We start from the raw sequence: 57671 nt of genomic DNA, 5'->3' as shown, positions 1-57671 counted from the left end.
TAGATCATCCTTATGCACAAGAACAAGCTGACCACCATTCAGTAGCGCACCCCAAATCTCAAACGTAGATACATCAAATACAAACGCGCAAGTCTGCAGCATTCGGGTCGATTCATCAAATGGCACATAATCCGTATTGCGGACAAGGCGCACGACACTTTGATGCTCAACTACGACACCCTTAGGATTACCTGTTGAACCTGAGGTATAAATGACATAAGCAGCATGATTACCCGCTCCATCTATACCCAGATTGGAAGCATCTGCACTGTAGGACGTATCCTCATTCAGATTGACAATCTGTCCGTCAAAATAGCAACGATCCAGTAAATCCTGCTGAGCCAGCAGCAGCTTAGCTCCCGAGTCCTCCAGCATATAACGGATACGGTCCTCCGGATATTGAGGGTCTACCGGCACATACGCGCCTCCAGCCTTCAAAATAGCGAGTGTTCCCGTAATCATATCCAGTGAGCGCTCCGTCAAAATGCCAACAGGTTCATCGGATTTCACCCCTGCATCACGCAGCGTATGCGCTAAACGGTTGGCTGTCTCATTGAGTTCCCGATAGGTCAATGATTGATGACCCAAAGCTACAGCAATATGATCCGGCGTGCGCTCTGCCTGCTCCTCAAACAGTTTTTGGATCGTGTGATTGCTTGGATATGCAGAGGCAGTGTCATTAAACTCTCCTGTAATTTGTTGTTTTTCCGCCGCTGTAACCAGTTCCAGCTCTTCTACGCAAACATTCGGGTTAAGCAAAACTTGCTCCAACAGATTCACAAAATGCCCATGCAGACGCTTAATGCCTGTTTGATCATAACTTAACGCATTATACATAAAACGAATCTTGATGCATTCTCCCGGCATAACGACTAAGCTCAGATCATAGTTAGTCTGCTCTGCAGCCACCACGTTGGAAATCGGGAATGGTTCCTGCCCGTCACTTCCCAGTTCTTCGACCTGCTCATCTACCGGATAATTTTCAAACACCATAATATGGTTAATTAAATCCTGTTTCTGGTCGGTCAATGCCTGAATCTCAAACAGTGGATACGTATCATACGCATGAGAAGCCAGCGCCTGCTCCTGTGTTTTCTTCATAACTTCTGCAAAGGATTCCCCTGCCTCACTAAGAATGCGAACTGGAATGGTATTAATGAACAAGCCGATAATATCCTCTACCCCGATAATATCCGATGGACGACCTGAGACGACACTACCAAATACGACATCACTGTGGTTGTTATATTTTTGCAGCACAATCCCCCAGACGGTTTGTAATAACGTATTCATGGTCACCTGATATCGCTTAGCCGTCTCCTCCACCCGGAGGGTCAACTCACGTTCCAAAACCGTCACCCAATCACTAGCCGTGTTGCCTCCACTCTTGCGACCGGATTTTACAGCTGGTAATGCTGTTTGCTGCTCATATCCGGATAAATAGCTGCTCCAGTAGTCGGTTGCCGCCTTGGCATCCTGTGCTTCCAGCCATTCAATAAAGCGGCTGTACGGCACTGCCGGTGCCAGCTCTGGTACTCTGCCCTCCTGAAGTGCTGCATAGCTTTCAAACACTTCTTTATTTATAAGGGACAGGCACCAGCCGTCCATGACGATATGATGGAAGCTCCATACAAAATGATAGCTGTCTTCTCCGGTACGTAAAATCGCTACACGCAGCAGGACATCCCGACGCAGATCAAAGCCCCGTGCTTTATCTTGTAGCTTGAAATTTTTCACCCTGGTATCTATTTCATTCTCATCCAGATAGTGTAAATCTTCGTATTGAAAGCCGCAATCCCGATTTCGATACACCACCTGCAACGGTTCCGTATCTCTGCCAAAATAAAAATGTGTACGCAGCGCCTCATGTCGCCGAACCAGAATATTCAGGCTTTCTGCAAAAGCCCGAATGTCCATCTGACCTCGCATATCATAAGAAACCTGCTCAAAATATGCGTCATTCGCAGCTGCTTGACTATCTAGCTGGCTGTGAAACAGCATCCCTTTCTGCATGGGGGTCAGTGCATATACATTGTCGATCTCGCCCGCAGCACCCATTTCAGATAAGAGGCTGTCCAAGCCCTCCACACTCATTCCTTTGTAAGAAATATCACTTGGGGTAAGCTCCGGGTGTTCTTTATGGATGCAATGCTCCAAAATTTCACGCAGGCTCGATTCCAGGAATTTCGCCAATCGCTCGATGGTCTCCGGTCTATAGCTGGTACGACTATAGCTAATCGTCAGACCCAGTTGGCCTCCCGAAATAATGCCGCCAAAATCAAGCGTATACGTTCGAGCCATGGTCGGGCTCAGCGGCATCCCACCCTCATATGGGGATGATTGCAAGTCGTTCCCTTTCATATCCTGATCGAACTGTCCCAAATAGTTAAAGCTGATTTCGGGATCTGTCGTAAATATGGCTGGAGATGCCTCCGGTGCCTGGGTCTGACGGTCGGATAAATATTTCAGTACACCGTAGCCAATCCCTTTTTGCGGAATGCCGCGCAGTCCTTCCTTCACACACTTAATCCGTTGCGAAAGTGCCAGTTCTTCCGGCATATCGAGCAAAACAGGATATTGGCTTGTAAACCACCCTATCGTTCGAGTAATGTCCACCTCTGGTAAAATGGCTTCACGTCCATGTCCCTCTAGATTTATCAGGAAACGATCATTTCCACTCCATGCTTGCAATGCCATTCCTACCGCCGTCAACAACAGGTCATTAATTTCTGTACGGTAGGCACGATTGGCCTGCTTGAGCAGCTGCTCTGTCTCTGCATGTGTCCACAAAGCAGTAACCGACTCACTATCGCCAATCAATGGCTTTTCGTGCTCGTTATGCCCATAATCCTGCGGCAAAGAAGCCAGTTCCGCTTGTGCAAGTTTCCCCCAATACGCACGCTCACGTTCCATAGCTGGACTGTTGGCATAAGCGTGCAGCTGCTCGGCCCATGTTTGGAACGAATCTGTTTTATGAGGCAGCTGAATCACCTGTTCACCTTTGGAGGCTTGATCATAGGCAGTCGCCAAATCCTCGAATAAAATGCGCCAGGATACTCCGTCCACCGCCAAATGATGAATCACGACCAGCAGATGATCTCCATCCGGGCAACGGAACAGCCCCAGTCTCATCAGCGGACCTTCGCTTAGGGAAATACCAGATTGAATTTCATTGCATTTCGCTTCAATTATCTTCGCCAAATCTTGCTTGTTTACATCGCTGTCTTTATAGTCAAAACACTCCAGATGGTACGGTTCGCCTTCCTCTACACTGCGGTTCCATGCTGTACATCCGTTCTCCGAAAAACTAAAAACCATACGCAATGCATCATGGTGCGATGTAATCTGAAGGAGCGCCCGCCGTAGTGCCTGTTCGTCATAGCCTTCCTGACGATAGAGCATGACAGATTGGTTAAAATAGTATGGTTCTCCCGTGGGCTGTTCAAAAAACCAGCGCTGAATCGGTGTAAGCACTACATTTCCTGTAACCTCGCCCTGCTCGGCTATTCGGTTGACAGGCTGAATATATGTGCTTAATCCCGCAATTGTTGGGTATTTGAACAAGTCCTTCATTTCCAGCTTGTATCCAGCCTGAAACAAGCGGGACGATACTTGGATGGCCTTGATGGAGTCACCACCCAAATGGAAAAAGTTATCCTGTATTCCGACTTTCGGGATACCAAGAATGGCTCCCCAAGCCGTAGCCAGTGCCTGTTGGACATCCGTCTCGGGTGCCACATAATCCATACCTGTATCGAGATTGTGCTCAGGTGCGGGCAGTGCCCTGCGGTCTACTTTGCCATTCAGCGTCAAAGGCAGTCTGGAGAGCTGCACAAAGTAGGACGGCACCATATAGCCAGGCAGATCCTGCGACAAAATGTTACGTAAGTCGCTGGCGCTCAATTCACTGTCTGTTGCAAAATAGGCACACAGCTGTTTTTGTCCGTGATCGTCCTGCCGCACGGTAACAACCGATTCCTTCACACCTGGAATCGTGGACAAACGGGTTTCAATTTCACCCAGTTCGATGCGGTAGCCGCGAATTTTGACCTGCTCATCCATTCTTCCCTTGTACTCCAGTACACCATCAGCACGCCAACGCACTAAGTCCCCTGTACGATAGCAATATTCTCCAGACCGGAATGGACTTTCAATAAATTTTTCCGCCGTAAGCTCGGGCCGATTCAGATATCCTCGCCCAACACCGTCGCCACCGACGATCAGCTCTCCCCAGGCTCCGATAGGTTGCAACTTCAACGAACGATTGACCACATAAGCGGTCGAGTGATCAATTGGACGTCCAATGGGAATAGCCTGGGTTTGCGGTTCAGTAATGTCATAGATGGTGGAAAAAGTGGTGTTCTCCGTCGGCCCATAAATATTGGCAAGGCGAAGCTGCGGGTACTCCTTCAACACACGATTGACGTGTGGTACAGACAACACATCACCACCCACGAGCAACTCCTTCAAGGACGCAAACACTCCGATTTCTTGCTGCGAATACTGATTGAATAAAGCCGTGGTCATGAACATCGTGTTAACACGATACTTGTCAATTGCCTGTTTGAGCTTGGAGGCATCCAGAATAGTGTCATGACTTACCACATACAGTTGTCCCCCGTTCAGCAACGTTCCCCAAATTTCAAATGTGGAGGCATCGAACACAACTGCGCCCAATTGCAGCATACGTGTATTTTCATCAAGTGTGGCATAGCTTTTATTTTTCACTAGGCGCACGACATTACGGTGCTCAATCATCACACCCTTCGGCTTGCCTGTCGTACCAGAGGTGTAGATCACATACGCAAGATCGGAAGAAGATCCCCCTGTTGTAATCGCAATTGTTCCATCCGTCTGAGCGTCACATTCAGATTTGCTATTGCATCGCTGTTCATCACTCAAATCGATGACCGGAATGCCGGGTTCAAAAGGCATCTGCTCACGTCGCTGTAACAGTAACAGCCCCGCACTGGAATCCTCCAGTAAATAACGGATACGCTCCTCAGGATAATCGGGATCAATGGGAACGTAAGCCCCTCCGACCTTCAAAATCGCCAGCATACCGACGACCATTTCAATGGAGCGTTCAGCCATAATCCCTACTCGCTGTGTCTCTGGCTCGGACCCGCGCTGTATCCCATGGGAAGCGAGTATGCGTGCCAGACGGTCGGCACGTTCATTCAGCTCGCGGTAGGTAAGCTGCATGTCCGCAAAGGTGATGGCCAGCCGATCTGGTGATTGCGCTACCTGTTCCTCGAACAGCACATGCAGTGCTTGATCTCGTGGATACGGATAGTCTGCTACCGTATCATTGAATCTCTGCACAAGCAGCTCTTTTTCTTGGGCCGAAACCATTTCTATAGCCGAAAGAGCGATATCCGGCTGTTTTATAACCGCATTGATAAGCTGCTGCAAATGTTCAGTCAGTCGTTCAATGGTTTCCCGTTTGTACAGCCGAGTTCCGTATTGAAGAGCACAGGAAATTTGTTCTCCATCCTCCACTGCGAACAGACTCAAATCAAATTTGGCCGTCGTTTGTTCACTTGGATAGGATGCCAATTGAAGCCCCGCCAGCTGTTGCTCTTTTTGCTCTAAGTTTTGCAGTGCAAACATGGTATCAAATAACGGATTACGGCTTAAATCTCGATCCACGCCCAGCTTCTCCACCAGCTCTTCAAACGGATAATCCTGATGTTCAAAAGCCTTTAACGCGTTTTCCTTGACCTCCAACACATAATCGCGGAACGTTTTCCCGCCTTCTGGATAATTACGGATTGCCAGTGTATTCACGAACATCCCGATCAGACTGCCAAGATCCGCATGGGGCCGCCCTGCAATTGGCGAACCGACAATTATATCCTCCTGCCCGCTATAGTGGCTAAGCAAAGCCGAATAGGCAGCCAACAGCACCATATATAATGTCGATTCCGTCTGCACCGCAATGCTTTTTAAGCCTTCGCTTTGTCGTTGGTCAAGCGTAAATTCCAGCACATCTCCTTCAAAGCTTCTCACCGCTGGGCGTGGATAATCAGTCGGTAGATCAAGCACAGGTAGCTCTCCTGCGAAGGTATTGAGCCAGTAGTTTTCCTGTTCCCGGTAGCGTTCACTTTGCTGCTGCTTCTGTTGCCAAGCGGCGTAGTCTTTATACTGAATGCGCAGCGATGGCAGCGTGTCGCCTGCATATAAATGAATGAAGTCCTGAATTAGTACATTTATAGAGGTACCGTCCGAAATGATATGATGCATGTCCATGAGCAAAATATGATGCTCTGGGTCTGTTTCAATCAAACCAACTCGGAATAACGGGGCCTGCCCCAGATCGAACGGCTGAACAAAGTTACGTACCAGCTCATCCGTTTCCTTTGGGGCAGCTCCGTGAGCAAAGGTCAATTCCATGCGAAAAGGAACCTCGTCATGTACTCGCTGGACAGGTTCACCGTTCATGGTCTCAAAACTTGTGCGCAATGTTTCATGGCGGTCAATAAGCTGACGGAACGCGTTCTCCAGTGCCTTGTGATCAAGTGAACCGGTCAGAGTCAGGGCACCAGGTATGTTATAGCTAATTCCCGCTCCATCAAGCTGATTGAGGATATACATCCGTTTTTGAGCCGAAGAGACCGCATAAAATGGCTTATTCTCCGTAACAGGGATGGATTCATAGGTGGTTTGCTCTAGTGCTTCAATAACCTGCGCCAGCTGTTCAATTGTCGGATGCTGGAACAGATCCTTTAGCTGCACATTTTTATGCAATTCCTTATAGATGAGTGATATGACATGTGTCGCCCGCAGGGAATGTCCTCCTGCCTCAAAAAAGTTATCCTTAATCCCAATGCGCTCAAGCTCCAGCACATCTTTCCAGATGCTAGCCAGTTGTGCTTGTAATTGATTTTGAGGAGGTATATATTCTGCGCCTGAGCTTACACCTCCCTCTGGCTGTGGCAACGCTCGGCGATCCACCTTGCCATTGGGCGTCAGTGGCAATTGCTCCAGCTGCACAAAATACGACGGTACCATGTAGCCCGGTAGCTCCTGGCTCAAAGCACTACGCAGCTCACTTGTCGCTACTTCATGGGTGACCACATATGCGCAGAGCAGCTTTTGCCCCTGCTCATCTTCATGTGCAATTACAACAGCTTCTCGGACTGCCTCCAGCTTCAACAGCTGTGCTTCCACCTCGCCCAGCTCAATCCGGTAGCCTCGAATTTTCACCTGCGCGTCGATTCGTCCCTTATATTCCAGCGTCCCGTCCGCACTCCAACGCACCAGATCCCCTGTTCGATAGCAGCGTTCGCCGCCACGGAACGGACTGTCAATGAACTTTTCGGTCGTCAGTTCTGGGCGGTTGCGGTATCCGCGAGCCACCCCGTCACCGCCGACGATCAGTTCTCCCCACGCTCCAACAGGCTGGAGCTGCATCGAACCGTCCACGACATATGCCGTCGAGTTATGGATCGGGCTACCAATGGGCACAGATGCCGATTGAACCCTGGTAATGGCATGTGTGGTGGAAAAGGTCGTATTTTCCGTCGGACCGTAGCCGTTAATGATATGTAGATTCGGATGGGCCTCCAATACCCGGTTAATATGCGGTACGGACAGCACATCACCACCAACCAATAGCTCCCGCATCCCCTCAAATAGTTCCAAGTCCTGCTGGGATAGCTGATTAAAGAGTGGTGCGGTCAGCCACATCGTGGTAATGCCGTGATTGCGAACAACTTCCTTGAGCTTGGGCGCGTCCAAAATAACATCCTGACTCACCAGCACCAGCTGTCCACCGTTCAATAACGCACCCCAAATTTCGAAGGTGGACGCGTCAAAGACAACAGACCCGGTCTGCAAAATGCGCGTGTCGGCATTCAAGCGTGCATAATTTGTGTTTGTCACCAAACGCACGACATTACGGTGCTCCACCATAACCCCTTTGGGCTGGCCTGTAGTCCCTGAGGTGTACATAATATAGGCCAAGCGACCAGCTGCGCTCGCTTTCGGTTGTTCTTCAGCTGCATATGCGTGCTGTATTTGTTTTGCTTGTTCTGATTGCGTAGCTTTCGGTTGCATGTTTTCTGGTTGTATGTTTGTCGTAGAAGCAAGTTCGGGACTGGCGGAAATGGAGTAGAACGGATCTAGGCAGTCCACGTATCCCGGATCAGTATTCGTTCCGTGATCATTCGGCAAAATGGGATCGTAACGATCAGCATCATTCGTTCCATAAATTGCAGCATCGCTAAGGTCAAGCACCCTTCCCTTAAAATCAGTGGGCCGATGTTCCATTCGCTGCACGAGCAGTATGTCCGCACCGGAATCCTTCAGCAAATAGCGTACACGCTCATCCGGGTAATCAGAATCAATGGGTACATACGCTCCACCTGCTTTGAGAATTCCGAGCATACCGACAATCATCTCAATCGAGCGTTCAGCTACAATGCCGACCGTCTGCTCGGTGCGGATTCCCTGCTTACGTAAAGAATGAGCCAGTCGGTTGGCCTTTTCATTCAATTTTGCATAGGTTAGGCTATCTTGCCCACACACTACCGCCACCTGCTGTGGTGCCTGCTTCGCCTGTTTCTCGAACAATTCATGAATAGACGCATGACGTGGATAATCCACATTTGTATCGTTGAAGGTATGAACCAGCTGCTCTACTTCTTGCTCTGACAGCACTTGTGCTGTGGAAATCGCCAACTCTGGCTGTTGCAAAACAATAGTGTACAGCCGCAGAAGCTGCTCAACAAAGTGCTCAATCGTCGTCTCGCTATAACGGTCGCTACTATACTTTACGTTCAGGGAGACCGCTTCATTTTCCCATTGAAACTGGAAATCTAGTTCAGATTGTACGTGATTCAAAAAATCAGAAATATGAATATTTTGCAAGGATACTGTGGTGTGAATAAGAGGCTTTCCATCCTCATTACGTTGAATGTCAAGTAATTCAGAATAGTTCCAAAAAGGAATGTTTTGATGTTCAATAGCTTCGCCGACAGAGGTTTTGATTTGAGACAGCAAGGCTTTGAAGGTTGTGCTGGAATCCAGCGCATTTTTCAATAAAAGCAGATGGTTGATCGGCTTTGTAGCACCGTTGCCAGACTTGGCTACCGGAATGCCCAGCAGCACATATTCCTCACCTGTGTATTTATGCAATAAGCTCTCTACTCCAGCAAGCAGGACCATAAACACGGCCCATGGAGCGCTACCTGTTATAGATGATATTCTTTGGGAAATTTCAGTTGGAAATGTGAGCGTATACGTATGGGAATTTAAACACGTTACAGTTGTATTTCTGGACACCTGGTTGGTGTATGGTAGACAGATGATATGATCCTCTGATTCCAGTTTATGACTCCAGTAATTTTTTTCCTTCTCAAATAAGGCTTTCAATGACATCCCTCCTGCTTCATGGGGCCTGTTCCCCCGGTTGGATGGTGCGTTGTTACGTACATGAGCGTTGTGTCGGAAAAAGAATACTTTGCAGGCAAGGGCAGTCGGACAAGCCGCGCCCTCTGCACACGCAAAGTGAAATCATTGCATTTTAGAAAACGGATTTAGAAAACAAAGTCGATGGAATCCGGCGAGAAGCCTTCTGGCTGCTCGTCCGAGTTCACCTGAATATCGCTTAACAGCAAATCTGGATCGATTCCAATCTGGGACAGGATCGCTATCAAATCTCTGGTTAATCTCTCAATAGCGTCGGCTCCAAACAGCTTCGTGCAATATTCAAACGAACCCTTGATCTCCCCATTTTCATCACTCATAGACAAGGTCAAATCGAATTTAGAGATACGATGCTCCTGAACATACGGGCTGAAGGACAGCGTCTCAAGCTTCGCTTCCTGTGACTCCGTATTTTGCAGTACAAACATAGTGTCGAATAACGGGTTACGGCTTGCATCCCGTGCTATATCCAGCTTTTCCACCAACTCTTCCAGTGGATAATCCTGATGCTCGAAGGCTTGCAGCGTACGATCTCTGGCTTCCAGCAAGTAGCTGTGGAACGTTTGGTTGCCCCTCGGCTGATGCCGGATGGCTAGCGTGTTGACGAACATTCCGATCAGTGGCTCCAGTTCAGGCAACAAGCGGCCTGCTACTGGCGTACCGATGATCAAATCGTCCTGACCGCTGTATTTGGACAGCAGAACGGTGTAGGCGCTCAACAGCACCATGTACAGCGTGCTTCCGCTTTGTGCCGCAATTCGGTGCAGTTGCTCGGATACATTCGCGTCCACTGTAAATTCATACAGCGCACCTTCGAAGCTGCGAACAGCAGGTCTAGGATAAGCAATTGGCAAATCCAGTACCGGCAATTCTCCGGCTAAATGCTCCAGCCAGAAGTGTTCCCGGCGTTGGTATGATTCACGCTGCATCTCCTGTTGCTGCCACACGGCGTAGTCTTTGTACTGAATTTGCAGCGGCTCCAATTCCTGTCCCTCGTACAGTTGTACCAGCTCCTGCACGATATTGTTAGACGATACACCGTCTGAAATAATATGGTGCATGTCGTACATCAGGAGATGGCGCTCTGGTCCAGTTTGAATAAGACGGACCCGCAGCAGTGGTGCCTGGCGAAGATCAAAGCTGCGTACAAAGGACTCGATATAGGCTTCGGCTTCGGACTCCCTGGCCTGTAAGTGCTCTACTGCAAACTCCACTTGATCGTAAACCCGCTGAACGACCTCGCCTTCCAGCATTTCAAAGGAAGTCCGCAGCGTTTCATGGCGGGCTATTAACTGACGGAACGCATCCTCCAGCCGATCGGCCTGAAGCGGTCCCTCCACGGTTAATACACCCGGCATATTGTAACTGAGATCCCCGCCTTCCAGATGGCTCAAAATGTACAATCGTTTTTGAGCCGAGGAAACCGGGTAGTACGCCTGTTGCGCCGCCGCAGGGATCACCGTATAGGTGTCTGTACCGTGCGTTGCTATGAGCTGGGCTTGCTGCTCAATCGTGAAGTGTTGGAACACCTCACGCAGCGTAATCCGGCTGTCCAGTTCCTGATGGATTTTAGCCACCAGCGTCGTTGCCCGCAGGGAGTGTCCACCCACGTCAAAGAATGAGTCGGTGACTCCTACGCTGGACAGCTTCAAGACATCCTGCCAGATTTGGGCTAGCTTGGCTTCCAGCGGCGTCCGCGGTGCAACGTACTCCAGGCCTCCTTCGAGGCGTGCTTCCGGTGCCGGCAACGCCTTGCGGTCGATTTTCCCGTTCGGTGTCAGCGGGAAACGATCCAGTTGTACCACATACGTCGGGATCATGTAATCCGGCAGCTTCGGCTGCAGCGCATTGCGCAGCTCCGGCAAACTCAGGGACTCTGAAGCTATGATATAGGCACACAGGTCCTTGTGTCCGTCTTCGTTTTCCCATGCTGTGACCACGGCTTTCTGAATGCCGTCCACGGTCAGCAACTGTGCCTCCACCTCGCCCAGTTCGATCCGGTACCCCCGGATTTTCACCTGGTGGTCGATCCGGCCCAAATACTCAATACTGCCGTCTGGCATCCACCGTGCCAAGTCGCCCGTCCGGTACATCCGGTTTGCGTGATCCGCTGGATCGGCTGCTGCCGCATCAGCGAACGGATTCAGGACGAACTTCTCTGCCGTCAGCTCCGGCAGGTTCAGGTATCCTCGTCCGACACCTGCACCTCCGATATAAAGCTCACCTGCGATACCGATCGGTACCAGCTGTTGCTGGCTGTTCAAGATGTACACCGACTGGTTCGCTATCGGCGTTCCGATGGATACTGTGTGCTCCCCTTTTTCCAGCAGTACGTTCAGGGACTCCACATCTTCAATCGTATAAGCAGTCGCATCTACCGTCGTTTCGGTCGGGCCATACACGTTCGTAATGACTGGACGATACCCGGACCACTTGTGCAAGAACACATGTACCAGTTGCACAGATAATGCTTCGCCACCGATCAGGTAATGCTTCACTTCCGGCGCTTCCGTCACACTGACGCTTTCGTTCAAAATATGCAGATGCGCAGGTGTGCCGTCCGACAGATCAATTCGGTGCGTGCGGTAGTAGGCGATCAAATGCTCTCCGCTCAGACTGACGTCACGGGACACCACGTGCAGGGTGTGGCCTAACAGCAAGCTGGCAAAGATTTGCTTCACTGAAGCGTCAAATACAAATGCCGACAGCCATGCGACATGAAGCGGCTGTTCATAACGGCTGTATACTCGTTCCAATAAAGCATCTACCAGATTGCTAACACTGCCCTGCTCGATCATGACCCCTTTCGGCTGGCCGGTGGTGCCTGACGTGTAAATCATATAGGCCAGGTGATGCGGGCGGGCGACAGGGATTAGATTGCTCGCATCCTGTGCTCCCAACTGAGCTTGAACGTCCTCGTCGTCAAGAACTACAGCTCGAACTGTTGATGGCAAGCTGAGCGACAGGTTGGCAACTCTGCTTGTAATCACGACCTTGGCCCCACTGTCTTGGAGCATGTAGTCGATGCGCTCCTGTGGATACACCGTATCCATTGGTACATATGCGCCTCCGGCCTTAAGTACCCCCAGAATGCTCACCAGAATATCCGCAGAACGTTCCAGCAATACGCCAACCGGTTGATCTGCTTCGACCCCTTCCGCTCGTAACACACGAGCCAATTGGTTCGCACGCTCATTCAGCTCAGTGTAGGTCAGCGCGGTGGCCTCAGACACAACTGCTATCCGCTCAGGGTTGCGCTTCGCTTGCTCTTCAAAGCGTTCGCTGAGCGAACGGCCCTGCACCTGTCTGTGTTCAGCACAACGCACACTATGTGCGTTCGGGTCATTAAATACCTCCAGAATCTGCACGGTTTCTTCCGCCGTAATCAGTTCCAACTCACCCAGCTTCGCATCCGGGTTCGCCGCCACCGCTTCAGCCAAACGAATAAAGTGACGCGTCATCCGTTCTACCGTTTCGCGATCGTACAACGCAGTTGCATACTGCAATCCGAACTGGATACCTGCCTCTTCCTCTCTGGCTTCCAGCGTCAAATCAAACTTCGCTGGCGTTTGTTCCAAGCCGTATGGACGGAAGCTCAGATCTGCCAGCTGCAACTCGCCTTCCTCGGTGGTTTGCAGGGTAAACATCGTATCAAACAGCGGATGGCGGCTCATATCCCGCTTCACGTTCAGCTTTTCCACCAGTTCCTCAAATGGGTAGTCCTGATGTTCATAGGCTTGCAGAGCACAAACTTTCACTTCTTCCACGTAGCTGCGGAAGGTATGTTCCGCTGTCGGATAGTTTCGCAATGCCAACGTACCGACGAACATCCCGAGGATCGGTTCCAAATCTGCATGCGGTCGTCCGGCAATCGGTGTGCCGACTACGATGTCCTCTTGCCCGCTGTATTGATGCAAGAGCGCGGTGTACGCTGCCAGCAGCACCATATACAGCGTGGAGCCTGTGTGCGCCGCCAGTTCTTTCAGCCGTTCGCTGACTTCACGTTTCAGTCCAAACACGACCGTATCGCCTGCGGTACTTCGCACCGCCGGACGGGCAAAGTCCGTCGGTAGATCCAGCACAGGCAGTTCACCCCGGAAGGTGTCGAGCCAGTACGCTTCCTGACGTTGCATCCACTCTTGATGGGCTTCACTTTGCTGCCATACCGCATAATCCTTGTACTGTATACGCATTGGCGAAAGCTCTTCACCGTCGTATAAACGGACAAATTCATCGGTCAGTACTCCCATGGACACACCATCCGAGACGATATGGTGCATATCGAGCATGAGCAAATGCTGCGGTTCCTGCTCGGTTCCTTGTACACCCAAATCTACCAAGCCTACCCGCAGCAGCGGAGCGGCTTGCAGATCGAACGGACGTACAAACTGTTGCACACGTTCTTGTGCTTCCTGGCTGACCCTCGTGTCCGCAGTCTCACCCTCTACCTGTACCTTCGTATATTCCACCTCGAACGGCACGGTGTCCTCAATCCATTGCACCGGCTCACTGTCCACCAGCTCAAAGCGGGTACGCAACGTTGCATGGCGGGCGATCAGTTGACGGAACACGTCCTCCACTCGCTTCACGTCCAGCGGACCACTCACTTGCAGCACTGACGGCATGTTGTAGTTCACATCATTCGGGTCGAACTGATGCAGCACATACAGTCGTTTTTGCGCCGAGGAAAGCGGGTAGGAGCTGCGTTCTTCCGTCACCGGAATGGACGCATACGCCACTTGATCCAGACCTTCCATGACCGCTGCCAGTTGTTCAATCGTTGGTGCTTCAAAAATACTGCGCAGTGGAAGCGGCTTGTTCAGCTCCTTGTGAATTTTCGAGGCCAGCGTCGTCGCCCGCAGCGAGTGTCCGCCAATCTCGAAGAAGTTTTCCTTCACACCGACCTGCGCCAGACCCAGCACATCCTGCCAAATGTGCGCCAGCTTCACTTCCACCCATGTCCGCGGTGCGACATAATCCGCTCCGCTTTGCAGGCTGCCTTCCGGTGTTGGCAGTGCCTTGCGGTCGATTTTACCGTTCGGTGTCAACGGCATCTGCTCCAGCTGTACCAAATACGAAGGCACCATGTAGTTTGGAAGCTCCTCGCCCAGTAAGCTGCGTAGCTCACCAGTGCTCACTTCCCGTTCAGCAACATAGTACGCCACCAGTTGGTTTTGCCCCTGTTCGTCCGCTTGTGCCAGTACGATGACCTCTTGTACGTCCTCCACTTTCAAAATTTGTGCCTCGACCTCACCCAGCTCAATCCGATAGCCCCGGATTTTCACCTGATGGTCGATCCGGCCCAAATATTCGATGTTGCCGTCTGGCATCCATCTCGCCAAGTCACCTGTACGGTACATCCTTTCATAGCCCGCTTCGCCAGCCGCAAACGGATTCGATACAAATTTCTCAGCCGTCAGCTCTGGACGATCCAGATAACCCCGAGCCAGACCCGGACCGGACACGCACAGCTCACCCGCTACGCCCACCGGAGCCAAATGTCCATGCACATCCACCATGTATACCCGATGATTCAGCACAGGGCGTCCGATAGAAATCAGCTGTCCGGCTCTCTCATCCTCGGATACGGGCCAGATGGACGTCGCCACCGAGTTTTCGGTTGGACCGTAGCCGTTGTAGTACGCCACTTGATCCTTCCACTTGTATACCAATTCTGTTGAAGTTGCAGAACCCGCAGTGAACAGAATACGCAGGTTTGGCATCCGTTCCGGCTCCAGATACACCGCATAGGTCGGCGGCAAAGCAGCCACGGTGATTTGATGATCCGCCATATATTGCTCAAACCGCTCGTAATTCAAAATCGTTTCTGACGTTGGCACATACAACGTGGCTCCGCAGAACAGCGCCTGGAAGATTTCCCAGCAAGCCGCATCAAACGAGTAGCTGGCGAACAGCAACGCATGATCCGACGTGCTCATCCGAAGCGTCTGATCAAAATACGTTTTCAGATTGCATAGCCCGTGATGCTCGAGCATTACGCCCTTCGGCTGCCCCGTCGTACCCGACGTATAAATCACATACGCCAAATCGTTCGGACCGGACCACGGCTCCAAGTTGGAATCATCCTCGTGGTACACCGTTTGCTCTCCATCTAACACCAGCACGTGACCGTTGATAGCTACTTTGTCTACCAGATGGCTTTGCGTCAACAACAGCTTCGCCCCTGAGTCGTCCAGCATGTAGCGGATACGCTCCTCTGGATACGTCGGATCGATTGGGACATATGCACCCCCGGCTTTCAAAATCCCGAAGATGCCCACGATCATGTCCACCGAACGCTCGGTCATCAGACCCACCAGACGATCCTTCGTCACGCCTTGATTACGCAAGGTGCGCGCCAGACGATTCGCACGTGCATTCAGCTCGCGATAGGTCAACTGCTCTCCTTCGAAGAACAACGCTGCCTGCTCCGGTGTCTGCGCCGTTTGTGTCTCGAACAAGCCATGAATCGTTTGCTCGCTCGGATACTCAGCAGCTGTATTTCCCCATACGCTGAGAATTTGCTCACGCTCCTGCTCACTTACCATATCCAGCTCCTGCACCCGAATGTCCGGCTTCGCCACCACCTGCTCCAACAGCTGTATCAGATGGCCCTGAGTCCGTTCAACGGCTTCACGATCATATAACTTCGCATTGTATTCAAATCGGATTTTCATCGCTTCCTGCGGCATAACGACCAGATTGAAATCATAGTTGGTTTGTTCAATCATGCCGGCATTGCGAATTTCAAAATCCGACTCTGCACCTTCGCCAAGTTGCTCGACCTGCTCCTCCACCGGATAGTTTTCAAACACGATAATGTGGTTGATCAGATCTTGCTTTTGCTCGCTCAAGGCTTGAATTTCATACAGCGGATACGTTTCATAATCTTGAGAAGTCAGCGCCTGCTTCTGATTCGTTCTGATCATGTCGGCAAAGGTGTCCTCAGCCCCACTGCGGATACGTATTGGAATGGTGTTAATGAACAAGCCCACCATATTTTCGATCCCCGGAATATCCGCTGGACGACCAGACACTACACCGCCAAAAACAGCGTCGTCACTACCGTTGTACTTTTGAAGCAGTAAGCCCCAGGCCGTTTGCAGCAACGTATTCGGGGTCACGTGGTGCTGCTTGGCCACCATTTCCATACGTCCGGTCAAGTCCTTGCCCAGATCGCATAGGATATGCTCAAATTGTGCACCGTCCGCTTTCACGCCTACTTTTCCGGTCGGAATCGAAGTTTGCTGATCATAGCCGAGCAAATAATCCTTCCAGTACGCAGCTGCTGCTTCTACATCCTGTGCTTCAAGCCACTCAATATACTGACTGTATGGAGTAACTGGGGCAAGCTTCGGTTCTCTATGCTCCACGGCTGCAAAATAAGCCTCAAACACCTCATCCGTGACTAACGCCACACACCAGCCATCCATCAAGATGTGATGAGAGCTCCACACAAAATAATAATCCTCATCACCTGTTCGTAAAATCGCCACGCGCATCAACGCATCCTGGGACAAATCGAATCCGGCTGCCTTGTCCTTGCGAATAAATTCCTTCACATACGCGTCACGCTCCTGCTCATTCAGATGACGCAAATCTTCACATCTAAAACCAACATCCTTGCGGCGGAAAATAACCTGCACAGGCTCATCCTGCCAACCGCTGATGAAATTGGCTCTAAATATCTCATGCCGCTGTGCCAAATGATTCAAGCTATCTTGGAAAATATCCGCTTGGAAGCGTCCGTGCAAATCAAAGGTCGTTTGTTCAAAATAAGCACCTGACTCTGCATCCATCAGACTATGGAACAACATGCCTTTTTGCATCGGCGTCAGCGCATATACATTTTCCAGTTCCCCCATGTCACGTGTCCGTTCTACCAACTGATCCAGCTCGGCCATGGTTACATTTTTAAGCATGACATCGCTTGGCGTCAGCTCTTGCTGTTTGCGGCCTGTGCAATGCGCAATGATTTCCCGCAAGCTGGTTCGGAACTCTTCGGCTAACTGCTCCATCGTTTCATGGCGATATTCCTGCTTGCTGTAGCTGATCGTCAATTGCAGCTCGCCTTCTGAAATCAGTCCGTTCATATCCAGCGTGTGCGTTCTAGCTGCATGGGCGCTAAGCTCTGCACCGCTAGAGTAAGGAGATACGCCAATGGATTGATTTTGCATATCTTGGTCAAATTGTCCCAAATAGTTAAAGCTGATTTCAGGTTCTGTCACAAAACGCTCTTGCTCACGTGCTGCGGACAGGTATCTCAAAATCCCGTAGCCAATGCCCTTTTGCGGAATGCGGCGTAGCCCTTCTTTCACATGTTTGATGAGCTGTGAAAGGTCTTGCCCTACGCTCATATCCAGCACAACTGGGAATTGAGTCGTAAACCAGCCCACGGTGCGCGTAATATCCAGTTCTGGCAAAATGGACTCCCGTCCATGACCTTCCAGGCTCACGAGCACTCGTTCCAGGCCCGCCCAGCGATGAATAGTCAGTCCCAATGCGGTAAGCAGCAAATCATTCATATCCGTGTTGTAGGCACGATGCGCCTGTTTTAACAGCTGCTCCGTTTCCTGAGCTGTCCACGTGACTGTAATGTTCTCGCTGTCCCTATTCAAGGAATGAGAATGGGATTCGTCTTTTGGAAGCGGCTGATATACGCCTTGTTCCATTTCCTGCCAGAATGCGAGTTCTGCTACCATTGCCGGACTGTTCGCATATTGAGACTGCCCATCAGCCCAGGTGCGGAACGAATCCGTTTTGTGCGGAAGACGAGCCGCTTGTCCGTTCAATGCCTGCTCGTAGGCGGTCGTAATATCCTCGAACAAAATGCGCCAAGATACGGTATCCACCACTAAGTGATGAATAGCCATCAGCAAATGATCTCCATCCGGGCAATGGAACAGCCCCAGCTTCACCAGCGGTCCTTCGCTTAAATGAATACCCGCTTGAATTTCATTCACTTTGGCCTCGATTGCCGCAGATACCTCAGACTCATTTCTGAAGTCGGCCCGATCCAGCGTATACAGCTCGCCCTCCCCAACCGCGCGGTTCCAAGCTTCATATCCGTACTCACTAGGACGGAAAATGATACGCAGTGCGTCGTGATGGCTCACGACGTGATCCATCGCCGTGCGCAGGGCCGCTTCATCAAAACCGTCCTTGCTATGCAGCATAATGGACTGGTTATGATGATGAGCATCCGTCAGGTTCTGCTCAAAGAACCATCGTTGAACAGGTGTCAGTTTCACAGCGCCCTCCACTTCGCCCTGATCCGCCAATCTGGTCACCGATTGGACTTTCAGTGCCAATGCAGACACGGTTGGATGACTGAACAGGTCTTTCATCTCCAGTCGATAACCTGCTTGCAGCAATCGAGATGATACTTGCAAGGCCTTGATCGAATCGCCACCCAGTTCAAAGAAGTTATCCTGCGTGCCTACTGCTTCCACGCCGAGCACCCCGGCCCATACCGCAGCCAGTACTTGCTCCACCGTGGTACGCGGTGCCACATAGGCTGCACCCGTATGGATGCTTCCTTCCGGTTCCGGCAAGGCCTTGCGGTCGATTTTGCCGTTGCTGGTCAGCGGGATCGTCTCCAGTCGCATCAGACGTGCCGGCACCATGTGCGCTGGCAGCCCGGCTTCCAGCTCGGCCTGTACCTCCTCGATCCGCAGCTCGGTTTCTCCTGTGATGTACCCGCACAAATACTTGTGTCCACGTTCGTCCGTCCGGTCGATGACTACCGCTTGACGCACGCCTGGCACCCGCTGGATCGCCGTTTCAATCTCGCCCAGCTCAATCCGGTAGCCCCGGATTTTGACCTGATAATCCATCCGGCCGATAAAGTCCACATTGCCGTCCGGCATCCACCGCGCCAAGTCGCCTGTGCGGTACAATCGTTCACCTGGCACGAACGGATTCGCTACGAATTTCTCGGCTGTCAGGTCCACACGATTCAGGTAGCCTCGTGCCACCCCGGCACCGCCAATGCACAGCTCGCCCAGTACACCGATCGGCACCGGATTCAGCTGGCTGTCCACAATGTAAAACCGTGCATTCAGCCACGCCTGACCAATCGGTACATTGCCGCTACTTGGCAGCTTCGACAGTTCTTCGTCGTAGAAGCTGGAGTCGATCGCCGCTTCCGTGACACCATAGCTGTTTATCATGCGAATATCTGCGCCAAATCGTTCTTGCAGCACCCGATAATCTGTCACGCTGCAGCTATCCGAGCTGGTAATCAGCAATTCCAGACTGCTCATGTCCAGTCCCTGTTCATGCACATGCTGCATAAACGGTACGATCAGGGCCGGGGTCGATTCGAACACCGTAATCTGATAGTCGCGAATCCAGCCATATAGACGGCTTGGATCAATCCGGTCGTCCTTCGGACAGATGACCATCGTGCCGCCGTTATAGAACACCCGTGCGATATCCCCGACGAATACGTCGAAGGAGAAGCTTGCCAATTGCAGCAACCGTACCGGGAACTGGTTCAGACGGTAATCCCGGCGATAGGCCGCAGCTGTATTCACCAAGCTGCGATGCTCAATCATGACGCCCTTCGGACGTCCCGTTGTCCCGGACGTGTAGATCACATACGCCAGATCCTGCGGTTCGTTGATGTGCTCGATATCCGCGGCATCCCCGGTATACAGCGACTCATTGTCCAGCGCCAGTACGGTACGCAGACTTAGTCCCGTTGCGGGTTCGACTGTAGCTTCGCTTTCATCCAGCCAGACCTGTGCACGCTCCTGTAAACCCGTTTGGGTCAACAGTACCGTCGCACCACTGTCCTCCAGCATGAAACGAATACGTTCGGACGGATAATCTGCATCCAATGGCACATACGCACCGCCGGCCTTCCATACCGCCAATACACCGACCAGCATGTCCACCGAACGTTCACTCAAAATGCCGACAATCGACTCGCGTCCAATGCCTTCATTTCGCAATCTACGGGCCAATTGGTTCGCACGCTCGTTCAGTGTGCGGTACGTCAGTTGTTGCTCCTCGTACACCACCGCCACGTGATCCGGTACCAGCTGCGCTTGTTCTTCCACAAAGGTGTGGAACAAGGCTCCTGCTTCAACTGCAGCAACATCCGTTACTCCCAAATCTCCAAAACCATAGATGATTTGTGCCTTTTCCTCCACAGTCACCATATCCAAAGCTGCCAGTGGCTGCTGCGGATGCAGGGTAATTGCACGAACAAGCTCGGTAAAATGCTGTGCCAATCGCGCGATCGTTTCAGGCTTGTACAGCGCCGTGCTGTATTCCAGACTGCACAGAATGCCTTCTGGCTGCTCCACTGCATCCAAGGTCAGATCAAATTTGGCCGTATGATTGTCCGTCGGATACGTTTTAAAGGTCAGACCCTCCAGCTCGAACTCCTGCTGCTCAAATGTTTTCAGCTCAAACATCGTGTCAAACAGCGCATTCCGGCTCGTATCCCGCGTTAAATTCAGTTTTTCAACCAGTTCTTCAAAAGGATATTCCTGATGCTCATACGCACTGAGCGCATGCTCTTTGACCTCTTGCAAGTAGTCCAGGAACGTTTTGTCGCCAGCCGGATAATTGCGGATCGCCAGCGTGTTGAGGAATACGCCTACCAAGCCCTCCAGTTCCGCATGCGGTCTTCCGGCAATCGGCGTGCCGACGATGATATCTTCCTGTCCCGAATATTTATGCAAAAGCGTGCTATACGCGGCCAGCAACACCATGTACAAGGTGGAGCCGGTTTGCGCAGCCAGCTGTTTCAACTGCTCGCTATCCTCCAGGCTGATCGCAAATTCCAATCGAGCTCCTTCCTGACGCTGTACGGCTGGTCTTGCAAAATCCGTAGGCATATCCAGCGCCGGAATGTCACCAGCCATGGTTTTCAGCCAATAGCTTTCCTGCTCACGAAGACGTTCACTTTGCATATCGGCATGCTGCCAAACCGCATAGTCCTTGTACTGGATGCGCAGTGGCGGCAGTTCCTTACCTTCATACAATTGAGAGAACTCCTGCACGATAATTCCTTCAGTCACGCCATCCGAAATAATATGGTGCATGTCATAGAGCATAACGTGACGCTCCGGTCCGGTTTCCACCAGTTGAACCCGCAGCAATGGTGCTTGTGCGAGATCAAATGCGCGTACAAAGTCCAGTGCATACTGCTGGGTCTCTTCTTCGCTTGCCTGCACATGCTCCACGTTGAATGTGACGCCCGATTCAATCCGTTGAATAACCTCACCATCCACCATGTCGAATCGGGTTCGCAGGGCTTCATGGCGGGCAATCAGCTGGCGGAAGGCTTGCTCCAGTCGCGTTTTATCCAAGGAACCTTCAATGATCAAAGCGCCTGGCATATTGTAGCTAACCTCTCCGCCTTCCAGGTGACTCAGAACGTACATCCGTTTTTGCGCCGAGGACACGGGATAATATACGCGCTCCTCCGCAACAGGGATGGATACATACGTTTGCTGCGTCTGAACTTCTCCCATCACCTGTACCAGTTGCTCAATCGTCGGATATTGGAAAATATCTCGCAGCGCCAGCTTGTAATTCAGCTCCTGATGAATTTTCGCCATCAGTGTTGTCGCGCGCAGAGAATGTCCTCCCACTTCAAAGAAGTTATCCTGGATGCCTATCTGCCGATGATTCAAAACGCTTTGCCAAATACGTACCAGTCGCTCTTCCAGCAGTGTCCGCGGTGCCACGTACGCTGTGCCTCCTTCGAGGCGCGCTTCCGGCGCAGGCAACGCTTTGCGGTCAATTTTCCCGTTTGGTGTCAGCGGGAAATGATCCAGTTGTACGACATATGTCGGGATCATATAACCCGGCAGCTTGGGCTGCAGCAGGTTGCGCAGCTCTGGCAAATTCAGCGCATCAGAGGCTACGACATACGCACACAAATCCTTGTCTCCATCTTCGTTTTCCCAGGCGGTGACGATGGCTTTCTCAATGCCATCCACGGTCAGCAGCTGTGCTTCCACCTCGCCCAGTTCAATCCGGAAGCCCCGGATTTTGACCTGATCATCCATCCGGCCGATAAAGTCCACATTCCCATCCGGCATCCACCGCGCCAAATCACCTGTGCGGTATAATCGTTCACCCGCTACATATGGATTCGCTACGAATTTCTCGGCCGTCAGGTCTGCACGGTTCAGGTAGCCTCGTGCCACCCCGGCTCCGCCAATGCACAGTTCACCCAGTACGCCGATCGGCACCGGATTCAGCTGGCTGTCCACGATGTAGAAGCGGGCGTTCAGCCACGCCTGGCCAATCGGCACATGGCCGCTGCTTGGCAGCTTCGACAGCTCTTCATCATAGAAGCTAGAGTCGATTGCCGCTTCTGTGACGCCGTAACTATTCATAATGCGAATATCCGCGCCAAACCGTTCTTGCAGCACCCGGTAATCTGTCACGCTGCAGCTATCCGAGCTGGTGATCAGCAGTTCCAGACTGCTCATGTCCAGCCCCTGTTCATGCACATGCTGCATAAACGGTACGATCAGGGCTGGGGTCGATTCGAACACTGTAATCTGGTAATCGCGAATCCAGTCATACAAACGGCTAAAATCAATCCGATCGTCTTTCGGACAAATGACCATCGTGCCGCCGTTATAGAGCGTCCGCGCGATATCCCCGACGAATACGTCGAACGAGAAGCTCGCCAGCTGCAGCAGTCGTACCGGGAACTCGCTCAAACGGTAATCTCGGCGATACGCCGCAGCCGTATTGACCAAGCTGTGATGCTCAATCATGACCCCTTTCGGACGTCCTGTTGTCCCGGACGTGTAGATCACATACGCCAGATCCTGCGGTTCGTTGATGTGATCGACGTCTGTGGTATCTCCGATGTACAGCGACTCATCGTCCAACGCCAGTACGGTATGCAGACGCAGCACTGTTGCCGGTTCGGATGCTGCTTCGCTGTCAGACTTCGAATCTGATTTCAAGCTTACGCCTTCACTAAGGCGGTCTCTTTCCATCGTTTCAGCGCTAACCGCCGTCTCCAGCTCACTCTCATTCTTTCCTTCGCCCAGAGCCCATTGGCTTTCATTCAGCCAACCCAGTGCACGCTCCTGCAAGCCCGTTTGGGTCAACAGTACCCTCGCACCACTGTCCTCCAGCATGAAACGAATACGTTCGGACGGATAGTCTGCATCCAGCGGCACGTACGCACCGCCGGCCTTCCACACCGCCAGTACGCCGATCAACATATCCACCGAGCGTTCACTCAAGATGCCAACCATCGACTCGCGTCCAACGCCTTCGTTCCGCAATCTCCGCGCCAATTGGTTCGCACGCTCGTTCAGTTTCCGGTACGTAAGCTGCTGCTCCTCGTACACCACCGCCACATGATCCGGTACAAGCTGCGCCTGTTCTTCCACAAAGGTATGGAATAAGGCTTCTGCCTCGACTACAGCAACATCCGATACCCCCACATCTCCAAATCCATGGATGATTTGTGCTTTTTCCTCGGCAGGTACCATCTCCAAAGCTGCCAGTGGCTGTTGTGGATGCAGTGTAATTGCACGTACGAGTTCGGTAAAATGCTGCGCCAATCGCGCAATCGTTTCAGGCTTGTACAGCGCCGTGCTGTATTCCAGACGGCACAGAATGCCTTCTGGCTGCTCTATTGCATCCAAGCTCAGATCAAATTTGGCCGTATTATTTTCCAGCGGATACGAATTCAGGATCAGACCTTCCAGCTCGAACTCCTGCTGCTCCAATGTTTTCAACTCAAACATCGTGTCAAACAGCGCATTTCGACTCGTATCCCGCGTCAAATTCAGCTTTTCAACCAACTCTTCAAAAGGATAGTCCTGATGCTCATAAGCACTGAGCGCATGCTCCTTCACCTCTTGCAGATAATCCAGAAACGATTGGTCGCTAGACGGATAATTGCGGATTGCCAGCGTGTTGATGAAGACACCTACCAGGCTCTCCAGTTCCGCATGCGGTCTTCCAGCAATCGGCGTGCCGACTACGATATCTTCTTGGCCTGTGTATTTATGCAAGAGCGTAGTGTACGCCGCCAGCAGCACCATATACAAGGTTGCGCCTGTTTGTCCCGCCAGTTCTTTCAGGCGTTCGCTAACTTCACGCTCCAGTCCGAATTCGATCGTATCCCCTGCCGTACTCTGCACCGCCGGACGGGCAAAGTCGGTTGCCAGATCCAGCACAGGCACGCCGCCCCGGAAGGTACCCAGCCAGTACGCTTCCTGACGCTGCATCCACTCCTGATGGGCTTCGCTTTGCTGCCATACCGCATAATCCTTGTACTGAATCCGCAATGCCGGTAGCTCTTCACCGCCATACAAGCGGACAAATTCATCGGTCAGTACCTCCATCGACACACCATCCGAAACGATATGATGCATGTCGAGCATGAGTAAATGCTGGGATTCCTGCTCTGCTCCTTGTGCGCCCAGATCCACCAAGCCCACCCGCAGCAGCGGTGCAGCTTTCAGATCGAACGGACGCACAAACTGCCGTACCCGTTCTTGTGCTTCCTGGCTGACCGTCGTGTCCGTAGCTGTATCCAAATCTGTAGATGTGTCCTGATCTGTATCCGTAGTTGCACGCTCTGCCTGTACCTTCGTATATTCCACCTCGAACGGCACGGTGTCCTCAACCCATTGCATCGGCTCATTGTCCACCAGCTCAAAGCAGGTACGCAAGGTTGCATGGCGATCGATCAGTTGACGGAACACGTCTTCTACTCGTTTCACATCCAGCGGACCGCTCACTTGCAGCACCGACGGCATGTTGTAGTTCACATCACTTGGATCAAACTGATGCAGCACATACAGTCGTTTTTGCGCCGAAGATAACGGGTAGAAGCTGCGTTCTTCCGTTACCGGAATGGACGCATAGGTTACTTGATCCAGACTTTCTAACACCGTTGCCAGTTGCTCAATCGTTGGTGCTTCAAAAATACTGCGTAGTGGAAGCGGCTTGTTCAGCTCCTTGTGAATTTTCGAGGCCAGTGTCGTCGCCCGCAGCGAGTGTCCGCCAATCTCGAAGAAGTTTTCCTTCACACCAACCTGCGTGAGACCCAGTACATCCTGCCAAATGTGCGCCAGTTTCACTTCCACCCACGTCCGCGGTGCGACATAATCGGCTCCGCTTTGCAGGCTGCCTTCCGGTGCTGGCAGGGCTTTGCGGTCAATTTTGCCATTTGGACTCAGTGGCATCTGCTCCAGCTGTACAAAGTACGATGGCACCATGTAGCTTGGCAGTTCTCGGCCCAGCTCACTTCTCAGCTCGCTGGCGCCGAGCTCTTGTCCGGCGACATAGTAGGCCACCATTTGTTTTTGTCCCGTCTCATCCGCACGCGCCGTGACCACGGCTTCGCGTACCGATTCCACTTGGAGCAGCTGCGATTCGACCTCGCCCAGCTCAATTCGGTACCCGCGGATTTTGACTTGATGGTCGATCCGGCCCAAATATTCAATGTTGCCGTCTGCCATCCATCTCGCCAAATCACCTGTACGGTACATCCGCTCATACCCGGCTTCCCCGCCGGCAAACGGATCGGCTACGAATTTCTCCGCCGTCAGCTCCGGTCGGTTCAGATAGCCTCGGGCTACGCCGACACCGCCGATGCACAGTTCGCCCGCAACCCCGATCGGCTGCAATTGCTCCGTGCCTTCCTTCACGATGTACAGACGAATATTCTGAATCGGTTTCCCGATCGGAATAACCGAATAGGTTTCATTAAGCTCGCAATCGAAGTACGATACGTCCACCGTCGCTTCGGTTGGACCATACAGGTTGATCAGCTTCGCTCCAGCCAGGCTCGACACGAGCCGTTGGAACCGCGCCACATGCTGTGGCGGCAACGCTTCGCCGCTGGCAAAGACATGGCGCAGCGTTCCCAGCTTCGCTTGCATCACTTCCCGTGGCTGCTGCTCCACGTACTCCAGGAACGCATGCAGCATAGCGGGTACAAAGTGCATCGTGCTCACGCCATCGCGGGCAATCGTATCGACGATGTCTTCCGGGTTCTTTTCCCCACCTACCGATAGCAAGCTCACCTTCGAGCCGACCAGCGACCACCAGAACAGCTCCCACACCGACACGTCGAACGTGAAGGCGGTCTTTTGCAGGATCGTATCTTCCGCACTCAAGCCATAACGATCATGCATCCACAAAATTCGGTTCAGCACGGAATGGTGCTCCACCATCACGCCCTTCGGTTTTCCCGTGGAGCCGGAGGTGTAGATGACATAGGCTACATGGTGTGGCCCAGCCAGTGGCTCCAGATTCGAACCGTCTTCGTGGTAAATGTCCTCGCGATCCTGCTCATGACGATCCAGCACCAGCACCTGGCCGTCAAAACTCAGTGAGGCTTGCTCGGCCAAATGCGATTGCGTCAGCACCAGCTTCGCGCCCGAGTCCTCCAGCATAAAGCGGATGCGGTCCGCCGGATATTCCGGATCAATGGGCACGTAGGCTCCGCCTGCTTTGAGGATCGCATAAATGCCTACGATCATGTCCAGAGAGCGCTGAACCAGTATGCCTACAGGCTGATCCGGTTCAACACCTTCCGTACGCAGCGTCCGAGCCAAACGGTTCGCGCGCTCATTCAACTCCGCGTAGGTCAGCGACTCCGACCCGAATATCACCGCTGCCTGATCCGGTGTATCCGCGGCCTGCTGCTCAAACAATGCGCTTAGCGTTTGATCTTGCGGATAGGCTGCGGCCGTATCTCCCCAGACCTGAACGATCTGCGCCTGCTCTTCCGGTGTCACCAATTCCAACTCATTTACTCGGATATGCGGATTGTCGATAATTTGCTCGATGACATGCAGTACATGTCCCTGCATCCGCTCTATCGTAGACCGATCGTATACATTGGCGTTATATCTGAACATGATGCGGAAAAGCTCATCGGGCATCACAATCAGGTCCAGATCATAGTTCGTTTGCTCGACAACCTCTACATTCGTAATTTCAAAAGCGGACGGACGAACTTCACCCAGCTGCTCGACTTGCTCCTCTACCGGATAATTCTCAAATACCATAATGTGGTTAATCAGATGCTGCTTCTGCTCGGTCAATGCCTGAATTTCATACAGCGGGAAGCTGTCATAGGCTCCCGAGGCCAGTGCCTGTTCCTGCGTTTTCCGCATCACTTCCACAAAAGTGGCATTCCGTTCACTTTGAATCCGCACCGGAATCGTATTAATGAACAAACCGATCATATGCTCTACGCCGGCAATATCTGTTGGACGTCCAGATACGACACTACCGAAAATAACATCCTCATTGTTGTTATATTTCTGCAAAATAAGGCCCCACACGCTCTGCATCAGCGTATTAATCGTGACCTGCTGCTGCTTCGCAATCCGGTGTATGGCTTCGCTCCACGTTGGATCCAGATCTACCGTTATTTTTTCAGAGATATATTTGCTGGTGTCGCTTGTTGTAGTGGATACAGTATGATCTCCGCTGTCCGCCACTTGGTCTTTCGATGAAGTATCCGATCCAGGTAACAACGTCTGCTGTTCAAAGCCGGCCAAATAGCTGCTCCAATAATCTTTTGCTGCACGCTCATCCTGACGCCCCAGCCATTCGATATATTGGCCATATGGTGTGATCGGAGCAAGCTCCGGCTGCTTCTGCTCCAGCAATGCAAAGTACGTACCAAACACTTCACCAGTAACTAGCGATAAGCACCAGCCGTCCATGACAATGTGATGGAAGCTCCATACCAAGTGATACGTTTCTTCATGGGTCTGCAATACCTGTACGCGCATGAGGGCATCCGTACCAAGATTAAAGCCTCTAGCCTGGTCCTCTTGCTTAAACGCCTGGATATACGCCTGTTGCTCCGCTTCCTGCATTTCCCGTATATCCTGGAAAGAAAGGTCGCTATCTTTGTGGCGGAACACGATCTGCAATGGCTCCTGACTGTGTCCTGTCTCAAACATATGGAAATTCGTTCGCAGCGCTTCATGACGCTGTGTCAGTACATCCAGACTCTTGCGGAAAACAGCCACATCAAAGCTGCCTTTTTGATCAAACGAGGCTTGCTGGAAGTAGGCGCCTGACTCCGGCTCCATCAAGCTATGGAAAAGCATCCCCTTCTGCATAGGCGAAAGAGCATACACATTTTCCAGCTCGCCCACAGAAGCTGTTTGCTCCGTCAATTGCTCCAGTTGCTCCAGTGTCAAGCCCTTGAACAATACATCGCTTGGTGTTAGCTCACTCCGCTCTTTGGAGGCACAATGAGCGATCACTTCTTGCAAGCTTTCCTGCAGCAACTGCGCAAATTTTTCTACATTTTGCTGATGATATACCTTACTGTCATAGCGAATTTCCAGTGTCAGCGCGCCCGCTGTAATCATTCCGTTCACATTCAGCGGATGCTCCAGTACGGTATGATTACTCATCGGCTCTCCACCTGGATGTGAAGACAGAACGATATCCCCATTTTCCAAGTCCTGATCAAATTGTCCCAAATAGTTAAAGCTAATTTCAGGCTGCAAGGCAAGGGAATGATTGGCATCATCCTGAGACATATATTTCAAAATGCCGTAGCCAATGCCCTTATGCGGCACATGACGCAGGTCTTCCTTCACCCGCTTGATTCGCTGCCCTACTTCCGCCTTTCCGTCCACACCCAGCAGCACCGGATATTGGCTTGTAAACCAGCCCACGGTACGGGTGATGTCGATATCTGGAACAATGGCTTCCCGGCCATGTCCCTCCAGATTGACCAGCACGCGCTCCTGACCGCTCCAGTTATATACCGCTGTGCCGAGTGCGGTTAACAGCAGATCATTGACCTCGGTGTGGTACGCACGGTGTGCTTCCTGCAGCAGCAGTCGTGTTTCCTGTTCGGTCCAAGCCACGGTCACCGTCGCAGTGTCTCGGATTAGAGAATGTTGTCCCTCTGCTCTCTCTTGATCCTTAGGCAACGATGCAACTTCCGTTTGGGCAAGACGGTGCCAGTATTCGCGTTCGTCTTCGATGGCCGGACTATTCGCATATTGTGATAAGCACTCTGCCCAAGTGGAGAACGAGTCCGTTTTATATGGCAAACGAATGGCTTCTCCACGAACCGCCTGCTTATATCCAGTCGCGAAATCCTCAAACACAATCCGCCATGAAATCCCGTCTACGACCAAATGATGAATCGCAATCAGTAAATGATCTCCATCCATGCAGCGGAAAAGTCCCAGCTTCACCAACGGCCCTTCGTCCAGATGAATGGAGCTTTGGATGGCGTTGGCTTTCATTTCAATTGCTGCTGCAACATCTGCAATGTTTTGCACATCCGTCAGATCAACAACGTCTAGACTATACAGCTCGCCTTCGTTCAAACCGCGATTCCACGCTTCATAGCCCTGTTCGGTCTGACGGAAGACCATACGTAGCGCATCATGATGCTCCGTTACCTTGGTCACCGTTTGATGCAATGCGGCTTCATCAAAGCCTTGTGCTCTATATAGCATCACCGACTGGTTAAAATAATCCGGCTCTGCTGATGATTGTCCAAAGAACCATTGTTGAATCGGAGTCAGCTTGACGCTTCCCGAAACCACCCGCTGATCGGCTGTACGGCTGACCTTGTGTACATAACCACTCAGCAGCGAGACAGAAGGATATTGGAACAAATCCTTCATGTCCAGCTTGTAGCCCGCTTGCAGCAAACGGGAGGATACCTGGATTGCTTTGATCGAATCGCCGCCCAGATCAAAGAAATTATCCAAAATCCCGACTCTCTTCGCCCCCAACACGGCCTGCCAAATGGACACTAACGTCTGCTCCAGCGCTGTGCGCGGCTCTACATAGTTTGCTCCGCTTTGCAGGCTGCCTTCTGGTGCTGGCAGGGCCTTGCGGTCGATTTTACCGTTAGGTGTCAGTGGCATTTGCTCCAGCTGGATGAAATACGAAGGCACCATGTAGTTTGGTAGCTCCTCACCCAGTAAGCTGCGCAGCTCACCCGCGCTCACTTCCCGTTCAGCGACATAGTACGCCACCAGTTGGTTTTGCCCCTGCTCGTCCGCCTGGGCCAGTACGATGACCTCTTGTACATCCTCCACTTTCAAAATTTGTGCATCGACCTCACCCAGCTCGATCCGATAGCCCCGGATTTTCACCTGATGGTCGATCCGGCCCAAATATTCGATATTTCCGTCTGGCATCCATCTCGCCAAGTCACCTGTACGGTACATTCGTTCATACCCTGCTTCACCAGCCGCAAACGGATTCGATACAAATTTCTCAGCCGTCAGCTCTGGGCGATCCAGATAACCCCGAGCCAGACCCGGACCGGACACGCACAACTCACCCGCAACGCCTACCGGAGCCAAATGTCCATGCACATCCACCATGTATACCCGATGATTCGGCACAGGGCGTCCGATAGAAATCAGCTGTCCGGCTCTCTCATCCTCGGATACGGGCCAGATGGACGTCGCCACCGAATTTTCGGTGGGACCGTAGCCGTTGTAGTACGCCACCTGATCCTTCCACTTGTATACCAATTCTGTTGAAGATGCAGAACCCGCAGTGAACAGAATACGCAGGTTTGGCATCCGTTCTGGCTCCAGATAGACCGCATAGGTCGGTGGCAAAGCGGCCACGGTGATTTGATGATCCGCCATATATTGCTCAAACCGCTCGTAGTTCAAAATCGTCTCTGACGTTGGTACATACAGTGTGGCTCCACAGAACAGTGCCTGGAAGATTTCCCAGCAAGCCGCATCAAACGAATAGCTGGCGAACAGCAACGCATGATCCGACGTACGGATCTTGAGCGTCTGATCAAAATACGTTTTCAGATTGCACAGCCCGTGATGCTCGAGCATTACGCCCTTCGGCTGCCCCGTCGTACCCGACGTATAGATCACATATGCCAGATCGTCCGGACCGGACCACGGCTCCAAATTGGAATCATCCTCGTGGTACACCGTTTGCTCCCCATCCAACACCAGCACCTGACCGTCGATAGCCGCTTTGTCCACCAGATGGTTTTGCGTTAACAACAGCTTCGCACCCGAGTCGTCCAGCATATAGCGGATACGCTCCTCTGGATACGTCGGATCGATGGGCACATATGCACCCCCGGCTTTTAAAATCCCGAAGATACCTACGATCATGTCCACCGAGCGCTCGGTCATCAGACCCACCAGACGATCTTTCGTCACGCCTTGACTGCGCAAGGTACGAGCTAATCGATTGGCGCGTGCATTCAGCTCGCGATAGGTCAACTGCTCTCCTTCGAAGAACAGTGCTGTCTGCTCCGGCGTCTGCGCGGTTTGCGCCTCGAACAAGCCATGGATCGTTTGCTCGCTTGGATACTCGGTCGCCGTATCTCCCCATACGCTGAGAATTTGCTCACGCTCCTGCGTGGTTACCATATCCAGCTCATGCACGCGAATGTCCGGCTTCGCTGTCACCTGTTCCAGCAACTTCACCAGATGACCTCGAATTTGCTCTACGCTTTCCCGTTCAAATGCCAAGGCATTATAACCAAAGTTCATGTGAATAGTGTTGCCCGGCAGCACCACCAAGTTAAAGTCATAGTTGGTCTGCTCGACAGACTCGGCTCCTGTGATCGTGAAGCTGGACTCTTCACCGCTGCCTAATTGCTCAATTTGCTCCTCTACCGGATAGTTCTCAAAAATAAGAATATGATTGATCAAATCCTGCTTAAGCTCCGACAGCCCCTGAATTTCATATAACGGATACGTATCATAGGCATGGGAAGCAATGGATTGCTCTTGGGTTTGCTTCATCACGTCTGAGAATAAACTGTCCACTTGACTGCGGATGCGTACAGGAATGGTATTGATAAACAGACCAATAATGTGCTCCACATTCGGAATGTCTGCCGGACGTCCAGATACCACGCTGCCAAACACCACATCATCTGTGCCATTATATTTTTGCAGCAAAAGGCTCCAAACCGTCTGCATCAACGTATTCATCGTCACCTGATAACGCTTGGCTACGCGCTGAATGCCAGCCGTTAGATCCGCACCTAAGTCAAAATCCAGACGCTCCGCCTGATACCCCGTCTTACCCTGGATTTTTGCCTGTGGCAAGCGGGACTGCTCCTCATATCCTTCCAGAACCTTGCTCCAGTAACCTGATGCGGCCTGACGATCCTGTTGTTCCAGCCATTCGATATATTGACTGTACGGCGTTACAGGTGCCAGTTCCGGCTGCTTATGGGCCAGTATCGCAAAATAACTCGCAAACACTTCGTTTGTCACCAGCGACAAGCACCAGCCGTCCATGACGATATGGTGGAAGCTCCACACAAAACGGTACGAATCCTCACCTGTGCGCAAAACAGCCACACGCATCAAAGCATCTTGCGCCAGATCAAAGCCTCTTTGCTTGTCTTGGCGCGTATATTCGAGGATGTACTCGTTTTGCCGCTCTTGCTCCATATCCCGCAAATCCTCCACATACAGTTCGCTGCGCTTATTGCGGTACACGACCTGAAGCGGTTCATCTTTCCAGCCGCTGTAGAAGTTCGTGCGCAGTACCGTATGCCGCTGCATTAATACATCCAAACTGGCCGCAAACGCATCGACATTAAAATGTCCCTGCAGATCAAAGGATGCCTGTTCAAAATAAGCTCCTGATTGCGAGTCCATCAGATTGTAAAAGAGCATGCCCTTTTGCATCGGCGTCAGCGCGTATACATTTTCCAGCTCCCCTATACGTGCAGCCTGTTCCGCAATTTGTTCCAGTTCTCCAGTCGTCAGACCTTTAAAGGACACATCACTCGGCGTCAGCTCCGGCTGTTCCTGAGCGACGCAATGTGTAATCACCTCTTGCAAAGCGGATTGCAGCAGTCCCGCCACACGTTCCAGCGTTTCTTTGCGATACTGCTTACGGCTGTAAGCGATCGTCAAGCGCAGCGTGCCTTCCGAGATCATCGCATTCAAATCCAGCGTATATTGCAGTGGTGAATGTGCATCCTCTGTCTCCCCTGCACTATAGGGTGACCATGTGATTCCACTGTTTTGCACATCCTGATCGACCTGTCCCAGGTAGTTAAAGCTGATTTCCGGTTCTGCTCCAATCGCCTGCGCTTCATCCGATGCAGACGCAGGGGACAAGTAGCGCCATGTGCCATAGGTCAGCCCTTTATGTGGAATGCGGCGCAGACCTTCCTTCGTTTCTTTAATCCGCTGGGCCAGCGTCAGGTTGACATCTGTGTCCAGCAGCACCGGATACAAGCTCGTAAACCAGCCTACTGTACGTGTAATATCCACCTCTGGCAGGATTGCTTCCCGGCCATGTCCCTCCAGATTCACCAGCACCTGTCCTGCGCCTGTCCAGTTGTGCATCGCCAATCCTAACGCGGTCAGCAGCAAATCATTGACCTCGGTGTTGTAGGCGCGATGGGCCTGCTTTAACAGTTGCTGGGTTTCAGCTTCGGTCCACTCTACCGTCAGCACTTCGCTGTCTGTATTCAAGGAGCCCTCGTAGACAAAATCCTTCGGTAGCGGCGTCGCTTCCGCTTTGGCCTGTTCCAGCCGCTGCCAGTAAGCTTCATCCGATGCAGCCTCAGGACGGTTGGCGTAAGACGACAACTCCCGTGCCCATGCTTGGAAGGAATCCGTTTTATATGGCAATCGTACAGGCTCGCCTTTGATCGCCTGCTCGTAACCTGTCGAGAAATCTTCAAACAGAATTCTCCACGACACCCCGTCTATCACCAAATGGTGAATAGCTATGAGCAAATGATCGCCCTCTGCTGTGTGGAACAATCCCAGCTTCACCAGAGGTCCTTCGGACAGGTGAATGCTGCTTTGAATTTCATTTGCCTTCGCTTCCAGCGCTTCCGCATAGGCTACTTGTTCACGGTAGTCTTCGATTTCCAGCGTATACAACGCGCCTTCATCTACACCGCGTGTCCAAGCCTCGTAACCGGATGAAGTCTGACGGAATACCGTACGAAGCGCATCATGATGCTTCACGATGTGATCCATGACTTGGCGAATCGCCGTCTCATCAAAGCCCTCGGCACGATAGAGCATGACCGCCTGATTAAAGTGCTGCGGGCGCTCGCGCTCCTGCGCAAAGAACCAATGCTGGATCGGAAGCAACGCGGTTTCCCCGCTTACTTCTCCTTGATCTGCCATACGGCTGACCTCATGCATATGCGGTGCCAAGGTTGCAACCGTTGGATACTGGAACAAATCCTTCATGTCCAGCTTATAGCCGGCCTGGAACGCACGGGATGCGATTTGGATGGCCTTAATGGAATCGCCGCCCAGATCAAAGAAATTGTCCAAAATACCGACCGTCTGTAGCCCCAGTACTGACTGCCAAACCGCTACCAAAGCGCGTTCTGGCGCCGTACGCGGCTCTGCATAATCCGTTCCGGTTTGCAGGCTGCCTTCCGGTGCTGGCAGGGCCTTGCGGTCAATTTTTCCATTTGGACTCAGCGGCATCTGCTCTAGCTGCACAAAGTACGATGGCACCATGTAGCTTGGCAGCTCTCGGCCTAGCTCACTTCTCAGCCCGCTAGCACCGATCTCTTGTCCCGCAACGTAGTACGCCACCATTTGTTTTTGTCCCGTTTCATCCGCACGAGCCATGACGACCGCTTCTCGTACCGATTCTACTTGGAGCAGCTGCGATTCGACCTCTCCCAGCTCAATCCGGTACCCCCGGATTTTCACTTGATGGTCGATCCGGCCCAGATATTCAATGTTGCCGTCCGGCATCCATCTCGCCAAATCGCCTGTGCGGTACATCCGTTCATAGCCTGCTTCCCCGCCAGCAAACGGATCGGCTACGAATTTCTCGGCCGTCAGCTCTGGACGGTTCAGATAGCCTCGGGCGACGCCGACACCGCCAATGCACAGCTCTCCCGCAACCCCGATCGGCTGCAATTGCTCCGTGCCTTCCTTCACGATGTACAGACGGATGTTTTGAATCGGTTTTCCGATGGGAATGACCGAATAGGTTTCATTAGGCTCGCAATCGAAGTACGATACGTCCACCGTCGCTTCGGTTGGACCGTACAGGTTGATCAGCTTCGCTCCGGCCAGGCTCGACACGAGCCATTGGAACCGGGCCACATGCTGTGGTGGCAATGCTTCGCCGCTGGCAAAGACATGACGCAACGTTGCCAGCTTCGCTTGCATCACTTCCCGTGGCTGCTGCTCCACGTACTCCAGGAACGCATGCAGCATGGCAGGTACAAAGTGCATTGTGCTCACGCCATCGCGGGCAATCGTGTCGACGATGTCTTCCGGGTTCTTTTCCCCGCCCACGGACAGCAGGCTTACCTTCGAACCGACCAGCGACCACCAGAACAGCTCCCACACCGATACGTCGAACGTGAAGGCGGTCTTTTGCAGGATCGTATCTTCCGCACTCAAGCCGTATCGATCATGCATCCACAAAATCCGGTTCAGCACAGAATGGTGCTCAATCATAACGCCCTTCGGTTTTCCCGTGGAGCCGGACGTATAGATGACATAGGCTACATGGTGTGGTCCGGCCAGTGGCTCCAGATTCGAACCGTCTTCGTGATATATGTCCTCGCGATCCAGCACCAACACCTGGCCGCCGTCGAAACTCAGCGATGCTTGCTCCGCCAGATGCGATTGCGTCAGCACCAGCTTCGCGCCCGAGTCCTCCAGCATAAAGCGGATGCGGTCTGCCGGATATTCTGGATCGATGGGCACGTAGGCTCCGCCTGCCTTGAGGATCGCGTAGATGCCCACGATCATGTCCAGCGAGCGTTGAACCAGTATGCCTACAGGCTGATCCGGTTCAACACCTTCCGCACGCAAGGTGCGTGCGAGACGATTGGCTCGCTCGTTCAGCTCACGGTAGGTCAACGATTCCGATCCGCACAACACCGCCACTTGCTCCGGTGTGTTCGCTACCTGCTGCTCGAACAGCGCACTTAATGTCTGATCCTGCGGATAGGCTGCCGCCGTATCCCCCCACACCTGAACGATCTGTGCCCGTTCTTGCGGGGTTACCAATTCCAGCTCATTCACACGGATATTTGGATTGTCCACGATTTGTCCGATGACATGGTCGATATGGCTCTGGATACGCTCCATGGCAGACCGACTATACACCAGAGCATTGTATTCAAGCAGGATGGAGATATCCTCGTCAGGCACGACAATCAGGTTAAAATCGTAGTTGGTTTGCTCGGCAAGTGCCACATTGGCAATAGAGAAGCCATTTTCTGCTCTTGTCTCGCTGGAACCGCCCACCTGCTTCATCTGTTGCCCGATCGGGTAATTTTCAAAGACCATGATGTGATGAATTAGGTCTTGTTTTTGTGCAGTCAGCGCCTGAATATCGTACAACGGGAACGTGTCATAGACACTGGAGGCCAAAGCCTGTTCCTGTGTGCGCTGCAATACTTCAGCAAATGTAGCATCCGGTGCACTGCAAATGCGTACTGGAATCGTGTTGATAAACAATCCGATCATGTTCTCCACGCCTGGAAGGTCTGCCGGACGACCGGATACCACACCACCAAACACAACATCCTGATTATTATTGTATTGCTGTAAAATAACGCCCCACACGCTTTGCAGCAATGTGTTAATCGTGACATGTTGTTGCTTGGCCATTTGGTTCAATGCCGCGGTCCGTTCTTTACCCAACATAAAGGGCAGCTTTTCCGAAGCATAGCCGGAATGGGAATCCGCACCGCTTCCGTCTGGTTCTTCATCCCGTCCTACTATAGAAGCTTGCGCGTTCTCACCAGGCAACAAGGTTTGCTGCTCAAAGCCCGCCAAATAGTCACTCCAATAACGGGTCGCTTCCTGTGCATCCTGATGTTCCAACCATTCAATATAGTCACTATACGGCTTGACAGGTGTGAGCTCTGGCTGCTTGTTTTCCAGCAAGGCAACATATGCACCAAACACTTCGTCCGTCATCAGGGACAGGCACCAGCCGTCCATCACGATATGATGGAAGCTCCATACAAAACGGTATAAGCTATCACCCGTGCGGAAGACGGCTACGCGCATGAGCGCATCCTTGCTTAGATCAAAGCCTCGAGCTTTATCCTGGGCCACAAATTCAGCTACAGCGTGTTCGCGCCCTCTGACATCCTCATAAAAGAAGCTCGGATTTTTATGACGATAGACAATCTGCAACGGTTGTCCATGCCAGCCACTATAGAAATTCGTCCGTAATATAGCATGTCGGCTAACCAGCAGCTTCAGACTTTCCTCGAATAGGGACGGTTCAAAGTACCCCTCCAGATCAAAGGTCGCCTGTTCAAAATACACGCCTGTTTCTGCATTCATCAAACTATGGAACAGCATCCCCTTTTGCATGGGGGTCAACGGATACACATTTTCCAATTCCCCAACCGTCTTGGTCTGCTCCTTAATCGTATCTAATTGCTCCATTGTCAGACCTTTAAACAGCACATCACTTGGAGTCAATTCGGTCCGCTCCCGTGTGACACAATGCTCGATCATTTCAAGCAGATTGGATTTTAATAGATTAGCCAGCATGTGGACGGTGTCCTTACGGAAGGCTTTGCCGTTATACCGAATGTCCAGTTCCAGGATGCCGTTCGTTACGATCCCGCTCGCATCCAGAGCATATTTCATCTTCGTCCGGTCACTAACGACCGATCCAATCGAGTAAGGAGACCTACGGATATCGCTGTTTTGCAAGTCCTGATCAAACTGGCCGAGATAGTTAAAGCTCACTTGTGGCTCGGCAAAAGCTTGATGTTGACCAAGGTGCTGTGCAACTGCTTGCTGACCAACGGCTTGGCCGGATTCACTCAAATATCTCCAGATTCCGTAGCCCATTCCTTTATTCGGAATATGACGCAGGCTTTCTTTGACCTGTTTAATTCGTTCTGACAAAGCGTGACCACAACCAACGTCCAGCAATACCGGATATGGACTCGTAAACCAGCCTACCGTACGAGAAATGTCTGTATCCGGCAAAATGTCCTCGCGTCCGTGTCCCTCCAGATTGATCAGACTGCGTTCATGACCCGTCCACGTGTACAGCATCATGCCCAGTGCCGTCAGAAGCAGATCGTTCACTTCCGTGTTATATGCGCGGTGTGCTTGCTTCAACAGCCGTTCGGTCTCTTCTTCCGTGAGCTTGACGACCACTGTATCGGTGTCAGCTAGGGTAAATGAGCCAGCCTGCGCTTGATCCTCAGGTAAACGTACTTGGTCAGACAAAGCCGCTGCGTTCAATTGCTCCCAGTAGGCGTGTTCACTTTTCATGGCTGCGCTATTGGCATACTTGGAAAGTTTTTGTGACCAGGAACGGAAGGAATCCGTTTTGTCCGGCAGCTGAAGCACTTCCTGATGAACGGCCTGTTCATAGGCAGTAGCCAAATCCTCAAACAAAATACGCCAGGATACCCCGTCCACGACCAAATGGTGAATCGCCATCAGGAGATGATCTCCATCTGCACAGTGGAACAAGCCCGCCTTTAACAGCGGTCCTTCATGCAGCTGGATACTGCTTTGAATTTCGGTGGATTTTGCCTCAATTGCCGCGCTGAGCATGGCTTCATCCGTCAAATCCCTAAAGTCCAGCACGTCCAGATGATACAGCTCACCTTCCTGTATTCCGCGGTTCCAGGCTTTATAGCCTTGCTCGGTCTTGCTGAACACCATCCGCAGAGCATCATGATGCTCTGTCAGTTTGATAAGCGCCTGACGCAGAGCGGACTCATCAAAACCCTGCTCCCGGTGCAGCATCACTGCCTGATTAAAGTGATGCGCATCCACTTGCTCTTGTTTAAAGAACCCATACTGGATCGGAAGCAACGCCGTTTCCCCGCTCACTTCTCCCTGATCTACCATACGACTGACCTCGTGCATATGCGGTGCCAGCGTTGCGACGATGGGATAACGGAACAAATCCTTCATGTCCAGCTTGTAGCCTGCCTGGAACGCACGTGATACGATTTGAATCGCCTTGATCGAATCGCCGCCCAGGTCAAAGAAATTGTCTAAAATACCGACGGTTGGCACGCCCAGGACGGACTGCCAGATCGCTACGAGTGCTCGTTCTGTTACAGTGCGTGGTGCTGCATAATCCGCACCGCTGTGCAGACTGCCTTCTGGTGCTGGCAGGGACTTGCGGTCGATTTTACCGTTCGGTGTCAGCGGCATCTGCTCCAACCAGATGAAATACGACGGCACCATATAGCTTGGCAGCTCTTGTCCCAGCTCATGTCTCAGTTCACCAGCTCCAAGCTCTTGACTCGCCACGTAGTACGCCACGAGCTGTGTTTGGCCCGTTTCGTCCGTACGGGCCATGATGACCGCTTCTTGTACCGATTCCACCTGCAACAGCTGCGATTCGATCTCGCCCAGTTCGATCCGGTAACCTCTGATTTTCACCTGATGGTCCATCCGACCCAAATATTCAATGTTGCCGTCCGGCATCCATCTTGCCAAATCGCCTGTACGATACATCCGCTCATGGTCTGACTTGTCATCAGCAAACGGATTATTTACAAATTTCTCGGCCGTCAGTTCTTCACGTTTCCAATACCCACGGGCCAATCCTTCCCCTGCAATACATAACTCACCCGGTACGCCGACGGGCTGCAATTCCCCATTCGCATTCATGATATAGATTTGGGTATTCGCAATAGGACGTCCGATATTAATCTCTTGAGCATGGGTCAGTTCCTGCACGGTCGACCACACCGTCGTTTCTGTAGGTCCGTACATGTTATAAATGCGAGGACCATTTATTTCTTGCAGTGCTGCCAGTAGCTTGGACGGAAGGGCTTCGCCCCCGACCATAATTACCTTCACGCTTTGCAGCGCGCGAGAACCTGCTTCATGACCCAGTAGCATTTGCAACCGGGATGGGGTCATTTGCAACATCTCAATCGAATGTTGAGTAATCAACTCACCCAGTTCCTGCGGATTCACCTGATGCTGGCTGTCGCCAAGCACAACCGTCATTCCACCCAACAGGGGCAAGATGGTTTCCAAGACGAAAATATCGAATGAAATGGTCGTGAGCGACAAAATCGTTTGGCTCGCTTCAAAGTCAATGACTTCGCGCATCCCGGTAATAAAATTGAGTACCGAGCGATGCTGGAGCATAACTCCTTTCGGATTTCCAGTCGAACCAGACGTATAGATGACATAAGCCAAATGCTCTGGTCGGGCAATCGTCTCCAGGTTGCCGCTCTCTCCCTGATACAAGGCTGCATCCTCAAGAAATATTGCATTGGCGTTGCAATGATGCTCTTCCAACAGATCACGACTGGTCAGAAGCACTGTGGCCTCGCTATCTTCCAGCATGTATGCAATACGAGAGGACGGAAATTCGGGATCAATCGGCACATAAGCACCACCTGCTTTTAGAACAGCCAGGAGACCTACGATCATTTCCACTGAACGCTGTACCATCAGTCCGACCAGTTTGTCAGGTCCTACTCCTTGTGCTTGAAGCATTCGTGCCAATAAATTCGCCCGTTCATTTAGCTCCCGATAAGTCAGACTCTGATGTCCAAACACCAATGCCACCTGATCCGGCGTACACTCCACCTGATCCTCGAACAGCTGATGGATCGTCTGTTTGGACGGAAATGCACAAGCAGTGTCATTAAATGCCGCTGTAATCTGTTGTTTCTCCGCTGCTGTGACCAATTCCAGCTCTTCAACCCGAACATTTGGGTTGAGCGAAATTTGCTCCAAGAGACGGGTGAAATGTCCATACAGACGCTCAATGCCTTTCCGATCAAAGCTGATCGTGTTATACATAAAACGAATCTTGATGCCTTCACCCGGCATCACGACGACGTTCAGATCATAGTTGGTTTCCTCTGTAGACACCACGTTCGAAATCGTAAATTTATCCTGTCCATCACTGCCCAACTGCTCTACCTGCTGCTCCACCGGATAATTTTCAAATATCATAATATGGTTAATTAAATCCTGCTTCTGCTCGGTCAGTGCTTGAATTTCATACAGCGGGAACGCATCGTAGGCATTGGAAGCCAGCGCCTGCCGCTGTGTTCGTTTCATCAGCTCGACAAAGGTTTCACCTTGTTCAGACTGCACGCGCACTGGAATCGTGTTAATGAATAGCCCAATCATGTGCTCCACACCTGGAATATCCCCTGGGCGACCGGACACAACGCTGCCAAACACAACATCCGAACTGTTATTATATTTTTGCAACAAGACGCCCCATACCGTCTGAATCAGCGTATTGATCGTCACCTGATTTTGCTTCGCCACTTGTTCGATCTGGGCAACCAGCTCTGGCTGGAATTCGCAATCCAGATCTTCAGCAACATATTCCCCGGTGTGCATCGATTTAGGCTGTATTTTTTGCTGCGGGAGCGTAATTTGCTGCTCATAATCTTCCAGATATCTGCTCCAGTACTGCAGGGCCGCCTCACGGTCCTGACGTTCCAGCCATTCAATAAATCGACTGAACGGCGTAACAGGCTCCAGTACTGGCTTATGACCCGCACGCAGTGCCAGATAGCTGCCGAATACCTCCTGTGTCATAAAGGACAAGCACCAGCCATCCATCAAAATGTGATGGAAGCTCCAAACAAAGTGGTACGTTTCATCCCCGGTTTGCAAAATGGAGACACGAATGAGTGCATCCTCTGCAAGATTGAATCCTTTCGCTTTATCCTCGATGACAAAAGCTTCAACACGAGCTTCTCGTTCCTCTTTTTCTAGTCCGCGCAAGTCTTCATAATATAATTGCCCGCTGCGGTTGCCGAAAACGACCTGTATTGGCTCATTGTTCCAAGAGTTGATGAAATTCGTCCGCAACGCCTCATGACGCTGTACGAGCAGATCAAAGCTTTTGCCGAAAGCAACCACATCAAACCGTCCATTCAACTCAAAGGTGGCCTGCTCAAAATAAGCTGTCGAACTCTCATCCATTAGACTGAAGAAGAGCATACCTTTTTGCATCGGCGTCAAAGCATACACATTTTCTAGTTCACCCATATCTTGTGTATCTTTCACCAATTGCTCCAACTCGTCCAGCGTGATGTTATTTAGCAGAACATCACTTGGGGTCAACACCGTTCTTTCCTGCGCAACGCAATGGCTAATCACCTCACGCAAGCCGGATGCCAGTAGTTGTCCAAGCTGTGCAATCGTTTCATGACGGAATTGTGTTGTGCCGTAGCGAATAGTGAAAACCAGCTCGCCGTCCTCGATTACTCCGTTAATATCCAATGCAAAATCCATAGACGCGTTCGTGCTAACAGGCACACCGATGGAATAGGAGGAAGGCTCCAGATCGTTGCCTTTATAATCCTGATCGAATTGACCCAAATAGTTAAAACTGATCTCAGGCTGCGCCTTTAACTGCACGTCTGCTTTCTCCAAAACATTCGTTTCCGACAGGTAACGTAAAATACCATATCCGATGCCTTTCTGCGGAATATGACGCAGCCCTTCCTTAACCCGTTTGATCAGACGAGCCGTATTCCCCCCTTGTCCCAGACTTCCATCCAGTACAACCGGGAACTGGCTCGTAAACCAGCCGACTGTCCGTGTAATATCCACATCTGTTAAAATGGCCTCCCGCCCATGGCCCTCCAGGTTGATCAGAACCCGTTCGGAACCAGACCAGTCATAGACGGCTTTTCCGAGCGCAGCCAGCAACAGGTCATTCATTTCCGTGTTGTACGCGCGATGAGCTTGTTTGAGTAGTTGCTCAGTTTCCTGCTTCGTCCAGCGGACAGTCACAACCTCACTGTCTCCCAGCAGAGCATTGTCATTTGCAAAATCCTTCGGCAAAGGCTTTGCAAGACTGGCTTCTGCTTGTTCGATATGCTGCCAGTATGCGAGCTCCCGCTCTATCGTCGCACTATTCGCGTAGACTGACAGCTGTTTAGCCCATACCTGGAATGAATCTGTTTTATGTGGCAGTCGAATAGCTTTACCCGTTTTACCTGCAGCAGCCTGCTCATAACCGGATGCCAAATCCTCCAGTAAAATGCGCCACGATACACCGTCCACAACCAAATGATGAATGACGATTAGCAAATGGTCGCCCCCAGCGCAATGGAACAGACCAAGCTTCACAAGCGGACCCTCGCTCAAATGAATGCCGGCTTGAATTTCACTCGCCTTGGCTTCTACAGCGGCAGATTCGTCCTCAATTCCTCTAAAATCTACAATGTCCAGTGTGTATAGCTCGCCTTCCTCCACACTCCGATTCCAAGCGGCATAGCCTTGCTCCGTCTCACGGAATACAGTGCGCAATGCGTCATGATGCTGGACAATACGGTCCATCGTACGGCGCAGCGCGTCGACGTCAAAGCGCCCAGCTCGATACAGCATCATCGCCTGGTTGCTGTGGTGCAGATCAACCGGCTGCTGCTCGAAGAACCACCGCTGAATGGGCGTCAGATCTACCTTGCCTACGGCCTCTTCCTGGCTGGCAATCTTGCCATCTGTACGAAGTAAAGGACTGAGTGACGCTACCGTCGGATTGCTGAACAAATCCTTCATGTCCAGTCGATACCCTGCTTGCAGCAATCGGGATGATACTTGCAGCGCTTTGATTGAATCGCCGCCCAGTTCAAAGAAGTTATCCTGCGTGCCTACCGTTTCGACACCCAGCACCCCGGCCCACACTGAAGCTAAAACCTGTTCTACCGTAGTACGTGGAGCCACATAGGCTGCGCCGGTATGGATGCTTCCTTCCGGTTCCGGCAAGGCCTTGCGGTCGATTTTTCCATTGTGGGTCAGTGGTAAGGTCTCCAGACGCATCAAGCGTGCAGGTAGCATATGTGCTGGCAGTCCTGCTTCCAGCTCGGCCTGTACCTCCTCGATCCGCAGCTCAGCTTCTCCCGTGATGTATCCGCACAAGTACTTATGTCCACGCTCATCCGTCCGGTCGATGACTACCGCTTGACGCACACCCGGCACCCGCTGAATCGCCGTTTCAATCTCGCCCAGCTCGATCCGGTAGCCCCGGATTTTCACTTGATAATCCATCCGGCCGATAAAGTCCACATTGCCGTCTGGCATCCATCGCGCCAAGTCACCTGTGCGGTACAATCGTTCACCCGGTACGTACGGGTTTGTCACGAATTTTTCGGCGGTCAAATCCGCACGGTTCAGGTATCCCCGTGCCACCCCGGCACCGCCAATGCACAGCTCGCCCAGTACGCCGATCGGCACCGGATTCAGCTGGCTGTCCAAGATGTAAAACCGTGCGTTCAGCCACGCCTGACCAATCGGCACACTGCCGCTGTCCGGCAGCTTCGACAGTTCTTCGTCGTAGAAGCTGGAGTCGATTGCCGCTTCCGTGACGCCGTAGCTGTTCATAATGCGAATATCCGCGCCAAACCGTTCTTGCAGCACCCGGTAATCCGTCACACTGCAGCTATCCGAGCTGGTGATCAGCAGTTCCAGACTGCTCATGTCTAGTCCGTGTTCATGCACATGCTGCATGAACGGTACGATTAAAGCCGGGGTCGATTCGAACACCGTAAGCTGATAGTCGCGAATCCAGCCGTACAGACGGCTTGGGTCAATCCGATCATCTTTCGGGCAGATGACCATTGTGCCACCATTATAGAGCGTCCGCGCGATATCGCCGACGAACACGTCGAAGGAGAAACTTGCCAGCTGTAGCAGTCGTACCGGAAACTGGTTCAGACGGTAATCCCGGCGGTAGGCCGCGGCTGTGTTTACCAGACTGCGATGCTCGATCATGACCCCTTTCGGGCGTCCCGTTGTACCGGACGTGTAGATCACATACGCCAGATCCTGCGGCTCGTTGATATGTTCCACATCCGTGGCATCCCCGATGTACAGCGACTCATCGTCCAACGCCAGCACGGTGTGCAGACGCAGTCCCGTTGCGGGTTCGGATGCTGCTTCGCTATCAGATAACGAATCTGATTTCAAGCTTAATCCCTCATTAAGGCTGTCTCTTTCCATCGTTTCAATGCTAACCGCCGTTTCCAGCTCGCCCTCAGCAATTCCTTCGGCCAAAGCCCATCGGCTTTCATTCAGCCATGCTTGGGCACGCTCCTGCAAACCTGTTTGAGTCAGTAGCACTGTCGCACCGCTGTCCTCCAGCATAAAGTGGATACGTTCGGACGGATAATCCGCATCTAACGGTACATATGCTCCGCCGGCTTTCCATACTGCCAATACGCCGACCAGCATGTCCACCGAGCGCTCGCTCAAAATACCAACAATGGATTCGCGCCCAATACCTTCATTCCGTAATCTACGAGCAAGTTGGTTCCCACGCTCGTTCAGCTCGCGGTACGTAAGCTGCCGCTCCTCGTATACAACTGCCACGTGATCCGGCACAAGCTGCGCTTGTTCTTCCACATAGGCGTGGAACAACCCTTCTGATTGTTTTTCATCAATCCATGCAGATACGCCTACTGATCCAAAACCGTCGATGATTTTCGCTTTTTCCGAAGCAGTCACCAACTCAAGCTCATCTACCAGCGCATCTGGTCTGTTAATCGCTTTTTCAATAATATGCAGCAAATGCTCGCGGATTTGCTCTACAGCTGTACGTTCCAATACTCGCGCGTTGTACTCCAAATGGACATGAATTTCATCCCCCGGCACAACCGTAATGTTGAAATCATAGTTCGTTTGCTCCGACACGGAAGCATTGGCAATCGTAAAACCATTCGTACCACGGCTACCCATTTGCTCCATGCGCTGTTCCACTGGGTAGTTTTCAAACACCATAATATGGTTCACCAGGTCCTGTTTTTGCTCTGTCAGGGCCTGAATTTCATATAACGGATAGGTTTCATAGGCACGGGAAGCCAGTGCCTGCTCCTGTATCTGCTTCATTAACGCAGCAAACGTCATATCTTTCTCACTGTGAATCCGTACAGGAACCGTGTTAATGAACAAACCAATCATTTTATCGATGCCCGGAATATCCGCTGATCTGCCGGATACGACACTGCCAAATACAACATCCCGACTGTTGTTATACCGTTGCAGCACAACGCCCCACGCTGCTTGAAGAAGCGTATTGACCGTCACTTGCTTCTGCTTAACCAGCTTGTTCATCCGTTCCGTCACTTCGCGGTCCAGTGTAAACGAAAGCTTGTCCGCTTCATATTCTTTAGCGTGACCTTCCAGCTGTTTTGCCTGTGGCAATACCGTCTGCCGCTCGAAACCAGCAAAATAATCACTCCAGAACCGTTCAGCCTCTGCTTTGTCCTGCCGCTCAAGCCATTCAATATATTCGCTGTAAGGCGTTACCGGAGCTAACTCCGGTTTGCAGCCTTCGAGCAGGGCAAAATACGTGTTGAAGGCTTCCCCGACAACCAGGAACAAGCACCAGCCGTCCATCAAAATATGGTGGAAGCTCCACACAAAACGGTACGACTCCTCGCCTGTACGCAAAATAGACACCCGCATCAGCTCGCCTGAGCTGAAATTAAAGCCTTCGGCTTTGTCACGCTCAGCAAAATCAGCAATGTATGCGTCCTGCTCTCCTTGCCCCAGTGAACGTACATCTTCAAAACGGAATCCAGCCGCTTTATGGCGGTACACTACCTGTAAAGGCTGCTCATTCCAGCCGCTATAAAAATTCGTTCTGAATATTTGGTGGCGATCCACCAGTTGATTTAAGCTTTCGGCAAAAGCCTCCACTTGAAAGCTGCCTTGCAGATCAAATGTCGCCTGCTCAAAGTACGCCCCGGATTTCGGCTCCATTAAGCCGTGGAACAGGATGCCTTTTTGCATGGGTGTGAGCGAATAAATATTTTCCAGTTCTCCCGCAGCAGCCGTTTGCTCTACAATATGCTCCAGCTCTCCAGCCGTCAGTCCTTGGAAGGACAAGTCGCTTGGCGTCAGCTCTGGCAACTCTTTTTCCACACAGTGAGCCAATACCTCACGCAAGCTCTCCTGAAGCAGATCAGCCAGCTTTTTGATTGACTTTTTCATGAACGTTTTGTTGCTGTAGCTGATCGTCAGTTCCAGTGCACCGTCCGTGATCATGCCGTTGATATCCAGAGCATACCGCTTGGTTAACGTGTCACTAATGGAAGCTCCGATGGAATAAGGAGACATGCGAAAGGCATTATTCTTTAAATCCTGATCGAATTGTCCGAGATAGTTAAAGCTGATTTCCGGCTCGCTGATAAAAGGTGCTTCCCCTTCCCTGTCAGCAAGATATCTCAAAATCCCGTATCCAATCCCTTTATGCGGCAAACGGCGCAGTCCTTCTTTGACGTTCTTGACACGCCGTCCCACATTCTGTTCCTCGCCCATATCGAGTACAACCGGGAATTGGCTGGTAAACCAACCGATCGTCCGCGTAATATCCACATCCGGCAAAATGGCTTCCCGTCCGTGACCCTCCAGATTTACAAGCACCTGACGGATGCCTGCCCACTCCTGAATTGCAGTGCCCAGAGCTGTCAGCAACAGGTCGTTTGCTTCCGTATTGTAGGCACGATGAGCTTGTTTCAAGAATTGTTCCGTTTCTTCTACCGTCCACGCTACTGTCAGTGTCCGATCATCGCGAAGCTGTGGCTTGGCCTGAGATTTACGAGTGTAATCCTTGGGCAAAGCTGCTTGTGTAGCTGCTGCTTGCTCCAGCTGTTGCCAGTACGCACGCTCATTCTCCAACGCTCCACTGTTCGCATAAGCGGATAGCTGATCTGCCCACAGACGGAAGGAATCCGTTTTGTTGGGTAAACGGACAGACTCGCCCTGTAAAGCCTGCTCATAACCGGATGCCAAATCCTCCAGTAAAATACGCCAAGACACGCCGTCGACCACAAAATGGTGGATCGCTACCAACAAATGGTCTCCATCGGTGCAACGGAACAGACCCAGCTTCACCAAAGGGCCTTCATCTAAACGGATACTGCTTTGAATTTCGCTGGCTTTGTTCTCCAGCAAATGAGCAAAGTCAGACTCATTTGTAAAATCAACCACTTCGAGGCTGTACAGTTCCCCTTCTTGCACGCCACGGTTCCATACTTCATATCCACCGTCCACATTTTGGCGGAATACGATGCGCAAAGCGTCATGATGCTCGACAATGCGTTGCAGTGCCTGATGAAGCGCCGTTTCGTCCAAACGATCCTCACGGTGCAGCATCAGAGCCTGATTATAGTGCTCAGGATTGGATGGCTGCTGCTCAATGAACCAGTGTTGAATCGGTGTCAATGCCACGTTTCCACTGACTTCTCCTTGATCGGAAACGCGGGTCACCCGCTGCACCCGTCCATTCAGCTCAGCAATCGTCGGATACTGGAACAGCTCTCTCATTTCCAGCTTGTAACCATTTTGCAGCAGTCTTGAAGACACCTGGATGGCCTTAATCGAGTCGCCCCCCAGATGGAAAAAGTTATCCAGTACACCAATATGCTCGATACCAAGTACAGATTGCCACACGGACACTAGCGTCCGTTCTACCTCATTACGTGCCGCTACGTAATCCTCACCGGAATCCACGCTTCCCTCCGGTTGCGGCAACGCCCGACGATCCACTTTGCCATTTGGTGTCAACGGCAATTGCTCCAGCTGCACAAAATATGACGGTACCATGTAACCCGGCAATTCTTGGCTCAAGGCGCTTCGCAGCTCACTAGCCGCGATATCCGCAAGGGTGACTACATATGCACAGAGCTGCTTTTGCCCCTGCTCATCCTCACGTGCAATGACGACGGCTTCTTGCACCGCTTCCAGCTTCAGCAGCTGTGCTTCCACCTCGCCCAACTCAATCCGGTAGCCCCGGATTTTCACCTGTGCGTCAATCCGTCCTTTGTATTCCAGCGTTCCGTCCTCATTCCAGCGCACCAAATCGCCTGTGCGGTAGCAGCGCTCTCCGCTGCGGAACGGGCTGTCTACAAACTTTTCAGCCGTCAAATCCGGACGGTTTCGGTAGCCACGTGCCACCCCGTCGCCGCCGACGATCAACTCCCCCCATGCCCCGACAGGCTGAAGCTGCATGGAACGGTCTACGACATACGCTGTGGAGTTGTGGATCGGACGCCCAATCGGCACCGCTTTCAATTGCACGCTGGCAATCGCATGAGTTGTAGAAAAAGTTGTATTTTCTGTCGGCCCATAGCCGTTAATGATCCGCAGGGACGGATGAGCCTCCAGCACCCGGTTAATGTGCGGTACGGACAGCACATCACCACCGACCAGCAGTTCTTGTACCCCATCGAACAGCTCCAAGTCCTGCTGAGATAGCTGGTTAAAGAGCGGGGCAGTCAGCCACATTGTCGTGATACCGTGGTTGCGCACGGCTTCCTTGAGTTTTGGAGCGTCCAAAATGACATCCTGACTTACCAGCACGAGCTGTCCACCATTCAATAGCGCACCCCAAATTTCGAAGGTGGACGCGTCAAAGACAACAGCGCCAGTTTGCAAAATGCGTGTATCAGCATCTAATTGCGCATAGTTTGTACTTTTCACCAAACGCACAACATTGCGATGTTCTACCATAACCCCTTTGGGCTGTCCGGTTGTGCCCGAAGTGTACATCAAATAAGCTAGTCGGTTTCCAAATTTAAGTTCTTGTTCTTCAGCGGTGCTGTCTACGACAGACGAGGATGATTCATTTAAAATCTCATTTTTCAGATTTGTATAATCGGTATAATCCGCGTGATAAGCCTCATTTTGCTCCCAATGTACGGTATTCAAGCCTTGGTTATTCTCTGCCCCGTACACCTTAGCATCGCTCAGATCCAATACGATTCCGGTGTATTCCTCCGGTTGCTGTTCTGCGCGCTGCACCAGCAGCAACTTCGCCCCCGAATCTTCCAACAGGTAACGTACACGTTCAGCCGGATAATCAGGATCAATCGGTACATATGCGCCGCCCGCTTTGAGAATCGCCAACATGCCGACGATCATATCCGTGGAACGCTCAGCAACGATACCTACAGTTTGCTCGGCGGTAACACCGTGTCCGCGCAACGTGTGAGCCAGTCGATTTGCTTTTACATTCAGTTCGCCATAAGTTAAAGGGGCATTTCCGAACACAACTGCTGTCTGATTCGGTGTACGTTCAGCCTGTTCCTCAAACAACTCATGAATGCCTGCTTCGTGTGGATATTCCACCGCTGTAGCATTGAATACGTCGACGATTTGCGCCCGTTCTTCCTCACTGATCAGCGACAATTCCTGTATCCGCTTGTGTGGGCCCTGCACCATATGCTCCGCCACACTCAAAAATTGTCGAATAATTCGAGCAATTTCCTGTTCACTAAACAGCTCGGTACGATAATCTAGGTACAGCACGAGTCTATCATCATCCAGCATTTCAACCATGTGAATATCGAAGTCGTTCACCGTATCTCCGCAGAAATCGTTATCAACCTGCTGAATCGCTTCATCAAACCGGGAGAAACTCAAAGTACGGTACTGAATGGAAGCACCAAACAGACGCTGAATGTCCAGGCTGCTTTGCTGTTCACGCAAATCCTGAATAATTTTGTTGTACGGGTAACGCTGATGCCGCAAAATGGATGCCTGCTCCTTCCCTACACCTTGCAGGAAGGTCAACAGTTCGGATTCTGGTTCGACTAACAGACGCGTAGCCACAGTGCTGACGAACATACCGATGGTATCCTTTTCCTTCTTAGACGTACGGTTGGCATAGAGTGTCCCCACGGTTAAGTCCTGCTCTCCCGTCACTTTATGCAAATAAATATACAGAGCCGCCAGGAAGAACGTGAAAATACTAATTTTATGTTCCTCGCAAAAAGTCGTAACACCACGATACAACTCATGTTCCAGTATAAAGCTCTCCCGGCGTGCAGCTGTACTCAGTGTCAGCGGGTTATATGATTTCAAACCTGTAGTCTCTGGCAAATCGGCAAACTTTTCTGTCCAGTACGTTTTGTCCTTTTGATAACGGTCTGATTGCTCATAGCTTTGCTCTACCTGAATAAAATCCAGATAGGGATTGTCCTTGGTCGGCGTATCTTGACCTGTACCATGCACAATATCCATATAATGTCCGGTGATTTCATTAATGGCCTGATTCATGGACACGCCGTCTGAGATAATATGATGCATTTTAAAATTAAACCAGGTTTCTTCTGCTCCGAGCTGCAAGATAACAAATCGGTACAGCTGCGAATCCAACAATGAGAACGGCTGTGGATTATGGCGCTTTAACCATTCCTTTGCTTCTTCCGGGGTAACTTGGAGCGTTTCTATACTTTCCGCCGTAAACGGCTCTACATATTGATACGGAATCCCATCCTGAGCAGTAATTTTGATACGAAAAGAATCATTTTGGGCAATTACCCGGTTCATTGCTTGCTGCAAGGCATCTATACGAACAGTTCCCCTGATTTTTACTGTTGCAATAATTGTTGATGTGTTCCGATTAGGATACAGAAGCTCCGTATACCAAATCCGTTGCTGTGGCTGGCTTAGCGAAAACAATTGAACATCTTGCTGTGTCATCCGTCTCTCTCCTCGCAAAATAGATATTGGTAAAAAGGAAATTCGCATATTTATGCGGTTTGTTCCTCGGGATGCTTTCGAAATTGAAGCTCATACAGCTCTGCATAATGACCGCCCTCGGCAAGGAGCTGATCATGGGTACCCTGCTCTTTCAGCTCGCCATCGGCAAGGACACAGATCGTATCCGCCCGTTCAATCGTAGACAATCGATGGGCAATAACTAATGTCGTACGATCCTTCATCAGCTCATTTAAGCCCTGCTGGACTTCATATTCCGATTCTGCATCCAAAGCCGAGGTCGCTTCATCCAACAGCAAAATCGGTGCATTTTTGAGCAAAGCACGGGCAATTGCGATCCGCTGTCTTTGACCGCCGGACAAATTGGCTCCGCGTTCACCGACAATCGTGTCGTACCCCTCTGACAGCTCAGCTATGAAGCCGCTGGCATAGGCTGTTTTGGCCGCAGCCTCTACTTCCTCATCCGTGGCAGCCGGTGAGCCAAAACGGATATTATCCGCTACTGTACCGTGGAACAGCGTAGCCTCCTGTGGTACATAGGCCATCAAATCCCTGACCTCATCCAACGGAAATTCTTCTGCCAAGCGACCACGAACCCGCAGCACACCTTCGTCCGGTGGGTAAAATCCTAGCAACAGCTTCATGACTGTGCTTTTGCCACCACCACTCGGGCCGACAAGCGCGGTTACCTGCCCTTCTGGCACGACCAAGTTTAACCGTTGCAGCGTTGGATGGTCAGGCTGATAGCCAAAGGTGATGTCGTGTAGCTCCAGCGCAGCCGGAGTCTGTTCAATGGCGTGATCTGAATGCAAGGTCTCAGCATCGCCATAGAATTCCCCAGATTCACGGGCTGATAAAGCTACCGTCTCGGGATCGATAAGCCTAGTCAGCGGTCCCTTCTTTTTAGCCGCGGGGAACTGCTCCTCTTCCTTCGACTCATCCAGAATTTCGCGGATACGCGCCAAGCCTGCCAAGGAGTTTTGTAACAGTGTTACAGCCGCCCCTAGCTCCAAAAACACCGTTGAAATACCGGTTTGCAGCTGCACAATCTGTCCCAATACTCCCAGTTCCATTTGCTTCTGCGATACCAGAATCAATCCGGCGACAAGCACACCGCCCAGCGTAATGAACTCTATGACAAAATTGCACATATCCTGCAAGCCCATATGACGTCCCTGCCGGATGCTGATGCGGTTTATGTCCTCGCTTGCATCGTTACAAAGTCCGCCTACCTTTGTCCTCAACCCAAACAACTTCACCGTCTGCAAACCGGAAAGCAAATCACTCAATCGTTCCGTGAACCTGCTCATCCGCCCCTGTAACTCTTCACTCGTCTTTCGCATTTTCTTCGCGAAATGAGCATTTATCCAGGCTGAAGCCAACCCAAGTAAAACCGCCATAATCCCAAATCGCCAATCCAGAACCATCAAAATGATCAACGAGCCCAAGAAAAGCGAAATTTCCAGTATAATCGAGCGGATATGAACGGTGTAAGCCTGCTCCAGCGCCTGTACATCATTCGTCATACGGGATACAAGATCACCCGAATGGTGTTTTTCGGCTTTATCGTACGATAGCTTGACAATGTGGCCAAATAGTTTCATTCGTACTTCGGCAATCGCCAGCTTTACACACCGTTTATACATATAGCTGCACAGGGGGGAAATAAGACTTAATGCCAAAAATGTACCACTGACCAAATAGACCGCTCGGTATAGCTCCTGTACATCGCCATTAACCGCGAAATTCAGCAAATAATGCACCACAAAAGAAAGTAAAATCGTGATGCTGGCATTGGTCAGACTATTGCCAACCAGCCCGGTAAAATACCATTTTCGGTGCGGCTTCATCAGGGACATCAACTGCTTAAATTCATAAAACCCCTGCTTGAAGGTCACGACGCTCACCCCTTTCCTCAGGCAACGAATTACCGTTTTCCGCCGTATGCTGTTCTTCTTCAAAATTTTTCAAATACAGCTTTCGGTAGACACCATCACGACCCAGTAATTCCTCATGAGAACCCGATTCCACAATGCTCCCCTGATCGAGTACAATAATGCGGTTCGCCTGACGTACGGTTGACAGTCGATGAGCAATGACCAGTACCGTCCGGTTTTGCATTACGGCATTCATCGCATTCTGCACCTGAGCCTCCGACTGACTATCGAGTGCTGAAGTCGGCTCGTCCAATAGAAGCAGCGGAGCATTTTTCAGTAATGCTCTTGCTATGGAAATACGCTGTTTTTGACCGCCAGACAATCCGCCTCCCCGCTCGCTCAACAGGGTTTCATAGCCCTCGGGAAGTTGAACAATAAAATCATGCGCATGTGCCGCTTTCGCCGCCTCGACAATTTCTTCCCGAGTCGCCTCCAAACGTCCATATTTGATATTTTCTGCAATGGTGGCCGGAAAAAGCGACGGCTCCTGAGATACCATCGAAATATGACTGCGCAGGCTTGTTAAATTCCAATCTGTCAAACTCTTTCCAAATAGTTGAATGGTTCCAGCATGCTCTCCAGGTTCATTAAATCCGCAAAGCAGCTTGAAAATCGTGCTTTTACCTCCACCGCTGGCACCGACAATCGCCACCATATCCCCTTGCCCTGCCTGGAAGCTGATATCCTTCAGCACTGTGTTCCCTTCATCGTAGCCAAAGGTCAAATGCTCAAAGCTGACTACAGCAACACTATCAACGTCATCATCGCTTTCTGCTCCGCCTTCACTCATTCGGTTGGCTTCCCCATCTGCATCGTCTTTCAAAAGAGGCGCCCTATTCTCTCGCTTCTGATCTACCAAGGTCATTTCGCCGTCCTGACGTTCATTCTGCCAATCCAGCACCTCAAACAAATGCTTTGCGGCTCCACCCGCTTCCTTCATTTGCGAAATGATCGTCGGCAGCATGGCAATCGGCTGCAATATGAACGAAATCAGGTATAAAAAAAGTACAATGCCTCCAGCATTCAGCTCTCCATGTTGTATCAGGTATCCTCCGTATACAATGACCAAAATAATCGGTGTTGCCAGCATCATCACACCTACCGGAGTAATGGCTGCATAGCGCTTTTCTAGCCGTAAGCCGCGCTTGACGACCTCCTCCATAATCACCATATACTTCTTCAACAGCACAGCTTGCATATTGAATGCCTTGACGATAGGGATTCCTCCGATTGCATCTTGCCCCACAGCGTTCAAATGAGCAATTTTCTCTTGAAAATCCGCGGAATATTTTTCAATCGGCTTGCTCATTAGTGATGTTATGATCATTCCTATTGGCATGAGCGCAAGACTTGCCAATATCAGTTTCCAGCTTGTCAGTAAAAGCAATATGAGTGATGCCGTAAACACAAGCGGTAAATAAAACAGATTGGCAAACTGCTGGATAAAAAAGTTCTGTAGTACTGCCGTATTATTGGTTAGACGGGATACCAAATCTCCGGTAAATTTCCTTTCCACGCTGGAAACCGGTAAATCGCAAAACTTATGTACGAGATCGCCTCTCAAGTCGCGCAGAGCACTAACACTAAACCGCGCTGAAGCGTACCTCATCACAAACTTACAGGGCATTCCAATTAGCGTCATACCAACAACCAGATAGATCATGTTCTGGGTAGAGGAGAATGTCCCCTGTGCCATTTGCTCAATGGCCTTACCCAAAATAATGTCAATAGCTGCCAAACACAAGGAGGCGATCACCGTTATGAAAACCCATAGATTATACGGCCTTACATAACGTGCGAGTCTCCGAAAAGCAGAATTTAATCGAAACAAGGGCATCCCTCTTTTCGTTGCCCACACTTTTTTAGTGCGAACTTTTTATATTGGCTGTGGACGTCGTTGAGATAAACTCTGGGTTGGATGCATGAGTATCCGTACAGAATAAAATGCGATTTTGAACTATGCTGGAATTTGCATCTTGGTGTGGGTTGGTTGTTGATTGTTGCTGAGAGGGTAATAACGAAGTGTATCGTGATGTGTGGGACATTCAACTCTGTCTGAATCGTGGTTGTAGGGTGCTTGTGTTGTAAGCTGTATGAGCTGCCGCCGTGTGGGCCATAGGCGAGGATGTAGAAAGAATGTTCTCGACTGCGCTCATAACCTCTTGTTCTTGTTCATGGATGAAAAAGTGATTACCTTCGAACATCCGAACATCCATAGGTGATGTCGTATGTTGTTGCCAGGCATGGAGTGAATCTGTGCTAACCTCATAATCCTTCATTCCGCCTAAAACGGTCATCGGACATACCAGTGGATTTCCCGGCTGATAAACATAAGTTTCACATACCTTAAAATCTGCACGCAGACGAGGCATAATAATTTGCATCAATTCTGCATTTTGCAGCACCTCTTCAGGAGTTCCCTGCATCAAACGAAGCTCTTCGGTGAAAGAATCGTCTGCTAAATCATGGAGTCGTTTTTTGGAGTATGGAAGATGTGGTGCGGATTTACCGGATATGATGATATGCACGGGTAGCTTTCCAGTTTTGCTGTATAACTGTCGTGCTGTTTCAAATGCAATCAGTGCCCCCATACTGTGCCCAAAAAAAGCGAACGGCTTATGCATGTATGGAGCCATTGCGGGAACCAACGATTGAACGATGTCTTGAAGAGTATCCATTGGAGCTTCTGTTGAACGGCTTTCACGTCCTGGAAGTTGTATAGGCAACACGGTAATGTCAGGCGCAAACCTAGACTTCCAAGAGTTAAATATGTAAGCACCACCACCGGCGTAGGGGAAGCAAAATAGTTGGAGCTTCGCAGTCGGTTGGACCTCTGTTTTCGCGAACCAAGATTGCGATCGAGTCGTCATATGAATTCCTCCATCCTCTATTCAGTTCATAATTTTACAGTAAATCCTTATATCTCTTTTTTTCTTCCAACACTTTCTAACTGTTTTTAAATATACAAACTTTAAAACCACTTGGCATGGGACAAAAGGGCTAAATCGATAGAGCTCATAAAAATAAAACAAAATCCATATTTTGTTATTTGTTTCCAAACTTCAAAAGCAACAATTTCACTTTTGGTATTAGTTATCTGTCAATCATGATCTGTTAATTTAGTTTAAAACGAAATTTTAGGTTTTCACGAATTTTGTAAAACTAAACTCATTATGATTTACATTGAAGCTCCAACCCCTTATCCTACAACAATTTTATCTTTACATGCCATTAACATAAATGTAACAAATTCAACCTGATATCATCCGACAAATTCCGCCTTTTTCCGCAACTCCCTTTAACCTTCTAAATAATGGATTGAATTTGTATCAAGCTCACATAAGCCAAAATTAATAACTCTTTAATTTTGTAATAAATATTGTTATTTCATAGTCCTAAAGGATCATATTTTGCATATTTTTTTCTGACTCTTCGTCTAAAAAATTCAGTTCGGATTGAGTTTTTCTCTCCCAAAGCTATGAATTTTCTTTTCAAACTCTAATAGAACCGTTTCTATCTCGCTTCAAAAGTACCTGTTCTCTAGAAATTTATAGCCTTACTTTTAATCTTCACCCCCTCAAAAAACAGTAACGGCAAACAGCAAGGCTCCCTGTTGTTGGAGACTTGCTGCTTTATAAATTTCATTATGTTTGACTTCACTATCGGTCGATATGCAGAGTGTTGTAAGCTTTATTGTAGTTATCCCCCAATCATATTAATTTAGTGGAATGGAGTATATGTATGGGTTTCTTGTATATTTTCCAAAACGCGAAAGCCTTATGGTATACAAAAAGAGCACAGGCCGTTAAGGCTGTGCTCTTTTATCTTGCTTGGCGACGTCCTACTCTCCCAGGACCCTGCGGTCCAAGTACCATCGGCGCTGGAGGGC

5 protein-coding genes and 1 rRNA gene (2 of these 6 cut by a window edge) are annotated in these 57671 nt (G+C 51.0%); all 6 read right to left on the bottom strand.

What is annotated here, in order from left to right; translation table 11 throughout:
• On the bottom strand, positions 1-9378 hold the 5' portion of the coding sequence (locus C1T21_RS05315; protein WP_103047503.1) for a non-ribosomal peptide synthetase. The gene continues 1833 nt to the left of window position 1, outside the view; the window shows 9378 of its 11211 coding nt (coding positions 1-9378); it begins with the start codon at positions 9376-9378; its stop codon lies off the left edge, out of view.
• A 164-nt stretch (positions 9379-9542) separates the two neighbouring features.
• The gene (locus tag C1T21_RS05310) at positions 9543-51827 is read right to left on the bottom strand and encodes a non-ribosomal peptide synthase/polyketide synthase (RefSeq protein WP_103047502.1); all 42285 of its coding nucleotides are present in this window, start codon (positions 51825-51827) and stop codon (positions 9543-9545) included.
• 50 nt (positions 51828-51877) lie between these two features.
• A complete protein-coding gene (locus tag C1T21_RS05305; protein WP_103047501.1) occupies positions 51878-53743 on the bottom strand; it encodes an ABC transporter ATP-binding protein in 1866 nt (621 codons plus the stop codon).
• Positions 53718-55613: an ABC transporter ATP-binding protein gene (locus tag C1T21_RS05300; protein ID WP_103047500.1), complete on the bottom strand. Its 1896-nt coding sequence runs from the start codon at positions 55611-55613 to the stop codon at positions 53718-53720. Before C1T21_RS05300 ends, C1T21_RS05305 begins: the two co-directional genes overlap by 26 nt.
• 214 nt (positions 55614-55827) lie before the next feature.
• A complete protein-coding gene (locus C1T21_RS05295; RefSeq protein ID WP_103047499.1) occupies positions 55828-56652 on the bottom strand; it encodes a thioesterase II family protein in 825 nt (274 codons plus the stop codon).
• A gap of 958 nt (positions 56653-57610) precedes the next feature.
• Positions 57611-57671 (bottom strand): 5S ribosomal RNA (rrf, locus tag C1T21_RS05290) (it continues 60 nt past the right edge of the window).

The organism is Paenibacillus sp. F4 (assembly GCF_002894905.1).
Classification (GTDB): domain Bacteria; phylum Bacillota; class Bacilli; order Paenibacillales; family Paenibacillaceae; genus Paenibacillus; species Paenibacillus polymyxa_B.
The sequence above is the reverse complement of the archived record's forward strand: the minus strand, read 5'-3'. Positions and strand labels throughout refer to the sequence as shown.

Coding starts and splice junctions, on each gene's coding strand:
- C1T21_RS05295 (WP_103047499.1), bottom strand. CDS start 56,652: ATGACGACTCGATCGCAATCTTGGTTCGCGAAAACAGAGGTCCAACCG.
- C1T21_RS05310 (WP_103047502.1), bottom strand. CDS start 51,827: ATGACACAGCAAGATGTTCAATTGTTTTCGCTAAGCCAGCCACAGCAA.